This is a genomic window from Acinetobacter sp. YH12120 (genome assembly GCF_013418795.1).
GTDB classification, from domain to species: domain Bacteria; phylum Pseudomonadota; class Gammaproteobacteria; order Pseudomonadales; family Moraxellaceae; genus Acinetobacter; species Acinetobacter towneri.
Genome location: NZ_VPBI01000010.1, coordinates 1 through 57,671 on the forward strand (window position 1 = coordinate 1; position 57,671 = coordinate 57,671).

At 42.3% G+C, this 57,671-nt stretch carries 48 protein-coding genes (1 of these 48 running past the window's edge); 28 read left to right on the top strand and 20 right to left on the bottom strand.

Features of this window, described 5'->3' with window-relative positions:
• Positions 1-262 precede the first annotated feature (262 nt).
• The 5 genes from FTU58_RS08040 to rsfS all read left to right on the top strand — a co-directional run bounded on the left by FTU58_RS08040 (position 263) and on the right by rsfS (position 6,335).
• Positions 263-3,079 (top strand): ATP-binding protein, encoded by a 2,817-nt coding sequence (locus FTU58_RS08040; RefSeq protein WP_180062312.1) that lies wholly within the window; start codon positions 263-265, stop codon positions 3,077-3,079.
• Between the two features lie 196 nt (positions 3,080-3,275).
• Positions 3,276-4,061 carry a crotonase/enoyl-CoA hydratase family protein gene (locus tag FTU58_RS08045; protein WP_004974929.1) on the top strand — a complete coding sequence of 262 codons (786 nt, stop codon included), beginning with the start codon at positions 3,276-3,278 and terminating at the stop codon, positions 4,059-4,061.
• A 90-nt stretch (positions 4,062-4,151) separates the two neighbouring features.
• Entirely contained in the window at positions 4,152-5,018 is an 867-nt protein-coding gene (locus FTU58_RS08050) for an NAD(P)-dependent oxidoreductase (protein WP_180062313.1), read from the top strand.
• A gap of 45 nt (positions 5,019-5,063) precedes the next feature.
• A complete protein-coding gene (locus FTU58_RS08055; RefSeq protein ID WP_096901402.1) occupies positions 5,064-5,858 on the top strand; it encodes a hydroxypyruvate isomerase family protein in 795 nt (264 codons plus the stop codon).
• Between the two features lie 75 nt (positions 5,859-5,933).
• The gene (rsfS, locus tag FTU58_RS08060) at positions 5,934-6,335 is read left to right on the top strand and encodes a ribosome silencing factor (RefSeq protein ID WP_004974926.1); all 402 of its coding nucleotides are present in this window, start codon (positions 5,934-5,936) and stop codon (positions 6,333-6,335) included.
• Positions 6,336-6,616: 281 nt separating this feature from the next.
• Here the strand turns inward: rsfS and FTU58_RS08065 are convergent, their stop codons facing one another.
• From FTU58_RS08065 to FTU58_RS08075, 3 genes are read right to left on the bottom strand one after another with little or no spacing between them, the layout of a single operon-like run.
• On the bottom strand, positions 6,617-8,062 hold the full coding sequence (locus FTU58_RS08065; protein ID WP_004974925.1) for an NAD(P)(+) transhydrogenase (Re/Si-specific) subunit beta: 1,446 nt from the start codon (positions 8,060-8,062) through the stop codon (positions 6,617-6,619).
• A 3-nt stretch (positions 8,063-8,065) separates the two neighbouring features.
• On the bottom strand, positions 8,066-8,389 hold the full coding sequence (locus tag FTU58_RS08070; protein ID WP_004974924.1) for a proton-translocating transhydrogenase family protein: 324 nt from the start codon (positions 8,387-8,389) through the stop codon (positions 8,066-8,068).
• 11 nt (positions 8,390-8,400) lie between these two features.
• The gene (locus tag FTU58_RS08075) at positions 8,401-9,528 is read right to left on the bottom strand and encodes a Re/Si-specific NAD(P)(+) transhydrogenase subunit alpha (protein WP_004974923.1); all 1,128 of its coding nucleotides are present in this window, start codon (positions 9,526-9,528) and stop codon (positions 8,401-8,403) included.
• Between the two features lie 880 nt (positions 9,529-10,408).
• Here FTU58_RS08075 and FTU58_RS08080 point away from each other — a divergent pair.
• Positions 10,409-11,332 carry a DMT family transporter gene (locus FTU58_RS08080; RefSeq protein WP_096901401.1) on the top strand — a complete coding sequence of 308 codons (924 nt, stop codon included), beginning with the start codon at positions 10,409-10,411 and terminating at the stop codon, positions 11,330-11,332.
• Between the two features lie 94 nt (positions 11,333-11,426).
• Positions 11,427-12,617: an MFS transporter gene (locus FTU58_RS08085; protein ID WP_096901400.1), complete on the top strand. Its 1,191-nt coding sequence runs from the start codon at positions 11,427-11,429 to the stop codon at positions 12,615-12,617.
• Between the two features lie 28 nt (positions 12,618-12,645).
• Here FTU58_RS08085 and FTU58_RS08090 read toward each other — a convergent pair whose 3' ends face one another.
• Together FTU58_RS08090 and FTU58_RS14090 are read right to left on the bottom strand one after the other, a co-directional pair.
• Positions 12,646-13,290 (bottom strand): hypothetical protein, encoded by a 645-nt coding sequence (locus FTU58_RS08090; protein ID WP_004974903.1) that lies wholly within the window; start codon positions 13,288-13,290, stop codon positions 12,646-12,648.
• A 37-nt stretch (positions 13,291-13,327) separates the two neighbouring features.
• Positions 13,328-13,453, bottom strand: a complete 126-nt coding sequence (locus tag FTU58_RS14090; RefSeq protein WP_257222350.1) for a hypothetical protein — start codon at positions 13,451-13,453, stop codon at positions 13,328-13,330.
• 68 nt (positions 13,454-13,521) lie between these two features.
• Between FTU58_RS14090 and dusA the strand changes: the two genes are divergently transcribed.
• Positions 13,522-14,544 carry a tRNA dihydrouridine(20/20a) synthase DusA gene (dusA, locus tag FTU58_RS08095; RefSeq protein WP_180062314.1) on the top strand — a complete coding sequence of 341 codons (1,023 nt, stop codon included), beginning with the start codon at positions 13,522-13,524 and terminating at the stop codon, positions 14,542-14,544.
• A 63-nt stretch (positions 14,545-14,607) separates the two neighbouring features.
• Here dusA and FTU58_RS08100 read toward each other — a convergent pair whose 3' ends face one another.
• The 8 genes from FTU58_RS08100 to FTU58_RS08135 form a co-directional block, all read right to left on the bottom strand.
• Positions 14,608-15,381, bottom strand: a complete 774-nt coding sequence (locus FTU58_RS08100) for a ThiF family adenylyltransferase (protein ID WP_004974901.1) — start codon at positions 15,379-15,381, stop codon at positions 14,608-14,610.
• A gap of 68 nt (positions 15,382-15,449) precedes the next feature.
• Positions 15,450-16,274: a TatD family hydrolase gene (locus tag FTU58_RS08105; protein ID WP_180062315.1), complete on the bottom strand. Its 825-nt coding sequence runs from the start codon at positions 16,272-16,274 to the stop codon at positions 15,450-15,452.
• Between the two features lies 1 nt (position 16,275).
• Positions 16,276-17,292, bottom strand: coding sequence for an RsiV family protein (locus tag FTU58_RS08110; RefSeq protein ID WP_096901396.1), 1,017 nt, complete (start codon positions 17,290-17,292; stop codon positions 16,276-16,278).
• A gap of 49 nt (positions 17,293-17,341) precedes the next feature.
• Positions 17,342-18,157, bottom strand: coding sequence for a hypothetical protein (locus tag FTU58_RS08115; protein WP_004974888.1), 816 nt, complete (start codon positions 18,155-18,157; stop codon positions 17,342-17,344).
• Positions 18,158-18,324: 167 nt separating this feature from the next.
• The gene (locus FTU58_RS08120) at positions 18,325-19,917 is read right to left on the bottom strand and encodes a peptide chain release factor 3 (protein WP_004974887.1); all 1,593 of its coding nucleotides are present in this window, start codon (positions 19,915-19,917) and stop codon (positions 18,325-18,327) included.
• Between the two features lie 136 nt (positions 19,918-20,053).
• Positions 20,054-21,058: a Fic family protein gene (locus FTU58_RS08125; RefSeq protein WP_180062316.1), complete on the bottom strand. Its 1,005-nt coding sequence runs from the start codon at positions 21,056-21,058 to the stop codon at positions 20,054-20,056.
• A 208-nt stretch (positions 21,059-21,266) separates the two neighbouring features.
• Positions 21,267-23,333 (bottom strand): bifunctional diguanylate cyclase/phosphodiesterase, encoded by a 2,067-nt coding sequence (locus FTU58_RS08130; protein ID WP_180062317.1) that lies wholly within the window; start codon positions 23,331-23,333, stop codon positions 21,267-21,269.
• A gap of 323 nt (positions 23,334-23,656) precedes the next feature.
• On the bottom strand, positions 23,657-25,861 hold the full coding sequence (locus tag FTU58_RS08135) for a carboxy terminal-processing peptidase (protein ID WP_096901393.1): 2,205 nt from the start codon (positions 25,859-25,861) through the stop codon (positions 23,657-23,659).
• 194 nt (positions 25,862-26,055) lie between these two features.
• On the opposite strand from FTU58_RS08135, the gene nagZ reads away from it, so the two are divergent.
• Positions 26,056-27,159, top strand: coding sequence for a beta-N-acetylhexosaminidase (gene nagZ / locus FTU58_RS08140; RefSeq protein ID WP_180062318.1), 1,104 nt, complete (start codon positions 26,056-26,058; stop codon positions 27,157-27,159).
• Between the two features lie 543 nt (positions 27,160-27,702).
• Entirely contained in the window at positions 27,703-28,593 is an 891-nt protein-coding gene (locus FTU58_RS08145; RefSeq protein WP_180062332.1) for a class I SAM-dependent methyltransferase, read from the top strand.
• A 59-nt stretch (positions 28,594-28,652) separates the two neighbouring features.
• Here FTU58_RS08145 and FTU58_RS08150 read toward each other — a convergent pair whose 3' ends face one another.
• Positions 28,653-29,987, bottom strand: a complete 1,335-nt coding sequence (locus FTU58_RS08150) for an alpha/beta fold hydrolase (protein WP_004974874.1) — start codon at positions 29,985-29,987, stop codon at positions 28,653-28,655.
• 341 nt (positions 29,988-30,328) lie between these two features.
• Between FTU58_RS08150 and FTU58_RS08155 the strand changes: the two genes are divergently transcribed.
• The 4 genes from FTU58_RS08155 to pta all read left to right on the top strand — a co-directional run bounded on the left by FTU58_RS08155 (position 30,329) and on the right by pta (position 35,932).
• Positions 30,329-31,594, top strand: a complete 1,266-nt coding sequence (locus FTU58_RS08155) for a glutamate-5-semialdehyde dehydrogenase (protein WP_180062333.1) — start codon at positions 30,329-30,331, stop codon at positions 31,592-31,594.
• A gap of 172 nt (positions 31,595-31,766) precedes the next feature.
• A complete protein-coding gene (locus FTU58_RS08160; RefSeq protein ID WP_168417901.1) occupies positions 31,767-32,177 on the top strand; it encodes a hypothetical protein in 411 nt (136 codons plus the stop codon).
• Between the two features lie 340 nt (positions 32,178-32,517).
• Positions 32,518-33,735, top strand: coding sequence for an acetate kinase (locus FTU58_RS08165; protein WP_180062319.1), 1,218 nt, complete (start codon positions 32,518-32,520; stop codon positions 33,733-33,735).
• Between the two features lie 55 nt (positions 33,736-33,790).
• Positions 33,791-35,932, top strand: coding sequence for a phosphate acetyltransferase (gene pta, locus FTU58_RS08170; RefSeq protein WP_004974865.1), 2,142 nt, complete (start codon positions 33,791-33,793; stop codon positions 35,930-35,932).
• A 114-nt stretch (positions 35,933-36,046) separates the two neighbouring features.
• Here the strand turns inward: pta and FTU58_RS08175 are convergent, their stop codons facing one another.
• Positions 36,047-36,658 (bottom strand): class I SAM-dependent methyltransferase, encoded by a 612-nt coding sequence (locus tag FTU58_RS08175; RefSeq protein WP_026438429.1) that lies wholly within the window; start codon positions 36,656-36,658, stop codon positions 36,047-36,049.
• A 236-nt stretch (positions 36,659-36,894) separates the two neighbouring features.
• Here FTU58_RS08175 and FTU58_RS08180 point away from each other — a divergent pair, with 236 nt between their 5' ends.
• The gene (locus tag FTU58_RS08180; RefSeq protein ID WP_004974861.1) at positions 36,895-38,421 is read left to right on the top strand and encodes a fumarate hydratase; all 1,527 of its coding nucleotides are present in this window, start codon (positions 36,895-36,897) and stop codon (positions 38,419-38,421) included.
• A gap of 102 nt (positions 38,422-38,523) precedes the next feature.
• On the opposite strand, the gene FTU58_RS08185 is transcribed toward FTU58_RS08180, so the two are convergent.
• The 4 genes from FTU58_RS08185 to tig all read right to left on the bottom strand — a co-directional run bounded on the left by FTU58_RS08185 (position 38,524) and on the right by tig (position 42,900).
• Entirely contained in the window at positions 38,524-39,240 is a 717-nt protein-coding gene (locus tag FTU58_RS08185; protein WP_070153234.1) for a DUF2846 domain-containing protein, read from the bottom strand.
• Between the two features lie 192 nt (positions 39,241-39,432).
• Complete coding sequence (gene clpX / locus FTU58_RS08190; protein WP_004974856.1) at positions 39,433-40,743, bottom strand: ATP-dependent protease ATP-binding subunit ClpX; 1,311 nt, start codon at positions 40,741-40,743, stop codon at positions 39,433-39,435.
• A gap of 29 nt (positions 40,744-40,772) precedes the next feature.
• The gene (clpP, locus tag FTU58_RS08195; RefSeq protein WP_004974855.1) at positions 40,773-41,378 is read right to left on the bottom strand and encodes an ATP-dependent Clp endopeptidase proteolytic subunit ClpP; all 606 of its coding nucleotides are present in this window, start codon (positions 41,376-41,378) and stop codon (positions 40,773-40,775) included.
• A gap of 190 nt (positions 41,379-41,568) precedes the next feature.
• Positions 41,569-42,900 carry a trigger factor gene (tig, locus tag FTU58_RS08200; protein ID WP_004974853.1) on the bottom strand — a complete coding sequence of 444 codons (1,332 nt, stop codon included), beginning with the start codon at positions 42,898-42,900 and terminating at the stop codon, positions 41,569-41,571.
• A gap of 265 nt (positions 42,901-43,165) precedes the next feature.
• Between tig and FTU58_RS08205 the strand changes: the two genes are divergently transcribed.
• The 8 genes from FTU58_RS08205 (at position 43,166) to FTU58_RS08240 (ending at position 54,140) form a co-directional block, all read left to right on the top strand.
• Positions 43,166-45,304, top strand: coding sequence for a TonB-dependent receptor domain-containing protein (locus FTU58_RS08205; RefSeq protein ID WP_179995941.1), 2,139 nt, complete (start codon positions 43,166-43,168; stop codon positions 45,302-45,304).
• Positions 45,305-45,597: 293 nt separating this feature from the next.
• Positions 45,598-47,835: a catecholate siderophore receptor Fiu gene (locus FTU58_RS08210; RefSeq protein WP_180062320.1), complete on the top strand. Its 2,238-nt coding sequence runs from the start codon at positions 45,598-45,600 to the stop codon at positions 47,833-47,835.
• A gap of 159 nt (positions 47,836-47,994) precedes the next feature.
• Positions 47,995-48,678, top strand: a complete 684-nt coding sequence (locus FTU58_RS08215; RefSeq protein WP_180060400.1) for a Fe2+-dependent dioxygenase — start codon at positions 47,995-47,997, stop codon at positions 48,676-48,678.
• Entirely contained in the window at positions 48,675-49,784 is a 1,110-nt protein-coding gene (locus FTU58_RS08220; RefSeq protein WP_180044008.1) for an alpha-hydroxy acid oxidase, read from the top strand. Before FTU58_RS08215 ends, FTU58_RS08220 begins: the two co-directional genes overlap by 4 nt.
• 224 nt (positions 49,785-50,008) lie before the next feature.
• Complete coding sequence (gene leuA / locus FTU58_RS08225) at positions 50,009-51,706, top strand: 2-isopropylmalate synthase (RefSeq protein WP_180005718.1); 1,698 nt, start codon at positions 50,009-50,011, stop codon at positions 51,704-51,706.
• Positions 51,707-51,799: 93 nt separating this feature from the next.
• Positions 51,800-52,960 carry a homoserine O-acetyltransferase gene (locus FTU58_RS08230; protein ID WP_180062321.1) on the top strand — a complete coding sequence of 387 codons (1,161 nt, stop codon included), beginning with the start codon at positions 51,800-51,802 and terminating at the stop codon, positions 52,958-52,960.
• Positions 52,960-53,553, top strand: coding sequence for a methionine biosynthesis protein MetW (metW, locus tag FTU58_RS08235; RefSeq protein WP_004974832.1), 594 nt, complete (start codon positions 52,960-52,962; stop codon positions 53,551-53,553). Before FTU58_RS08230 ends, metW begins: the two co-directional genes overlap by 1 nt.
• A complete protein-coding gene (locus FTU58_RS08240; protein WP_218948229.1) occupies positions 53,550-54,140 on the top strand; it encodes a tetratricopeptide repeat protein in 591 nt (196 codons plus the stop codon). The genes metW and FTU58_RS08240 overlap by 4 nt, the downstream gene beginning before the upstream one ends.
• 50 nt (positions 54,141-54,190) lie before the next feature.
• Here FTU58_RS08240 and FTU58_RS08245 read toward each other — a convergent pair whose 3' ends face one another.
• The gene (locus FTU58_RS08245) at positions 54,191-54,436 is read right to left on the bottom strand and encodes a cytoplasmic protein (RefSeq protein ID WP_225530414.1); all 246 of its coding nucleotides are present in this window, start codon (positions 54,434-54,436) and stop codon (positions 54,191-54,193) included.
• Positions 54,437-54,566: 130 nt separating this feature from the next.
• On the opposite strand from FTU58_RS08245, the gene rdgB reads away from it, so the two are divergent.
• From rdgB to FTU58_RS08270, 5 genes are all read left to right on the top strand, one after another.
• Entirely contained in the window at positions 54,567-55,193 is a 627-nt protein-coding gene (gene rdgB, locus FTU58_RS08250; RefSeq protein WP_004974822.1) for an RdgB/HAM1 family non-canonical purine NTP pyrophosphatase, read from the top strand.
• Positions 55,194-55,362: 169 nt separating this feature from the next.
• Complete coding sequence (tatA, locus tag FTU58_RS08255) at positions 55,363-55,587, top strand: Sec-independent protein translocase subunit TatA (protein WP_004974820.1); 225 nt, start codon at positions 55,363-55,365, stop codon at positions 55,585-55,587.
• Between the two features lie 18 nt (positions 55,588-55,605).
• Positions 55,606-56,076 carry a Sec-independent protein translocase protein TatB gene (tatB, locus tag FTU58_RS08260; protein WP_019836836.1) on the top strand — a complete coding sequence of 157 codons (471 nt, stop codon included), beginning with the start codon at positions 55,606-55,608 and terminating at the stop codon, positions 56,074-56,076.
• Entirely contained in the window at positions 56,073-56,858 is a 786-nt protein-coding gene (gene tatC, locus FTU58_RS08265; protein ID WP_154320315.1) for a twin-arginine translocase subunit TatC, read from the top strand. Before tatB ends, tatC begins: the two co-directional genes overlap by 4 nt.
• A gap of 172 nt (positions 56,859-57,030) precedes the next feature.
• Positions 57,031-57,671, top strand: partial view of a PhoX family phosphatase gene (locus FTU58_RS08270; protein WP_180062322.1) — the 5' end (the start) only. It continues 1,675 nt past the right edge of the window; the window shows 641 of its 2,316 coding nt (coding positions 1-641); it begins with the start codon at positions 57,031-57,033; the stop codon falls past the right edge of the window.

The window sequence follows — 57,671 nt, forward strand, 5'->3', positions numbered from 1 at the left end:
TAAATCATTGACATAATTCCAGACGAAGTTCACTTCTGATGCTAGTTGGTCTAACACCTTGCAATGTTTGTCTTTTATACGTAATTTAAGGGTTTTCATGTACTTATATTAACAATCAAAACTCAAGAAAAATAGTCCTTAGTTAAATAAAACGACACTTCATGTCGTGTCGCTTATATCTCTGACCTGAAGGACAGAGTTTTACGCTCCATTTGATAAAGCATGCTAAACTGCCAAACATAGGGATTAAACTGCGTTAACCATGTCAAATATCAATAAAAAGTTATTTAAGCGCTTACATTTAAATCATGCTTATGGACAGCTGATTGCACTTATTTTTGTGCCAATTATGGTTTTGGCATGCGTCGGCACGATGCTAGTTTTATCTGAAACCTCGAATGCCGCAAAAGCACAGCAGCGACAAATGGCAATTGCGATTTTGACCCGTTTTGAGTTGCCATCTGAAGCAGCTTTGCATCAACTGGCTAGCTTTCCGTGGAAGTACGAAGAAGCACGTACTTTTATGCAAAACATGATGAACGAAAAGCACTTGATTCGTACTGCACTGATTGATGCTTCTGGTACACGCCGTTTAAGCATGGGCTTTCAAGACCAAGCCGAATGGCCCAAATTCCCTAAAAATGCCGATTTTTTTGGCCCAATTCTGTATAAAAATAATCATGTGTATGGCATGCAAATTCAGCAAGACATCAACCGTCCTGCATGGTTGCTGATTGAACTGGACAATCAGCCATTACAAATTGCCCGTTATCGGGTCATGATTGTATTAATTGCCACAGGCTTGCTGACCCTGTTGTTGTTATTGCTGTGTCTGAATTTCTATTCACGACGCTGGATTGCACCCATGTATGAAATCCGCATGCAGCTACAACGCCTGAATGCCGATACGCTCGATCAACACATGGTCATTAACAGCACTGGCGAATTACGCTTATTGCAGCGGGATATTGCCAATGTGGTAAAACGCCTGCATTTCAGCTTTTTAGAACTCAAAGAACATACCGAACAAACTGAAGATGACTTGCGCCGCACCCTCGATACTTTGGAAGTGCAAAACATCACTTATCGTCAGGCACGTGACCAAGCGATTTCTGCCAACCAGTCTAAATCGGTATTTTTAGCCAACATCAGTCACGAACTCAGAACACCGTTAAACAGTATTGATGGCTTTATTCACCTGTTATTGCGTCAAGAAAATCTAAGCAATGAGCAGAATTTGTATTTACAGACTATTCGTAAATCATCGGCGCATCTTTTAGCACTCATTAATGACGTATTGGATTTTTCTAAAATTGATGCAGGCAAACTGGAGCTGGATACCGCACCCTTTGATTTAGAAGAAGCCATTTTTGATGTAATGGATATGCTCTCGCCTTTGGCTGCGCAAAAGCACATCAACATGGCCTTTTATTTTGCCGATAACGTGCCGCAATATGTGCTGGGCGATGCTTTACGTTTCAAGCAAATTTTGACCAATTTAATTTCCAATGCGATTAAATTCACCCCCGATGGTGAAATTATTGTACGGGCACGGGTAGAACATGACGATATTGGACAATGCCTGATTCACTTTAGCGTCCAAGACAGCGGCATTGGTTTAAGCGGCACAGACCGTAAAAAATTGTTTGAGTCTTTCTCTCAAGGTGATACTTCGGTCACGCGTCAATTTGGTGGTACAGGTTTAGGTTTGGCCATTTCCAAACAGTTGGTGCATTTGATGCAAGGTCAAATTGGCTTTGAAGACAATCAGGAACGTGCCCCAACCGAAAAAGGCTCGACCTTCTGGTTTACTGCCATGTTTGCAGTAGATGAAGCGCATTCACAGCAGCATCCAAACTTTAAAGAAATTCAGGTGGTGTCGTATTTGGCGCACCCTGCCACAGCGAATGTCTTGCGTCATTATCTTGAAAACTATGCGGTGCGACATATTGAAGCCGCTTCAATTTTAGATTTATTTAGCCGCTTAAAAGATGTATCTGACCTGCAAGACAACACTTGGTTAATTGTCGATCATAGCGGCGACACCGAAGCTTTATTAAAAGAAATCCGTACCCGTTATCAAGGTAACTTGGCGGTGTATGGCTATCAAATGGCGCTAGACCCAAGTCTGTTAAATGAATATCGTGCGCGGGCTTTGTATCAACCACTCAGTCGTTCCGCCTTAATTGACTTACTCAACAATGAAAACAGTTTTGATGAACAGGATTCTGCATCATTTGATGGTAAAGGCCTGCACGTTTTAGCGGTGGATGACCATCTACCCAACCTGATTGTACTCGAAGCCTTGTTGGGCGAACTGAATGTGACCACTACCAAAGCGCAAAGTGGTCAGGAAGCGTTGGGGATTTTGCAGCAACGTATTGAACAGGAGCAGCAACCCTTTGACCTGATCTTTATGGATATTCAAATGCCTGTGATGTCGGGGGTAGATACCACCCGTGCGATTCGTTCTTTAGAATCGACTTTGGAAAATCACAAACGCTTACCTATTATTGCCCTCACCGCGCATGCACTTGCCGATGAAAAGCAAAAATTACTCAAAGTCGGTATGGATGACTATGTCACCAAACCGATTCAGATTGAACAAATCATCCAAATTTTAACCCATTGGACCACGCAAAGTTTTAATAAGCCACCTGCAGTCGATAAAGCCATTGTGATTGAAGCGCTAGATCCACAGGTGTTGGATTGGCAACAAAGCCTAATGCTGGCAGCCAACAAAGAAGACCTTGCAGTGGATTTACTGAAAATGCTAGTGGATAGCTTTGCCACAGAATTACATGAAATTGAACAGCTGATTGAACTGGAAGATTTCCCACAACTCGAGCATGTGTTGCATCGTCTGTATGGTGCGACCCGCTATGTTGGCACACCGAACCTGCAAGAAGTAACAGGCTCATTTGAACAGTTTGTTTCGACCTTACGTAAAGAACGTCGTAAAGCCGATGATCTGTTTGTGCAAGAGGTCTTAAACCGTTATCAGGAATTACAAACCTGTATACAGCAAGTTGAACATGCGGCAGAACACATTTTTACCAAACACAATGCGGTGAGTTAGCCAACATCAAAGTGACATTCACCGCGAACGCCTCAACGAGAAGATACAGTTTGTAAGCACGACTCACCCAGCACTATTCACAAAAAAAAGTCACGTAATCAAAGGCAAGGTCGCAAGGCTTTGCCGTGACTCTGCTGTCATTTATCGCACTGCTGCCCATGTTATGCTTTGCCCAGTAAAAACAAGAGCTCACATCATGACCTTACTTCGTATCGAAAAAAATAATGGCATCGCCACAGTTTCCCTGAACCGCCCAGACAAACGCAATGCCATGAGTTTTGCCCTACTTAAAGAATTGGTGCGGACTGCCGAAAAACTTAAAAAAGACCGCAGCTTACGTTGTGTGATTTTAACAGGCGAAGCAAAGGTATTTAGTGCAGGCATTGACTTGGCCGACCTCAACAATCCACAAAACCGTGCATTTGCGGCTTGGGAGTTAATTAAGCCGGGGCAAAGCCTGTTTCAAAAAGCATTTCTCGTTTGGCAACAATTGCCTGTACCTGTAATTGCTGCAATTGAAGGCTATTGTTTTGGTGCAGGGATGCAATTGGCCTTGGCCGCAGATATTCGTATCGCGCATCCTGACACACAAATGTCGATTATGGAAAGCCGTTGGGGCTTAGTGCCTGATATGGGGCTAAGCCGTTCTTTAAAAGGTTTAATCGGTCTAGACCTTGCCAAAGAGCTGACTTTAACTGCGCGTATTTTTGATGCCAACTATGCCAAAGAAATTGGTTTGGTCACGCATTTAGATGCAACCCCCTTACAAAAAGCACAAGCCCTTGCTGAAGAAATTGCACAACGCTCCCCAGATGCATTGGCTGCAGCCAAACAAGTGCTGGATGCTATGGAACATGCGCCAAATAAATCTTTACGTTTAGAAAAAATTTGGCAATTAAAATTATTGCTGGGTAAAAATAGCCAACTGGCACGTAAAAAGGACAAGAACCCTGAAGTGACCTTTGCACCGCGTCAGTTTTGATTCAGTTCAAACACAACAGACTTTGACCAAAGGCTAAATTGACATTTCAAGCCAGACTTGTACTGTAGGCAAAAATGGAGAATCAGCGCTATGCATTTTGATCGTGACACAAAAATCGCTTTTTTAGGTATGGGACTTATGGGGACGCGCATGGCAACCCGCTTAGTTCAGGCAGGTTTTGAGGTCGCGGTGTGGAATCGTAGCCCTGCGGCTTGCGAATCTGTGCTCAGTCTGGGGGCAAAACCGCTGCAATTGAGCGAGATCGGACAATATCCAGTGATCTTGAGTTGCCTTGCCGATGATCATGCCGTCCAAGCTGTATTAGATCAAATTGAGCCTTTTTTGACTGTTCAACAAGTCATTGTCGATTTTTCCAGTTTGTCTGTAGATCAAACCCAAAAGCTAGCGCAGCAAGCCAACCTCAAACAGGTCACATGGATTGACTCACCTGTATCGGGAGGCACTGCGGGAGCCGAACAAGGTAGTTTGGTGATTTTTGCAGGGGGTGATGCAAACACCATCGAAAAATTAAGCCCGATTTATGATGTGCTGTCACAACGTGTGACCCGTATGGGCGAAACAGGCACAGGACAAGCCACTAAAATCTGCAACCAACTGATTGTTGCTGCCAACAGCACCCTAATTGCCGAAGCTGTTGCCTTAGCAGGACAGGCAGGCGTAGACACCCGTTTACTTGCACCTGCTTTGGCGGGTGGTTTTGCCGACTCGAAACCGTTTCAGATTTTAACTCCACGTATGGCAACTCACAGTTTTGAGCCTGTGCAATGGAAAGTCCAAACCCTGTCTAAAGATTTAAACAATGCCTTACAACTGGCAGCGCAATTTCAGTTACAGATTCCTGTGGCAGAAAAAGCCCTTTCACAACTGCAAGCCCATCAAGCCAAGGGTTTTGCAGAAGCAGATTTGGCCACCATTATTCATCAGGTCGAAGCTTAATCGGCTTGATTCCTGATCCACCCTTTGCCTGCAAGGAGCACCTGCATGTCTAAACTGGCGGTTAATCTGTCGATGATTTTTACCGAAGTGCCTTTAATTGAACGCTTTGCCCTTGCACGCGAACATGGTTTTCAGCATGTTGAAATTCAATTTCCCTATGAGCTGAGTATTGAGCAGATTCAAACCCAACTCACACTCCACCAACTCAGCCTGTGTTTAATCAATGTCCCTGCGGGTGACCTCATGCAAGGCGGCAATGGTTTGGCGGGCGTACCTGGAAAAGAGATTGAATTTCATCATGCCTTAGAGTTAGCCATCCGCTATGCCACGGCATTAAATGTCCCTAGCGTCAATATTTTGGCAGGCAAACAACCTGTCGATGCCGATTTACTGCCTTGCTTAAACACACTGGCAGAAAACCTAAAACTGGCCTGCTCGATGCTCACTCAACATCATATTCAGCCTGTCTTTGAAATGATTAATGGCACCGACATGCCACGCTTTTTAGTACAAAATATTGCGCAAGCTCAAGAGATGCTAGAAGCAGTCAAACATCCTGCTCTTAAAATGCAATACGACTGTTATCACATGGCGATGATGGGTGAAGATGTGCTGAGCGCATTGCAAGAAAACATTCAGGATATTGGTCATATCCAGTTTGCCGACAATCCAGGACGCCATGAACCCGATTCAGGCGAGCTAGACTATACTACTATTTTCAAATGGTTACAGCACAGTGCTTATTCAGGCTATATCGCTGCAGAATACCGCCCAAGTCTGGCGTCAAATCAATCATTTGCATGGAAAGACAAATACTTTCCCTCAAATCAAAGTGGTTAAAATTAAACCGATTTGAAATTTCAGGCTAAAACAGCTATATTAGACGATGAATAATTTTAGGAAATTATACACCCCATGAATTTAGAACCATCGCCCGGCGCTTCTAATTCTCACGATCTTGCAATGAATACCCAAAAGCATGACGTACAAACTTGTCTTAAAGTTGTACATGAAGCTCTCCTTGATGTAAAAGCCAAAGAAATTGTTGAACTTGATGTCAGCAGCATCAGCAATGTTTCAGATGCCATTGTGATTGCTAGCGGTACATCAACTCGCCACGTAAAATCTCTTGCCGACAATGTTGCCGAAGAAGCGCGCAAAGCAGGCTTCCGCCCAATTGGTATTGAAGGTGAACGTGATGCAGAATGGATCTTGGTCGATCTTGGTATGGTAGTGGTTCACATCATGCTACCAACAGCGCGTAAATTCTACGACCTAGAAAGCTTATGGCGCACTACGCCTGAGTCTGTTGCTTAATACAACAGCTCACTTGAGCAGCCTTAAAGATACACAATAAGCGACTTTCAAATAAGTCGCTTTTTTAATGCAGATCTTTTGAAGCTCATATCCCTAATCATTTTTATATCGCATTAATCTACCCACCAAATATTGGTTTATATCATCCCCTACCCAATACATTGCTTCAAACCAATCCTATAAAACTCGCCCGAACTCAATCTGCCTGATCTCAATTAACCACTTTACATCAGCCATAAAAAAAACCGCCCGAAGGCGGTTTCATATCTGGAAACAGTGTCTTAGTGACCTGTACCGTTGATTGATTTAGTCATATCTTCCACAACTTTCTTGGCATCACCAAAGATCATCATGGTCTTGTCGTTATAGAACAAGTCGTTGTCTAGACCCGCATAACCTGTTGCCATTGAGCGCTTGATGACCATAATGGTACGTGCTTTATGCGCTTCAAGAATTGGCATGCCGTAAATTGGCGAGTTTGGATCGTCTTTTGCCGCAGGGTTAACTACGTCATTTGCACCAATCACCAACACCACATCTGTTGCAGGGAAATCTGAGTTGATTTCGTCCATTTCTAAGATGTCTTCATACGGTACGTCTGCTTCTGCAAGTAATACGTTCATGTGACCCGGCATACGACCTGCCACTGGGTGAATCGCAAAACGAACAGTTACACCTTGCTCTTTTAACAAGTTGGCCAATTCTTTGACCGCATTCTGTGCACGACCTTGCGCCATACCATAGCCCGGTACAATTACTACGCTGTCTGCATTTGACATCAAGAAGCCAGCATCATCAGCAGAACCTGAACGGTAGTTACGTTGCACTTGCGCACCCGCTGCTGCCGTTGGTGCTGCTGCACCGCCCATCGCACCACCAAACAATACGTTGATGATTGAACGGTTCATGGCTTTACACATGATGTAAGACAGAATCGCACCTGAAGAACCGACCAATGAGCCTGCAACAATCAGCATGTTGTTTTCAAGTGTGAAACCAATACCTGCTGCCGCCCAACCTGAGAACGAGTTCAACAATGACACCACAACTGGCATGTCACCGCCACCCACTGGTGCAATCCATACCCAACCGAATGCCAAGGCTAAACCTGTCATTGCCCAGAATGAAGTCATGTTACCGCTCAGGAAGAAGTGAATCCCGAAACCGAGCATAGCAAGGAAAATTAACGCTTGAACAGGTTTTACCCATGCACCCGAAATGGTTTTTGCCCATTTCTTTGCCGCCAATTTACCGTATGCAAAAACAGATGCGGTAAAGGTAATCGCCCCCACGAAACAGCCTACAAACAATTCAAATAAATGAACTTTGCTCATTTCATGGAAAGTAATACCATTTGCAGCCAACAAGTCTGGACCAAGTTCGATCAACTTGTTGTTATGAATAATCGCAGCAATCGCAATTAAAACCGCAGCCAAACCGACTAAAGAGTGCATTAACGCTACAGTTTCAGGCATTTGAGTCATTGGCACCGTACGTGCGCGGGCAATACCCACCACAGCACCCGCTGCCATAGCTGCCAGAATCATCCACACAACTGGATTGTCTGCCACAAAGAATGTAGTCAAGACTGCAATCGCCATTGCGATCATGCCGTAACGGTTGCCCGCAATCGCAGTTTTAGGCCCAGACAAACCACGTAAAGTTAAGATAAAGAGCACAGCCCCGATTAAATAGAACCAGTCTGCATATTCACGAATAAATTCCATGCATTAGCCCTCTTTTTTCTTTGCTTTTGGTTTGAACATTTCCAGCATACGTGCAGTCACTGCAAAACCACCGAAAATATTGATGCTTGCCAAGAACACAGCAATCGCACCCAGTACACTCACCACATTAATGGTTTGGAAATCGACACTGCCTTCTACACCCATGATTGGTAGACCAACAGTTTGAATCATCGCACCGACAATAATGATTGAAGAAAGTGCATTGGTTACTGCCATTAATGGCGTATGTAACGCAGGTGTTACCCCCCACACCACGTAGTAACCTACGAAGATGGCAAGGACAAAAATCGTAATTGTTTCAACCATGAGAATTCTCCTTAACCACGCTTTAACAGCACTTGACCGTTATGAGTGACCAGCAACGCTTTCTGAATTTCTTCTTCAGGATTCAATGCGAAGTTCTTGTCGTTATCAAATAATGTTTCAACAAAATTCAACACATTACGCGCATATAGTGCAGATGCTTCTGTCGATACAGTCGATGGAATGTTTGGAATACCCAAAATTTTCACACCATTGGCAGTCACTACAGTTTCACCGCATTGTGAACCTTCGACGTTACCGCCCGTTTCGACTGCCATATCTAAAATCACAGAACCCGGCTTCATTTTTGCCACAGTTTCCGCTTTGATTAAACGCGGTGCATCACGACCCGGCAATAACGCAGTGGTAATCACAATATCCGCATTAGAAACGGCTTTATCGACAATCACTGCTTGGTCTTTAATGTATTGTTCACCAGGCATCCAGCCATAACCATTTTTGGCAGCATCGGCAGCTTTTTGTTGTTCTTCTTCAGACATTGGTACGTCTAACCACTTACCACCCAAAGATTCCACCTGATCTTTTGCCGTTGGACGCAAGTCAGTTGCTTCGACTACAGCACCTAAACGCTTCGCTGTTGCAATGGCTTGCAAACCAGCAACACCCACACCCATGATCACAACACGCGCAGGTTTTACAGTACCCGCTGCCGTCATTAACATTGGGAACATGCGTTGATATTCTGCTGCAGCCAACAACACAGATTTATAACCTGCCAAGTTGGCTTGTGATGACAACACGTCCATATTTTGCGCACGCGACAAGGTACGTGGCAAAAGCTCTAAAGCAAATGCAGACACCTGAGCCGCAGCAAATTGGTCTAATTCAGTATTGCGGTAAGGATCAAACATCGCCACCACAGTGCTGTTCGGTGCAAGTTTTTGAATTTCTTCACCCTTTGGGGCACGAACTTTCAAAATCATTTGGCTACCGCGATAAGCATCATCTGTCATGGTCGCGCCTACTTGTTCATAAGCGCTGTCGATATAAGCGGCTTTTACGCCTGCACCACGTTCAATGACTACGCTATGACCCGCGCTAATCAACTTCTTTACTGTTTCTGGCGTCGCAGCGACACGATTTTCACCGACAACAGTTTCGGTTGGAATTCCGATCTGCATGAGCGTTCCTCAAGCTAGTTTTTCTTAAGTCAACATCGTGGATAACGATGCTTTCCCCTCAGGATAAGTTTTGTTGAATTTTTGGATTCTAATGCAACATTTTTAAATTACCACCCAATATTTATTTAATAAATACCCATATTTTGAACTGATGATTCATAAAAATATTGTTGCGAGATATAATTGATAAGTTTTGCTTCTTGAATATAAGTCTAATTATTCAGCAAAACTTCGATTTGAAGTGTCTAAAAGAAAAAAAGCGATGCTTTGAGCTTGCAGTTGACCACATTTAAATGAATTAAGCATTGATCATTCTGACACGCATTTCACTTAATTGGGAAAATCCGACTTAGCGCTAAAAGATTGCATATCTATACATTTAAGCGCTAAAAGCAAAAACTTAAACACCAAATTGACTTTTTTGACAATTTTTACACCGCACAACAAGGTTCAATTTAGAAGTGTTTTGCGCATCTGAAAACCTTAGAAAAACCTACCTTTGCCTTATGAGTAAAATCGAATATTTGAAACAGTAAAACTTTTAAAAGAAGCTTGAATTTATTCAACTCAGGTCTAAGTTAAGTGCTGCTATTTTTTTCATTTTTTTTGTGCGTCATTTAGTCTGATGATGGATTTTCTCTGTTTTGCAATATTTTTAGCTAATTTGCACCATTATCGTGCAAAGCTCATTTACTCTACTTTTCACAAAATTTATGCCATCTCAAGCAGACCATCTGCATAAAATCGGCTATGCTTACTCAAATACAGCACACAGCTTTATTCATGCAGTCGCATCTGTCTTTATCCATCATACAACTTGTATTTGTGTGCGCGGCATGTGTCACTTTTCTTGCATCCACCTTGCTCGACAGCATTTTTCATGATCAGACTTAACGCCACACAATGGGGCTCCATCTTTGCCTTATTTGCAGCCTTTTTGTTTAGTACCAAAGCCATTTTTATTAAACAGGCTTATGCACTTTCACCGTTGGTCGATGCAACCGTACTCATGGCTTTGCGCATGGCAAGTGCCCTGCCTTTCTTCTTGCTGATTTGTTGGCTCAATCGCCATCACAGTCGCAACATCTCTACACGCAATTGGCTGCTAATAATATTTGCAGGTCTGATGGGCTATTATTTTTCTAGCTGGCTGGATTTTTTAGGGCTGATGTTCATTAGCGCTTCATTAGAACGCATTATTCTGTTTTTATATCCAACGCTCACCGTTCTGGCTTCGAGCGTAATGTATCGGCAGAAACTGAGCTGGCTGAGTCTGTTTGCAATTGCTCTGAGTTATGGCGGAACAGTGATTGTGATGTTACAGGAACAGAGCAATACCCCACATGACACGTATTTTTGGTTAGGCAGTAGTTTGGTGTTCGCCAGTGCAGTGTGTTTTGCAGGCTATTTATTGCTGACCAAAAGCCTGATTCAGCATTTTGGTTCATGGAATTTTACAGGTCTGGCTTTAAGTACTGCCTGCATCGGTACGCTTACGCATTACAGTTTGGTCACACCGAATCCACTGGGACTGGTGCAACAACTGCCTGTAGAAGTGCTGGGCTATGGCATAGCTTTAGGGATATTTGTCACAGTCTTGCCCACCTTACTCATGGCGCACAGTATCGCCCGTTTAGGTGCGGCACAATCGGCCATGATTGCTTCAATTGGCCCCATCTTGACGATTCTATTGGCCACAGCATTTTTAGGTGAACATCTAAATGGCATACAATGGTTCGGCTGCATGCTCAATATTGTAGGCGTGATGATGATCACCTTGTCCAAAAACAAGTTCTCTCATTAAGTTAAAGGCGACATCCTGCCACTAATGAAGTTGAATATTGGATTCAATCTTTGAGCTACTGCAACCCCGTTTTACCATTGACCTTAGGATAATTATGAACACTGCACCCGACATCAGCCAAGATAAAACCCTGCTCTGGTTGATGGCGATCGCCTGTGGTCTATGCGCGGGGGCGAATTATTATTGCCAACCGCTGATTTACTCGATTCATCAATCTTTCCAAATTCCGCAATCCCAAGTGGCATTGACAGTGACTTTTGCACAAGTGTCTTATGCTCTGGGTTTATTATTCATTGTGCCCATGGGCGATATTGTCAATAAAACCAAATTCATTCCCTTATTGATGTTTTTGGCCTCGATTGGCTTATTTTTATGTGCCTTTTCCAGCAATTTAAGCATGCTATGGATTGGCACGATTATCACAGGGCTGTTTTCAGTTGCAGCACAAGTCTTAATTCCCTTTGCCACCATGACCGTAAAACCTGAAAAAATGGGTGAAGTGGTCGGTTTATTGATGAGTGGTTTATTGGTCGGTATTTTACTTTCGACCAGTTTGGCAGGTTTGCTGTCCAACTTATTCCATTGGAAAGTGATTTACCTGATTAGCGGTGTGCTGATGCTTTGCATTGCCGCGGTACTCAAAGCACGCTTACCCTTTATCTCAACCAGCAAACTCAGCTATTTGGCCGTGTTTCAGTCTATGGGCAAACTCATTTTAGAAGAACGTCGTTTGGTCTATCGTGCCTTGCTCGGTGCGTTTGCTTTTGCAGCGATGAGCGTGTTGTTTTCCACCATTGCAGTATTACTCAAATCCAGTTTTGGCTTAGCTGACTTTATGGTGGGCATTGTGGCAATGGTGGGTGTATTCGGTGCTCTTTCGACCAAACACGTGGGGAAAATTGCAGATCGTGGCTATGTTACAGCGCTGACGTGGGGTGGTTTGGCGCTATTGGCAATCAGTTGGGTCTTTCTATACAACGGACAATTTAGCTTATGGAGCTATATTCTTGGTTTTGGCTTAATTAACCTTGGGCTTGCCACCGTACACAGCAGCAACCAAAATGTAATTTTTCGCTTACGCCCCGATGCCAAATCGCGGATTAACTCAATTTATATGACCAGTTATTTTACTGGCGGTGCTTGTGGTTCTGCCTTGGGAATCTATGCATGGCAACACGGTGGATGGTTATGGAGTTGCCTAGTTGGTTTGTGTTTTGTTACCGCCGCAATGAGCTTTGCCCTACTCGACTGGCAGCATCAACGTCAACACACCGCCATGCCTTAAACGCTGCGATTACAATCAAGCAAGTCGCTTAAGACATTTGCATCACAGGGTAAAATGGCTGACTCAATTCCACATTTTCTAAATTTTCCAATAAGATTTGGATAAAACACGGCATCAACGCACACAGTAAAGTATTGGCATGGCTGAGTTGTTTGCGGTTGATTGCACTGTTATAAGTTGCACCACCTTGTAAAAGTTGCTGCTGTAACGTCAATAAGCGCTTAAACAAACATGCCAAAATTGTAGCTGAATCATGGATGTGCAATGCCTGCATAATCTGCTGTTTCTCTGCTTCATAATCTGCACGCCATTCAGCTTCAGTCATTTTTTGATTACGCCAATCCCAAAAACTTTGATACAAATAAGGGTTGGTCAGCAACACCTCTAAACTTTGTGGATATTTTTCCCAAATAATTCTCGCCATGCGCTGATCGACATCTTTTTGATACATACGCTGCACAAATTGCTGCAAGGTCTGTTGTGTATGCTCTGCCGTTTGACCTTGCGCATACAAGGCACTCAACGCCACCCATGCTGTCATAAATTGCATATCGACATCATCATGAAACTCAATGGCTTTTTTCCACCAACTTAAACTGCGCTGCATGCGTAAATTAAATGCCGTTGAAAATTCATTTTTCTTAGTTCGATAAATTTCTTCTAATACCAACATTTTATTCTCCCTCTTATGCTGCGTTATCGTTATCTTTTCAACATACTAAAAAACGGCTACGCATACAAATACTGAGCAGTTCCGCTTTGGCGTCTACGGTTGCGCTGCTTTGTTCATAGCGAACAAAGCAAGGTTGATGCCAATGGATGTGGAGTGGGGACATTGTCGATTTTCACTTAAACCCCGTATAATGCGCGGTCTTGTGCTTTTATTTTTCAATTCAGGTGGGTTATGACACGTGCCATCCAAACTTTACAACCTCGCATTTCGGTTGCCCCGATGATGGATTGGACTACCCGCGATTACCGTTTTTTTGCACGTTTATTTAACCCCAATATCATTCTGTATACTGAAATGGTGACCACAGGCGCGATTTTATTTGGTGATGCCAAGCGCCATTTAGATTACAGTAAGGAAGAACATCCTATTGTCTTGCAGTTGGGTGGTTCAAATCCGAAAGACCTTGCGACCTGCAGTAAAATGGCACAAGACTGGGGTTATGATGAAATCAACCTGAATGTTGGCTGCCCAAGTGATCGAGTACAAAACAATAAAATTGGTGCGTGTTTAATGGCAAAACCAGACTTGGTTGCAGAGTGTATTGCCGCCATGCGTCAATCGGTTGATATTCCTGTGACCGTAAAACATCGCATCGGGATTGATGACATGCACTCTTATGCAGAGATGCTGCATTTTGTGGATACTGTGGCTCAAACAGGTTGCAATAACTTTATCGTGCATGCCCGAATTGCCTTATTACAAGGTTTATCGCCTAAAGAAAACCGCGAAGTTCCGCCTCTGCGTTATGAGGATGTGTATCGCCTAAAACAAGACCGCCCCGAATTGTTAATTGAAATTAATGGTGGAATTAAAACGTTTGCCGAAACCCAACAACACCTCAAGCATGTCGATGGGGTGATGATTGGTCGTGAAGCCTATCACAACCCTTATTTACTGGCAGAGCTTGGGCAATTATGGGGGCTAGAATTACCTGACCGTTTTGAAATTATGCAGCGCATGTTGCCGTATATTGAACAACGTCTACAACAAGGTGCACCACTTTCTGTCATTACCCGCCATATTTTAGGTTTATTCCAAAACCTGCCAGGTGCACGTAAATGGCGTCAGGCACTAAGTGGCGGCAATGCCAAAACATTTGCAGATGTAGAGCAAGCATTGGTCAATATTCAAGCAGCAATGCAGCGTACGGAAGACTATTTAAAAGAGCAGCAGCTACAACGACCTACTGAATAAAGTCATTGGCGATGTGCAAAATCAAAGAACTTTTTTATAAGCCATGCCTCGCATGGCTTTGATTTATGTATTTTTAGCCTGTAAGGCATCTAACTTTTTCAACACTTCTGCCACAGCTACCATCGCAAAACTGGACGTGACCACCACCGCCGAACCATAGCCGCCACAGCGCAAGCCTGCGCTTGGGCATACATCGGCACTAGAAAATGGATTGTCGATGGAATACACACAGGTAATCCCAAACTTTTCTTTTGGCTTTTTACAAATACCTTTGCTGCGTAATTGGGCGCGCAATTTGGCCAACATTGGGTCTTGTTCGGTTTTAGATAAATCTGCCACTCGAATTTTCAACGGATCAAGTTTGCCACCTGCACCACCCGAAACAATCAGTGGAATCTTGTTAAAACGACAATGCAGCATCAACGCTAGTTTAGCTTTTACGTCATCAATGCAATCTAAAATCAAATCAGGTGCAGTCGCCAATAACGCTTTGACGTTATCTGGACTGAGGTAATCATCGACCAAATTAATTTTGATACGTGGATTAATGGCGCGACAACGCTCTGCCATGACATTAATTTTTTCATGCCCCAAGGTTGAGCTCATGGCAGGCAATTGACGGTTAATGTTAGATGCTGCGACCACATCCATATCCACCAATGTCAGCTCGCCGATACCTGTACGTGCCAACGCCTCAACTGCCCAAGAGCCGACACCGCCAATTCCAATCACCATGACATGACTTTGGGCATAATGCTGAAAAGCACTGTCGCCATAAATCTTGGCCACACCCGCAAAACGGCGTTCATATTCATCATCTTGAAGAAGGTCTGTCATGCTGCAATCAAATCTAATTTCAAAGTGTGGGCATTTTACTGCGTTTCGCAGACTTCGTGTTGTTTCATCTAAAGTTTAGGCAAGTCTAATATTTGAATGCTATTCTGCCAAATCTGTGCGGCTAAAGTTTGCGGTGCAATATCTAAACAATCCGCTAAACCTTCAAGCACATAAATCAGGTTCGCAGGGGTATTTCGGGTTCGTGATTGAGTATCTGTCTGACAACATAAAGGCGTCATATCGGGGCAGTCGGTTTCCAAAACCAAATGTTCAGCACCAATTTCCTGCACAACACGGCGCAGTTTTTTTGCATTGGGATTGGTAATCTGCCCTGTCACACCAATTTTAAAGCCCAATTTGATCAGTGCTTTGGCTTCTTCTACCCCACTGCTAAAAGCATGTGCAATGCCACCAAACTGAAATTGTTGTTGTTTGAGTATTTTTAAGGTTTCGGCATGGGCCTTACGAATATGTAGCAGTACAGGTTTTTGTCGATGGCGTGCGATTTCCAATTGCGCGGCAAAAAAATCTTGCTGCTTTTGAAACGCTTCAGGCTGTTTATGTTCAACCAAAAAAGTGTCTAAGCCAATTTCACCCACCGCGACACAATGCTGTTGTTGCAAAAAATGTTCTAAATCTTGTAAATGTTGGTCTTGATGTTGTTCGATATAAAAAGGATGCAAGCCTGGTGCAAGATGACTTTGTGGCACATGCTCAAGTTGGTTTAAAAACTGTTGTGTAGAGATTAAATCTTGAAAACGTGATTGTACAAAGCCAATCAGTACCAAATGTTCTACGCCCGCCACCTTTGCCGCATACGCCAATTGTTCCCGATCTGAGTCAAAATCAGGTACATCAAAATGGGTATGCGTATCAAACAGCGCAATGCTCATATTAAGATTTCGCTTTGGTTGTGTTTACTGCACTGGCTTCGGCAGATTTTGCGGTTGCTTCAGAGGCTGCTTCTGTTACAGGCAAATACGCAGCTTTTAAAATCCCCTGCAGTTCTGCATACGGAATGGTTAAACGCGGTAAACCAACGACATAAGGGCCTATTTCATATTCTGCGTATTGCAGAATTAAACCCTGTTGACCTAAATAGTAATTTTCCGACAGCTTAAATTTCCACGCTTGTTCATATTCTTGCACATTGGTGGAAAGTTCAGATGCGATGACCCATTGTTTAAACGCTTCGTAGGCTTTGCGCTCCAATTGTGGACGCTGCTTCTCTAACAGAATGTCATTTAACAATACTAATTTTTTCTGTTCTAAATCAAAATTATAGTATTGCTGTGCCGATGCACCATGCGCTCCTCCCAAATAACTACTGCTATTCAGTACCACGGTTGCCAAAGGCTGATCTGCATTCAAAATTTTAGGCTTAATCATCAAACTGATTTTATGATTTGAGCTTAAAGCTTTCAGTTCCTGATCAAGTACCAAAAAGCTTTGCACATAAGGCACAGTTTGTTTTTCTAATTTTTGCGCCAAAGTTTCCACTTGTGCAATGGCTGCTGCAGTGGGGTTGCTGGCAGGTGCATCTGCAGCACTGGCTGCTGTATTTTCACTGGCTGCATTCTCAACTGCTATAGCCTCAGAAGCCGCCTGCTGTGGTGCAATTTCTAAAATTTGTGCCAATTCTTGAATAATTTTCTGATCAATAAAATGGTCGATAAAGGCCTGATTACTATTCAAACGCTCAATTGAAATTTCAGGGCAGTTATTCCCTTCACATTTAGGCAACGACAAATTCAGTTTTTCAGTATCCCCGACCAGTTTTAAGCTTTGTTGTTCCGCCTGCGTCTGCTCTGGCTCGACTGTTTCTGGTTCGGTTTTCTTTGGCTGACATGCAGTAATCCCTAGCGTTGTAATTAAAATACTGATCGCCAAAATACTTTTATTTTTCAACATGGATCCAACCTTGATTTCATCTATTTTTGCTTGTCACCGTACTCACCTACTAAAACATAGATGGATAGATGTCTGCTTTTAAAACTTGTTGTGTTTGTGCTTTGCTTAGGTAAATATCTAACTGCGTGCCATCTTTGACAATTTCATGGGTGCGATAATGCAATCCTAAGCCCTGATCATCAAAAAACCAATCTGCCTGCCCCCAGTATAATTTGGCAGGTGCTGCTTTTTGCACGTCACTGCTTTGTGTTTTGAGCCAATCCTGATAGGCCTGCTGTACAAAAGTATTCATACGGGTTTGTTGTTTGGCATCAATCACATCTAAAACAGACAAGGCTTTTTGCTGCTTCCGATCTGCCACAAAGAAATAATAGCGTTCCTTGACTTGCGTGCCTTCCTGTTTGCTATCTACCCCGACTTGCAACAAAACATATTGATTGCGTTGATATGCCATACGGGTGTACATCGCCAATTCATAAGCTTTATTTTGATCTAATTGTGCCTGCCAAGCATCGGATTTTTTCACATAGGCATCTACGGCTTGCTGCAAATTCATGTTTTGTTTTAAGCCAATTTGGTCTTGAATCACCATGGCCTGATTTTTTGCAATCCAACTGTTGAGCCATGTATCTTGGGTATTTAAAGTTTGTACTTCTAATTCAATGCAGTTTTTATTTTCACAAAATGGCAAGGCAATTTCTGCCGCCTGTTGCTTGATATTCAAATACGGTAAAACATCCGCTTGATCTTTCTGAAAAATAGACGTTTGCTCATCTGAGTTTTGATCTTGTTTAGATGAGTCACAGGCGCTAAGCAAAACCATCCCGCTCAAAATTGCACCCAGATAAACCGATTTTTGCTGCATGATTTCCCCAATTCATTTATCAAAAATAATCTTTAATCTTTTACCGCCCCCATAATAAAACAGCTTCCTAAAGAAGCTGTTTTAATTTTGAAACTTTTAGGCATGCCGAACATTCATCTGCGCTACGCTGATTGCATCTGCCAGATTAAGCATCATCAACCTGAGGCTTAGTGCTCGCGTGTATTTCTAAACTCAATGTCAGGGTAACGCTCTTGCATTAACTGTAAATTCACACGACTTGGCGCGAGATAAGTTAAGTGACCACCACCATCGACAGACAACTGATCGTGGGCTTTTTTCTTAAATTCGTTAAACTTTTTCTCATCGGCACAAGACACCCAGCGTACCGTGTTGATGCTGACAGGCTCGTAAATACAATCGACTTTGTATTCTTCTTTCAGGCGATAGGCGACGACTTCAAACTGTAGCACACCAACAGCACCTACGATTAAATCATTGCTGTTTTGTGGCATAAAGACTTGCGTTGCACCTTCTTCTGAAAGCTCTTTAAGGCCTTTTTGCAGCTGTTTGGACTTCAATGGGTCTTTCAAGCGTACACGACGGAACATTTCAGGTGCGAAGTGCGGAATCCCTGTAAATTGCAACTTTTCACCCGAAGTGAAGGTATCGCCAATTTGAATCGTCCCGTGGTTATGTAGACCAATAATGTCGCCCGGCCAAGCTTCTTCGAGGTGCTGACGGTCACCTGCCAAGAAGGTCAAGGCATCGCTGATACGTACATCTTTATCAATACGCACATGCTTCATTTTTAAGCCTTTTTCATACTTGCCTGAACAGATTCGCATGAAAGCAATACGGTCACGGTGCTTCGGATCCATATTGGCCTGAATTTTAAAAACAAAACCACTAAAGCCTTCTTCATTGGCTTCTACAATACGGTCTTGCGTTGGATGTGCTTTTGGCGGCGGCGCATATTCACTGAATGCATTCAATACATGATCTACACCGAAGTTACCCAAAGCCGTACCAAACAGCACTGGTGTTTGACGACCCGCTAAAAACTCTTCACGGTCTAAAGGCTCATTCGCCATTTGTACCAATTCAAGTGATTCTTCAAATGCCGCCCATGCCAATTCACCTACTTTTTCACGTAGGTCTGCATGGTTATAGCCATCACGTACTTCAATTTCAGGAATGGTTGAACCAAAACCTGATTTGTACACATAAAACTTTTCTTCGATGAGGTTAAACACCCCTGCGAAATCACGCCCTGTACCCATTGGCCAAGTGATTGGCACACACTTAATTTTGAGGACATTTTCAATTTCATCCAACAACTCTAATGGTTCACGAATTTCGCGGTCCATTTTGTTGACGAATGAAATGATGGGTGTGTCACGCATACGACACACATCCATTAATTTAATGGTACGGTCTTCGACACCTTTCGCACCATCAATCACCATCAGTGCAGAGTCCACCGCAGTTAGAGTGCGGTAAGTATCTTCAGAGAAATCTTCGTGCCCTGGGGTATCGAGCAGGTTAATCATTTTGTCTTTATACGGGAATTGCATCACCGAAGTTGTAATGGAAATACCACGTTCTTTTTCCATTTCCATCCAGTCAGATGTTGCGCCACGATCTGACTTACGGCTTTTTACCATCCCTGCAACTTGAATGGCTTGTCCCCATAACAGCAGTTTTTCTGTCATGGTGGTTTTACCAGCATCGGGGTGGGAAATAATCGCGAAAGTACGTCGCTGTGCGACCTGCGCCGCTAACTCATCTTTAAAACTCATGCAAGACACCTACTGCAGAACCGCAGTGTATAAGATCAAAATGATCAATATGAAAAATTGGCGTAATTGTAGCAGATTTGAATCAAATTTTATTGATTGTTGATATGTTCTAATTTATCCACAACTGAGAATATAGTTATTTTTTCAATCTATACTTTTGCTTTTGGCTTTTCGGTTTTTCTGGAATCGTACGCTCAATCAAACCTACTTCTATGGCAGGATTCATATCGTTCTTTTGGAATGTTGCGCTATGAGTTAAACCTAACAACTGCATCAACTCAGCCAAACTATATTCATCTTGTTTCATCACTGAAATTAAACGCTGGACTTGGTCGCTCACTTGTACGCTATCTTGAGCGGTAGCATGATCACCATTTTGAGCGGTTTCATTTGAACTCAACATTGCATCCAAAATCATTTGCAAAATAAATTCTATAAATACTGCTGAATCAGTCCGATCAGTGCTTGCTTGTAAAGCTTCGTAATAAGCTTTTTGATTTTGGTAGATCAGACTTTCCACAGGAATATTGGCAAAGATTGGATTCCACTTGCTCAAAATCAATGTCTGCCACAGCCTTCCCATCCGCCCATTACCATCTGCGAATGGATGAATAAACTCAAACTCATAATGGAATACTGAACTTTGAATGAGTGGATGCACATCACTATCATTCAACCAACCAAGTAGATCAGCCATAAGACGATTGATCTGATTCGCAGGTGGCGCCATATGCACCACACGATCACCTGACATTACACCGACACCACCATGACGATATTGACCGACTTCATCAATCAAGCCTGTCATCAAAACTTGATGTGCTTGTAATAGGTCTGCTTCTTGGCTCGGTTGCCACTGCTGAAATGCTTCATAGGCTTTGATAGCGTTACGCACTTCCTGTACTTCTTTTGGAGGTGCAATTACTGTTTTACCATTAAGGATTGCCGTGATTTGCTCAGTGCTAAGCGTGTTACCTTCAATCGCAAGTGAACCTTGAATGGTACGAATACGATTAGCTTTTCTAAGTTTTAAATTTTCTTGGATTTCTTCTAAAACAGTCAAACGCCCTATATTCTCACTGATCTGAGCAATCAAATGAATGATTTTTGAGGTGATAGTATAAGGCGGTTGGTATTTCATATTCCCTCAGTGCGCACCAGAATTATTCATCAAAACACTAATATTTATAAACTTATTAAAAAATAAAAGAAATTACCGTATAAACTCATTTTTCAAAACAACCTTACCACCTATCAACTGCATATATTCATAAAAATCTTCAATCATCTGTTTTTGATAATAGCTGATTTCATGTTCATGCCAGTGATCATTTTTATATGCCACTAACTTAAGCCGAATGTTTAAACAACTCTTCTAAACGCTCAACATCCATTGGTAAGCCTAATAAGTAGCCCTGTAATTGCTGACAGCCTAAACGGGTTAAAATCTCAGCTTGCAATGGCGTTTCCACCCCTTCAGCGGTCACAGTTAAACCCAGTTTAATGGCTAACTGAATAATACTTTCTAAAATTAATTCTTCTTTGCTGTCCAAACACAAATCTAAAATAAAAGCACGGTCAATTTTCAACTCATCGACTGGCAATTTTTTCAAATACAAGAAACTCGAATGTCCTGTACCAAAATCATCAATCGCCAATTGAATCCCCATTTGACGCAAACGCTCAAAACTACGAATACTCGATTCAATATGATGCATTGCTGTACTTTCAGTCACTTCAATCATCAGGTGATGGGGTTGAATCTCATAGCGTTTAAACAAGTTTTCTAACGTCGAAAATAAGTGTTTATGTTCAAACTGCACTGCCGATAAATTCACAGCCACAGGAAATAACGGTGCACCCGATCTTTCCCAAATTTGAATTTGTTTAAAGGCTTCTTCTAGCGTCCAATAGCCAATTTGAATAATCAACCCCGTCTTTTCAGCCCCTTTAATAAACATATTTGGGGTAAGTAAACCATGTACGGGGTGATACCAACGAATTAAAGCTTCTACGCCACAAATTTTATGGTCAGCGGCTTTAAACTTTGGCTGATAGAACAACGCAAATTGTTGTTGTTCAACCGCTTTATATAAATCATTAATCAACTTACTTTGGCTTTTGGCCTCAAGTAACTCCAGATCATAATTAAATACCGAACTGGTGTTACGCCCCTGATATTTAGAGGTCAGCATCGCCGCATCAGCATTCATTAAAATATCTTGCAAATTGGTGCCATGCTCTGGATACATCGCAATGCCAATACTGCCTGAAATATTAATGACCTTGCCTGCAATTAAGAAACTTTGCTGAATCAGTTCTAATATTTTTTCAGAAATGAGCGTGGCTTCTGCGATATCGGTATGTTCAATCACCAAAAGAAATTCATCGCCACCAATTCTTAATAACTGGGTATTTTCGCCCAAGTGGGATTGCACACGTTTAGACAACTGAATCAGCAATTGATCGCCAACATGATGCCCAAATACGTCATTCACCGCTTTAAAGCGGTCTAAGTCGATATACAAAAATGCAATTTTAGTGTTTTTTTGCCGATGCTCAGAAAAAAGCAATTGTGCATATTCAGCTAAATATAAACGGTTGGGCAATTTGGTCAGGTTATCTTTGACTGCCTGATTGGCCAATTCACGGTTGGCTAAAGACAATTGTCTGCTTTTTTCTTCTAAGCGCAGCTCCAGCAGAGATACGCCCACCGCAGCAGCAAAAATCAGACTGGTCACTAAAATAACCACCAACAGAGCTGGCCCTTGCCCGATCTGGAAGTGCCCTGATTGAGGCAAATCTGCTGTAGAGTAAAGATGCAGTGCTTCCATGCCTATATAGTGCATGGCAACAATGCTCAGACTCATGAGCACCGCAATGAAAATTTTATATTGTGCCTGACGCCCCATTCTGCACTTGGAATGAAACATAAACCAAAAGGTAAGTATTGCACCGCCAATGGCCACTAATACAGACAGCAAAACAATGGTAGGATCATAATAACTACGGTAGCCTTCTACCTGAATTCCCATCATGCCCGTATAGTGCATGCCTGAAATACCCAACCCCATTAAAATGCCGCTCAGGATCAAACGCGCCACAGGCAGGGTCGATTGCGTGGTCAGCCAAACCGCAAACGTAGAAGCGATAAATGCAATAACAAAAGATAGGGTCGTAAAGCTAAGGTCAAATTGATACGGTGCAGGTAACTGGCATGCCAACATGCCCACAAAATGCATACTCCACACTGCCGCACCCAGCAGTAAACCACTCATGATTAATGCAATTTTTTTTAGTTGTTGTTGTACATTTTGAAAAAGCATTTGCTCAACAGACACTGCAAAATAGCAGGCCAATACTGAGATTGCTACCGAGCCAATTACCAAGCTCAGATCATAATGTACATGCATCATTAGATGTATCCATCTCTGTCATATTTTATTGTTTTTCGGCTACTCAATCTCACACTCTCTTATAAATAATAACTAAAAAGCAACCTGAACGACGGATTGATCTAGCAAAGACTGCATTGACTTAAGAGTCTAATACTATTCCGCTTTGGTCAATAGTCAAATATATAATATGTCATCATGAAATAATGGCAATTCAAAACTGCTAAAAATAGCTGTCTGACTCAAAGCTATATGCATCTTGTCACTTTACTTTTCGCTTTAGGATGAAAAAAACCAGCAACTTTTCGCTGCTGGTTCTATTTGATTAAGATTCTAACATTGTTTTAAGGTTGATTCGGCTCAGAAACACCTTTTTGTAACATGGCATAATCTTGCAACACCTGCGCTGCTTCAATCACAAAAGCTTCTTCCTCAGGTAAAGCAGGGCGTTGTGCCGCTTTCATTTTGGCACGCGCTTCTGCCAAAGCATCAATAGATGCCTGATAGCTTTCCCAATTAGCAAATGGTTTCAAACCTGTTTCCTGACGGCGTTTGTTTTCCGCAGTCAGCGTTTGTTGCTCCAAAGCTAACAACTCTGCTCTGCGTTGTTCAATATCTAACACAATGCTTTTGCGATCTTCAGTTTGTTTGGCAATTTGCTTACGTTGTTCCAAATATTGAAATTGCGGATCAAGCGTGACACGTTGCTGTGACAATTGACCCAACTTGGTGATGTACGGCTGTACTGAACCTTCACGCTTAAATGGTGCAGTTGGAATAGTATCCCACTTCAAAGCATTTTTCGCTTTGCGTTCACCAAACTCCTCATTGTAAATATCCACCAGTTTAATGTCAGGAATCACACCTTTGTTTTGGGTACTTCCACCTGTAATACGGTAGAACTTACGTTGAGTTAAGGTCGCCTGCCCATAGGCTAAGGTGTCGAGTTGTACCTGCGCTGTACCTTTACCTGTGGTGGTGCTACCAATCACAATCCCGCGCTGATAGTCCTGAATTGCAGCAGAGTAAATTTCACTGGCCGAAGCAGAAGCAAGGTTAATCATCACTGCCAATGGGCCTGCATAAGTCTGTGCACCGCCATCGTCATCTTCAAATACGCTCACGTTGCCATTGCCATCACGAATTTGCACTACAGGGCCTGATTTGATTACTTGCCCAAGCATACGTGCCACTTCTTCTAGTGAACCGCCAGGGTTGTTACGTAAATCGACAATAATCCCTGCGACATTTTTGGCCGCCAAACTTTTCAGGGCATTGTTGGTATCTTCCGACACCGAGCGATATTCATTACCTGCACGACGTGCACGGTAATTCAAATAAAACGATGGAATTTCAATCACACCATAGGTATAAGTTTGACCATCACGTTTGATGTCAATCGTTCGTGAGCGAACTCCCGCATCTTCTTCCTGAATCACATCACGCACAATGGTCACATTACGCGCCTGATTCATCGCCGCACCCGCACCCAACAAACGCACAGTGACTTTGGTGCCACGTTTACCGCGAATCAGCCCCACAATTTCATTGCTCGGCCAACCCACAACATCCACCATTTTTTCGCCATCTTGCGCCACACCAATAATGCGGTCACCCGATTTCACCTGCCCTGTTTTACTGGCAGGGCCACCTTCAACAATGGTTTCAATTTTAGTGTAGTCTTCATTGCCTCGTTCAGGACGAATCGACACCCCAATCCCTTCAAGCTGCAAAGTCGTTTGACGATTCAGCTCCATCGCATCAACAGGTGGGAAATAATTGCTGTGCGGATCATAAGTCAGCATCATCGCATTCAAAGTTTTATCCAGCACATCATCGCTCTTTAAACGATCCATGCGCTCTAACTGACGAGTATAACGCTTAGTTAAAGTCTGCACTGGAGTCAAATCTTCTGGACTTGCCAAATCCTGACCATTGGTCAATTCAGGGTTATCTTTAATGGCTTTTTGTTTTGCCAATTCTTCTTCTTTGCTAATGGTCAGGTTAATGAGCTGCGACACCAGCATTTTTTGCCAATGCTTACGCATTTCTGCTTCAGTATTAAAGAACGGTGCTTTTTCCCGATCTGTTTCAATCGTGACATTTGGCTGTTTTAAATTTTGTGGTTTTTTCAGCTCTGCCAACATGAAATGATAAAACTGTTTTAAGCGTTCACGATACTGTGCATGAATTTGATACGGTCCAGCCAAATTGCCTGCTTTTAATGAAGCGCCAAATGTTGCTGCATATTGTTTGCGGTATTGCTCAACTTCTTTAGCCAAAAACAAAGTGTGGTCAGGGTCTAAACTGTCGATATAAAAATCAAAAATGCGCTGCGACGTCGCAGCATCTAAACGCTGATTTAAATAATGCTGACGATCGACCAAGGTCGCCAATTGACGCGAAACCAAAGCTTGTTCCTGCGTCGGCACAATACTGTTAGCAACGACAGCGGTATTATTGGCTGCAATTGCCTCGTTAATGGCGTGAGAAAAGAAAAAACCGCCAGTTGCTATTGCAACCGCACAAGCGATGGTTTGAAGTTTCATAAAAATATTTACGTCCTTGGTTTTTGACCAATCTCTGCTTTTCACAATGAATTGAGCAGATTCAAAATCTTATACAACTTAATTTGGGTCTGTCGTGTAGTTTTATCATAATCTGTGCTGTCAAAATGTAGCAAATCATTGCAGAATTCAGGTATTGTTTTTTTATTGATAAAAATCGAATACGGACACCCAATATGATTGGCGCATTGATGCTCGACATCGCTGGCACAGAACTTACTCAAGAAGATATTGAACTATTAAGCGCTCCGCAAGTCGGTGGAGTCATTTTATTTGCCCGAAATATCCAATCTCCTGCGCAAGTACGCGCCTTGACCGACCACATGCGTCAGGTACGCCCTGATATTTTAATTGCAGTCGATCAGGAAGGCGGACGCGTACAACGCTTAAAACAAGGTTTTACCCTATTGCCTGCTATGGGTAGATTTGGCGAGTTATACCAAAACGAACCTGAACGTGCCTTAGATTTAGCCGAAGAATGTGGCTGGTTGATGGCCACCGAAGTATTAGCCGTAGGCATTGATTTTAGTTTTGCACCCGTTTTAGATTTAAATGACATCAGTGATGTCATTGGAGATCGTGCTTTTGCTGCGCGTCCTGTCGATATTATTGCTTTAGCAGATGCTTTTTTACGTGGAATGCATCGTGCAGGAATGGCAACCACAGGCAAACACTTTCCTGGACATGGATCGGTTAAAGCAGACTCTCACGTTGCTGCCGCGATAGATTCACGTTCTTTTGCCGAAATTCAACAACAGGATATGCAAACCTTTATCCAACTGCAAAATCAACTGGATGCGCTCATGCCTGCGCATGTCATTTATGATCAGGTCGATCCGAACCCTGCAGGTTTTTCTGAATTTTGGTTACAGCAAGTGCTTCGCAAAGACTTGGGCTATGATGGTGTACTCTTTTCGGATGATTTAAGCATGCAGGCGGCTTGTGTAGCAGGCGATGCCGATGCACGTATTCATGCCGCTTTGCTTGCAGGCTGTGACATGGGATTGGTCTGCAACAACCGTGCTGCACAACGATTGGCTTTAAATGCAATTGCCGATTTACCCCTACCTAATCAGGCACGTTTAGAACGCATGCGTGGTAAAATCCCTGAACTTAGTGCGGAGTTTAGCATTGCTGAAGTTTTAGACTTGGGTGATGAATGGCGAAGCGTCCGTGATCGTATCTTGGCATTTAAAGAACAAAGTGCCGCGCTACTGGCAGCACAAACTAGTCACGACCCGACCAATTACTCAAGTACCACTAAAAACGCTGCAACGTGAGATCACCACAAACTAACTAGGGTCTGTTGACAATTCGTCTATGTTTGCGACGACACATATTTTTTAGCTGATATAAGGCATGGGACAGGAAATTTAGTCATTCTAAATGACTGGCACATAACGCAATAGCAGCAAAAAATATGCTCGTCCCCTTGCGCAGCAAACAAAGCAACGCTTTGTTCTTGCTCATGTGGCTAAAACTTTCTCAGATTGCGTTATGGAACTTGAAAATAGGTCCACTATTCCCTGCATTTTATGCCTGATCTGCTCAGTTTTAGCCTACAGCGCAAGCCATTTATGAAATGTCAACAGACCCTATACGCCTTCACTTTTTCACAGCATTTATACGACAAAGGAACACGACAGCTTGTTCCTTTTTGATTATGATAAACTTATTCTATTTTGAGTATATGCCTGACACCGCAGCTTGAGTGTCAAAGCATGCCTAAAAAGACAACGACCACCATACAAACAATTAAGGTCTATACGAAAATGACAAAAACATTGCTGAACAGCAAAATCACGACAGAAAAAAGGACTGAAATGCACAACTCGGATGCCAAGCCAACTCGCTCAGACACGACTGCATTGTCCAAACATCGGCATATTTCTTTTACCGCACATTATACGGGATATATCTGGTATCAAAGGGGGATTTCACATCCTGTATTTGCGACCCGAAAAGGCAAGTTTTTAGCCAAATTGGTACATCCTTTAGAAAACTGGGCAGAACGTCATGTGGGCGGCAGTATGCGCAGCACCCTCAAACAACGTCACCAAATGATTGATGCACACTTAACCGCACTGATTCAGCAACATCCGCAATTACAAGTGCTCGAAATTGCATCTGGGCTGTCACCACGCAGCTGGAACTTTCGACAAAAATATCCTGAACTGAATTACCGTGAACTGGATTTGCCTGATATAGCGCAAATTAAAACTCAAGCGTTACGACAAATTGACCACGACGCACCTGAAGTTCTCACCGCCGATATTTTTAGTGAATCCTTTCAACAGGCCTTTGAATATTTTGATCACTCGCAGCCCTTAGTAATTATTAGTGAAGGTTTAATTAACTACTTCAGCAAAGACATGCTACAACAGCTGTTAAATGGCATGTGTAACTACACCCAAGACTTTCCAGAACTGCATTATTTAACCGATATTTACCCTGAACCCGTCAAAAACAAGCTCGCCAATTTTATTTGGAACTGCAGCCGATTATTGAAATTTATGTCACGCAGTGCTTTCACCTTTCACTTTCAATCTCCGCAGGAATTAACTCAGTTTTTTCAAAATGCAGGTTTTGAGCAAGTGCAGCTACAACAACCACAACTGTATTTTTCCAACAGCTCTTTAGAAAAAACAACCGCAGAACATTTAGGCGATTTAGTCTGGATGGTTCATGCCTACAAAAAAAATAGCGTGGTTTAACACGCTATTTTGATTCTATTTTCTTTGGATAATTTTAAACCAAGCACTGATTTTATCTACTAACGGGCATATTCCAAATTTTGTGCAGCCGCTTTTTGACGTTCCACATAACGCAACAAACGCTCTGCCACCTCAAAACTACCATGCTTAAATAATGCGCGTAGTTGCTGCCCTTGGCTTTCAAAAATTAAACATTCAATGCTAAAACTGCCTTCCTCATCCTGTAATTCTAAGGCCATATCTCGTTCAAACTGTGCTGCTTGTGCCGCCAACGCAGCATTTTCAAAATCAAGCAATACACCAAAGAAGTTTAAATCGACAATGTGCGTGGCAATTTTCAAATCAGAATGACGATACTGCAAATGACTTTGCGGATTTTGCACCCGAATACGCGCTTCTCCACGGCGTTCCATCGTCAATAGTTGCGCACGTGTCATTGGAATAATGCCATCTAAGTCCTGAATAGATTCATCGCTTAAAAAGGTCGCAAATAAATTCATGGTTTCTTTACGGCGCTGTAATTGCGGCACATGATCTGCATTGGCAATCATGGCAAATTCCATGTTCGGGCACTGTAAGGCAAAATTGGCATTTTCATGCGGCAAGGTAAAACTGTCATATTGCCCACACGCCACCAAAACCTTACATTGCGGAATAGGCACATTGGTTAACCGCAATAAACGGTTGCAGTTCACATCGTAGCGATCTTGCTCTGTAGCGGTAAAGTCGGCCATTTGTCGGTAAAACAAACGCTTTGCAGTCGGTGACATGCGAGTTTGTTCCATTTTGGCATGATTGACCAAGTATAAAATCACCGCCTGACCAAATTCATCCATGCGCTGCTCTTTCATTAAATGCAGTGATTCTTCAAGCAACATGCGCCAACTTTTACGGGTCTTTTGCATAACCCCCATTAAAATCATGCGATCAATCAATTCAGGACGCTGATCTGCTAGACACGATGCCACCACCGAACCCAATGACATGCCCATGACGGATACTTTATCTAAGCCGACAATATCCAGCCAATCACCCAACATCTGACCTAAATCATGCAGTTCTAGCGTTCCTGCCGACTCACCTGTTTCCACATTGGTCATTTGCTGATTGGCGCCCATAGATGGCATATCAATTAAAATGATTGGCCCTGCACGAAAAAGCTGCTCGACACAATATTTATATGAATTAAAGTTTTGGAATGCACCACCAATAATCACAATTGGAGTTAAATGTGCGGTTTCTGGCTGAGCAATTGCCATGTATTCCACTTTCCAGCCGTTGATCCAAGTGGTACGAGCGGGTTGTTTAAAGCTGTGTTTATCGTAAATATCAAAAAAACAGACATGCGAACTTGCGTCCTGTACATCCGTGTCCATCTGGATCATGGAATTCATATTCCTTACCTCCATGCGCATTTTATTTTTATTGTGCAAGTGTTCGTCATTGAACGATTACCCACTTATCTGAATTAAAGTGGCATCCTGCTTATTGTTGTGAATGACATCAATGTCGTTATCGCATCATTCTATACAGGTGCTGATTTTATACGCAACATTTTCTATGACCGCTCATCTACTTTTAAATCATAAAGCATTTCAAAATATTAATTTTTGTGATGAAAGCATTGAAAAATATGAAAAGATTGAACAATTTAGTCGATTTTCCGCTGAGACGCTTCATTGTGCAGGCACAGACTGTTAATATCGAGTTGAAATTTCTAAGTGATCAAACCGCTATGCAAGAGTCTATTGAACAATATATGCAAACGGTAGGACAACAAGCACGCCAAGCCTCTCGTGTCTTAGCAAGCGCTTCTACCCAATCTAAAAACAATGCGTTATCGGCTATTTATACGGCATTGGAAAATAGCGAGTCCGCTATTTTAGCTGCCAACCAAATTGATATGACCAAAGGTCGTAACAACAACTTGGATAGCGCACTGCTTGATCGCTTAGAACTTAACCCCGCACGCTTTAAAGGCATGTTACAAGGTCTGAAAGATGTGATTGGTCTCATGGATCCAATTGGTGAAATTACCGATATGGCTTACCGTCCATCTGGTATTCAATTGGGCAAAATGCGTGTACCGCTAGGTGTGGTGGGCATGATTTACGAATCACGTCCAAACGTAACCCTTGAAGCTGCGTCTTTGGCATTAAAATCAGGCAATGCGATTATTTTACGTGGTGGTTCTGAAGCACTGGAATCTAACCAAGCGATTGCTGCCGCGATTCAACACGGCTTAAAAGCATCAGGCTTGCCAGAAACATCGGTGCAAGTGATTAACACCTCAGACCGTGCTGCCGTTGGGCAATTAATTACCATGTCTGAATATGTAGATGTAATTGTGCCACGTGGCGGTAAAAGTCTGATTGAACGCATCAGCAATGAAGCGCGTATTCCAGTGATTAAACATTTAGATGGCAACTGCCATGTATTTGTAGAAGCACAGGCTGACTTGCAAAAAGCGCTGCCAATTGCACTGAATGCCAAAACGCACCGCTATGGCGTGTGTAATGCTATGGAAACCTTGTTAGTCGATGAGCGAGTTGCTGAGCAATTTCTACCTCGCATTGCAGAACTGTATGCAGAGAAACAAGTTGAATTACGCGGTTGCCCTGCAACCCAAAAGATTTTAGGCACGACTGTCAAAACTGCCACAGAAGAAGACTGGTACACCGAATATCTAGGTCCAATTTTGGCGGTTAAAGTGGTTTCAGGCATAGATGAAGCGATTGAACATATTAATAAATATGGTTCACATCATACCGATGCGATTATTACTGAAAACTTTAGCTTGGCGCGCCAGTTCCTTGCTGCGGTCGATTCAAGCTCAGTTATGATCAATGCATCTACTCGCTTTGCCGATGGTTTTGAATATGGCCTGGGTGCTGAAATTGGTATTTCAACCGACAAAATCCATACCCGAGGCCCTGTGGGTTTAGAAGGCCTAACCTCACAAAAATGGGTAGTTTTTGGTGATGGTCAAATTCGCCAATAAAATCCATCTGTAATTTTGCAACATCTAAATGTAATGTTCAGTTTCACATGAAGCTGAACATTACCCGACTACCCGCTTTGGACACAGTTCCACTACACACTTTCAAATTACACTCGCCTAAAATTTAAAAATTGATGATTAGAAAAAATCAGTAAAAAGAGTGACCTTGCTTATGTTTTATTACTTAATTATTAGTACTTTTGCCTTGGCACTTTTAGTGTCATTTGTGGTGATGCGTCTATTCTCTGGCTCCATTAATGCTATTTTGGCACGTATCATTCACGACCCTATCCATGAAGCATGGGCAAAATACACCAAGTTTGCAGGCATGGTGGTGGGTACATCTTCAGGCATTCGTATTTACGATATGGAGAAATACATCACGCCACTGACCTATGCCGAAAATGATAAAAAAATTGTAATAGAACTGACTCAGGAGCGCTGGGTACTAGAAATATACCGCACCATTATTGAAACCTTGCAAGGTTTGGCGTGGATGATGCTGGTGTTTTTTATGGTGGCATTGATTGCTTATGTGATTGTCCGCTGGTCGGAAATTAAATACGCTGCCAAATCAAAATAAACCGACAAAGATTGAGGAAATAATTTAAAACAGTTTGCCACTCGCCTGCAGAATGAAGTGTGCTATGTTAAGAGAATACAACAGGAATTAAGCAGAAATTTTAGACCATCATTTCATGAAAAAATGAAAGTTTCGGGCTGATAAATTTTAATTATTTCTGATTTCATGGTCGATAATGCTTAAGTCTAATCTCCTAAAGTCTATCTAGGAGCAATAAAAAACCCATGATAAAACATACGTAATGATCAAGATTGCAACACAATAGATTGCCGTTTGCCATATCTTGCAATGCAGCTTGATTGACTAGGGATAACTTCAATTAGAATTCGGGTACATAAAAGTGACTACATCAGTATTAGTGATTAACTGCGGATCTTCTTCTATCAAATATGCGCTTGTATCTGAAAGCGTTGGAGATCGTATCTTTGGTTTGGCAGAAAATCTAGGTTCTGCTGATGCGCGCATTAAAGGCATTACCGCAGGTGGTGAGCCGCTCGAACTTTCTATTCCACATGCTGACCATGAAAAAGCATTGGAAACTATTCTTGGTCGCTTATCTCAATATAAGCCACAAGCCATTGGTCACCGCGTTGTACACGGCGGTACTTTAACCAAAGCAGAATTATTAACTGAAGAAATCGTGCAACGTATTCGTGAAGCAACTCCGCTTGCACCTTTACACAACCCTGCACACTTGGTGGGTATTGAAGCAACAATGCGTTTGTTCCCAGAACTTCCGCAAGTGGCTGTATTTGATACTGCATTCCACCAAACGATGCCTTCTCACGCTTACCGTTATGCAGTGCCTAAATTCTTATATACCGACCACAACGTACGTCGTTATGGCTTCCACGGTACAAGTCACGCATACGTTTCAGAGCGCGGTTCAGAGTTGGCTGGCAGCTTCAAACAAGGTGGCTGGTTAACTGCTCACTTGGGTAACGGTAGCTCGACTTGTGCAATCTGGAATGGTCAAAGTGTAGACACATCGATGGGCCTAACCCCACTTGAAGGTTTGGTGATGGGTACTCGTAGTGGTGATGTAGACCCAAGCTTACACAGCTTCCTTGCAAGCAACTTAGGTTGGGATATCTACAAAATTGACAAAATGCTAAACAGCCAAAGTGGTTTACTTGGTTTGTCAGGCTTATCGAACGACATGCGTACCCTGATTGAAGCATCTGAACAAGGCAACGAAGATGCAACGCTTGCAATTGAAGTATTCTGCTACCGTTTAGCTAAATCTTTAGCTGCACTTAGCTGTGGTTTACCACGCTTAGATGGCTTATTCTTCACAGGTGGTATTGGCGAAAACTCTGCGTACATCCGTGAAAAAACTGTATCTTACTTGCCACACTTTGGCTTTAACTTCAGCAAAGAACGCAATGACAGCTTAAAACGCGGTACTGAAGGTCGTATTGATGCAGGTACAGGCGGTCCACAAATTTGGGTTGTACCAACTGACGAAGAAGGCCGTATTGCGAAAGAAACTGCGCAAGTTGCAGAGGAGCTAAAGTCAGCTGCAAAAAAGTCTGAATGTGACGCTGCGATTGCTTAAGCAATCGTAGTGCTCAGCCACTTTCAATCAGTCCCTTTACGATTTAGAAAAAATTATGAAAACAATACTTTTGGTTCCTACAGAAATTGGTGTTGGTTTAACATCAGCATGTTTAGGTTTAATTTACGCTTTGGAATGCCAAGGCGTAAAAGCAGGTTTCTTAAAGCCTTTTTCACAAGAATTACAACCTGAAGCAGACCGCACAACTGCGTTGTATCGTCACCTGTTCAAGCATGAAACAGTTGAGCCGATTTCTTATACTGCGCTGACTGAGCGTTTAAAAAATGATGAAAATGACGAATTGCTTGAAGATGCAGTTCGTTTACATCGTGAAATTTCTAAACATCACGATATCATTATTGTAGAAGGCGTGTTGCCAAACGGACGTGATCCATTTGCAACTGAATTGAATGCAAATTTGGCTAAAGCACTTGATGCAAAAGTCATTATTGTCAGCAATGCCGACATCAACAATGCTGTTAAAACAGCGTCAAAAGTAGACAATCAATTACGTTTCTTTGGTGGTGCAACTTGTGAGCGTACTGCGGGCGTATTGTTTATGCGTACCAAAGGTTTACCAGAAGATTCTGCACAAATTCCTGTTACGCTTGATCCAAACTTACGTTTAATTAGCGACACCAACCAGTTTGTCAGCAAAATTCAAACTACACATCCAATGATTGGTAAAGATTGCATGCCAGTGATTGGCTTGGTGCCATTCAGCAATACTTTAAGTGTGCCACGCATGTCGGACTTGGCTGCACACATTTCTGCAGAATGGATTAACCAAGGTGAAGCAGCGCAGCGCCGTGTATTACACAGCAGCTTAATTGCATCGAATATTGAACACGAAATGCATAAATTCGTTGCAGGCGAGCTGATTATCAGTGGTTCTGACCGTGTCGATGTATTGCTTGCCAGTAGCTTAGCCAGCAGCAATGGTATTCCACTTGCAGGTTTGGTGTTAACTGAACATCAAGCACCAAGCGCACAAGCTTTAGAGTTCTGCCAAGCAGCAATGAAAAATGGCTTGCCAATTTTACATACTAAATTGAGCACCTTTGAAACTGCACAACAGTTATTAAACCTGAGCAACGAAATTCCTGTAGATGATACTGAGCGTGCAGAACAAGTTACCCGCTTTGTGGCCAGTCACATCAATGCAGAATGGTTAACCCAATTAATCAGCGATACGCATAAACCACGTTTATCGCCTTCTGCGTTCCGCCATGAATTGGTGCAAAAATCTATTGCAGCGAAAAAACGTATCGTGCTTCCAGAGGGTGATGAGCCACGTACCGTTCAAGCTGCAGCGATTTGTCAATCACGTGGTATTGCCCACTGCGTATTATTGGCAAAACCAGAAGCGGTAGTCGATGTTGCCAAAGCACGCGGTATTGAGCTTCCACACGACTTAGAAATCATTGATCCTGACTTGATTCGTGAAAACTATGTCGAAAAAATGGTTGCGATGCGTAAAGGCAAACTTACTGACGATCAAGCACGTGAACAGCTGCAAGACACTGTCGTATTAGGTACGATGATGTTAGCACTTGATCAGGTTGATGGTTTGGTGTCTGGTGCTGTGCATACTACAGCCAATACAGTTCGTCCCGCATTCCAGCTCATTAAAACTGCACCTGATTATTCATTGGTATCTTCAGTATTCTTTATGCTGTTACCAGATGAAGTATATGTGTACGGTGACTGTGCGATTAACCCAGACCCAGATGCTGAACAATTGGCTGAAATTGCGATTCAATCTGCTGACTCTGCAAAAGCGTTTGGTATTGACCCACGTATTGCCATGATTTCTTACTCAACTGGTACTTCGGGTGCAGGTGCTGACGTAGAAAAAGTAGCGAAAGCGACTGAAATTGCGAAACAACGTCGTCCTGACTTACTGATTGATGGCCCATTACAGTACGATGCAGCATCGGTTGAAAGTGTTGGTCGCTCTAAAGCACCAAACTCTCAAGTTGCAGGTCGCGCCAATGTGTTCATTTTCCCTGACTTGAACACAGGTAACACGACGTATAAAGCAGTACAGCGTTCTGCTAACGTGGTGAGTGTTGGCCCAATGCTACAAGGCTTGAACAAGCCAGTGAATGACTTGTCACGTGGTGCATTGGTAGATGACATTGTGTTCACGATTGCATTGACTGCGATTCAGGCAGAGCAACAAGCAGCTCAATAATTCGTAAAGTTAAGTTTTACAAACCACCTGATTGAAAAATTGGGTGGTTTTTTTATTCCACACTGTAGATTCATAGATCACTACAAAAATTGATTAGCTCCATCCAATCTATTTTTAAAACCTCTGCACCAACCACACCGTATGCCCTGCACAGTCCTGATCTTCCGCGAGCATTTTCACAACTTTAAAGCCATAATCTTTTAACAATTGCCGATATTCATCCTGCGACAAACTGGCGTGATAAAGTGCTTCACCAAACATTTCCCCAATCGCCTCACCCGCAGCAGGTCCACTGCTAAACATTAAAACTGTATTGGCGGTAGACCATTGCGCAAATTTCTCGAACATGCAGCGCTGATCGTTTGGCGTTAAATGAAAAAAGCTATCCCACGCCAAAATACCATCAAAGCACCGATTCAAGTTCACTGAGCGCATATCGGCTTCAATCCAGCACTGTTCAGGAAAATGTTCACGTGCCATCTCCAGCATGCTGTCTGCGCTATCTACTCCTGTAAGTTGATGCCCATGCTGTAATAGATATGCAGCAATAGGACGCCCCGAACCACAGCCCAAATCTAATATTTTGGCCTGCGCAGGCAAATAAGCAAGAAAACGATCCAGCCAAGTTTTTTCATATAACAACTGACCGCGCAAGTCTGTCCACGCTTTTGCATGCCGTTGATAAATGGGGATAATCTGAGCAGCTAAATGCGTGTGATCATTCATATTTACCCCAAACATCATTCCAAAGAAGTCTTTGAACATAGCTGAATTTGCACCAACAAAACAGCAAAATCATGGCCCGTTTTGACGACATAATTTTATGGATATTTCACAAATTCTCTCAAGCTAACGACTGATATTAAACTTTCGCCCAAAGCTTGATCAAAGTGCCCACAATCGCTGCATTTTATCTTATAATTTAGCCCGCTAGCTATCCGCCCGCTCAAGAGATTTTTGATATGACAACTATTATCAAGCAAGATGACTTGATCACTTCGATCAAAGACGCGCTTCAGTTCATTTCCTACTATCATCCACAAGACTTCATCCAAGCGATGAGCCGTGCTTATGATCGTGAAGAAAACAAAGCTGCGAAAGATGCGATTGCACAGATCTTAATTAACTCACGTATGTGTGCAGAAGGTCATCGTCCAATCTGTCAAGATACTGGTATCGTAAACGTATTCCTTGAAGTGGGTTTAGACGTTAAATTTGATTTAACCATGAGCTTGGACGATGCGATCAACGAAGGTGTACGTCAAGGTTACCTAGAAAACTCAAACGTACTTCGTGCATCGGTATTGGCTGATCCTGCATTTGGTCGTAAAAACACCAAAGACAACACCCCTGCAGTAATTCACTACAAACTCGTTCCGGGTAACAAAGTAGATATTACAGTTGCTGCCAAAGGTGGCGGTTCAGAAAACAAATCTAAATTGGCGATGTTGAACCCATCTGACTCAATTGTAGATTGGGTACTTAAAACTGTTCCGACTATGGGCGCAGGCTGGTGTCCACCGGGTATGCTTGGTATTGGTATTGGTGGTACTGCCGAAAAAGCCATGATGCTTGCAAAAGAAGCACTCATGGAAGAAATCAACATGGACGAATTATTACGTCGTGGCCCACAAAACAAAATGGAAGAACTCCGTATCGAGATCTTCGAGAAAGTGAACGCACTTGGTATTGGTGCACAAGGTTTAGGTGGTTTAACCACAGTTCTTGATATTAAAATCAAAGACTACCCTTGCCACGCTGCAGGCAAACCAGTGGGTATGATTCCAAACTGTGCGGCAACTCGTCACGCACACTTCCAGTTAGATGGTTCAGGTGTAGCGCATATTCAAGCGCCTAAACTTGAGGACTACCCAGAAGTAACTTGGGATTCATCTAAATCTAAACGTGTAGATTTAGACAACATTACCCAAGAAGAAATGAACTCTTGGCAGCCGGGCGACACGTTGTTATTAAACGGTACGATTTACACAGGTCGTGATGCTGCACATAAGCGCATGGTCGACATGATCAACAATGGTGAAGAATTACCAGTCGACTTAAAAGGCAAATTCATTTACTACGTTGGCCCTGTCGATCCTGTTGGTGATGAGGTCGTTGGCCCTGCAGGTCCAACAACGGCAACCCGTATGGACAAATTCACCCGCCAAGTCTTAGAACACACTGGTTTGTTCGGTATGATTGGTAAGGCAGATCGTGGTCCTGCAGCAATTGAAGCCATCAAAGATCACAAAGCGACTTACCTCATGGCTGTAGGTGGTGCGGCTTACCTCGTATCTAAAGCAGTACGTGAAGCAGAAGTGGTTGCTTTTGAAGACTTAGGTATGGAAGCAATCTACAAATTCAAAGTTGAAGATATGCCTGTATCTGTTGCGGTAGATGTCAATGGTACATCTATCCACGCGATTGCACCAAAAATCTGGCAAGCTAAAATTGGCAAGATTCCCGTTGTAGATGCTGCAGCAGAATAATATTCCAATTTAGTAATAAGCGAAAAAGCACCCAACATTGGGTGCTTTTTTATGCTTACTGGAAATAAATAAAAGCAATGCATGAGATAAAGATGCAAAACCTTACCACGTTCTCGGATCCCACAATTTAAAGGGTTGGGTTAAGTGCACATCTTCCGCAGGGTCATATTTCTCATGCTTGATTTTTTGTGGCTTTTTACGCAACTTACCTGTGGTTTGATCTTCCGCGACAAAGTTATAGCTTTCGGTTTTCAATTGAGTAAACGCTATTTCCTGTTGTGCCGTACTTGAAGGCATAAGAATTAAAGGCCCTGAAACCTCTTTGCGGGTACTCAAGTTTTCTTCATCATATTTAATAAAATACGACTGCCCTGCCTGTACCTGAAAATCCAAATACTTTGGTTTTTGGAAATGTAATGCACCCAAAGGACGACTCACACTCAGACGATACGCGCCCGGTGCCAGTTCAACCCAGTAATAATGATTGTGCAATAAACTTGGAATCCGATGTTTGTTGATAAACATACTAGCCGCGACAATTTCCTGTCTGTTCCATTTAGAATCTGGACGATATAAATACACGATGGCAGCATCGGCATGTTGTGCCTGAACAGGTTTAAAATTTTGCCCTAGTTTTTGATTGACCCAACCACCAATGGTCATCATGCCCAAACGGTGTTGTTCTACAAAACCAGGTTTTTGTTCTAAATCTAAAACTTTTAAGGTACTAGGTGGTTGCGTTTGTTGCACCACGTTTTTTTTGCCATGACATCCCAGCAACATTAAACTGGTCACGACCAAAATTGCGACACCACGCATGTCTATCCCTCACTGCGTTTCTTATTTTTGTAAATCACGTTTTTGAAATCACGCTGCAAATTCATTTTGCAATTGTTGTTTTGAATAATGGGCATCCACGCCTAGGTCTAAGATTAACACTGCCTTGATTTTTTTGACAATAAAAAACGTGCCGAAACCTAGCGTTTCGGCACGTTTCAGACGAATAGCGTATTAAGCAGTTTTGCTGTCTAATACTTTTAAGTCAATTTTTTCTGCTGCAGGTTCTTCTGTTTGAGGCTGACGTTCGGTCTGAAATTCAGGTTTAGCACCTTCTTCAATCACCGCTTCAGTCACTACCACTGTGCCAACATCGGTACGGCTTGGTAGGTCATACATGGTTTCGAGCAAGGCATTTTCCAGAATTGAACGCAAACCACGCGCACCTGTATTACGTTCAAGGGCTTTTTTCGCCACTGCACGTAATGCTGCATCTTCAAAGACTAAATCGACATTTTCCATCTCGAATAAGTATTGATATTGACGGGTTAAGGCATTTTTCGGCTCGGTCAGAATTTGCATCAATGCATCTTCATCTAGCTCGTCTAGCGTTGCAATTACAGGCAAACGACCAATGAACTCTGGAATTAAGCCAAATTTCACCAAATCGGTTGCTTCTACCTGACGAAATAAATCAGACAATTTCTTGCCTTCATCTTTTTTCTTCACGTCTGCCGTAAAACCAATGCCGCCTTTTTCTTGGCGTTGCTGCACAATTTTCTCTAAACCAGAGAATGCGCCACCGCAAATAAACAAGATATTTGAAGTATCAATTTGAATGAATTCTTGCTGCGGATGCTTACGTCCACCTTGAGGCGGAATAGAAGCCACCGTGCCTTCAATCATTTTGAGCAAGGCTTGCTGAACACCTTCACCAGACACATCACGAGTAATTGATGGGTTTTCAGACTTACGCGTGATCTTGTCAATTTCATCAATGTAGATAATGCCTTTTTGTGCTTTTTCTACATCGTAATCGGCTTTTTGCAACAGCTTTTGCACGATGTTTTCGACATCTTCACCCACATAACCCGCTTCGGTTAAAGTCGTGGCATCTGCCATTGCAAAAGGCACATCTAATAAACGTGCTAAGGTCTGTGCAAGTAAGGTTTTACCCGAACCCGTTGGACCTACCAACATGATGTTACTTTTTGAGATTTCGACAGCATCGCCTGCTTTATGCGCCTGATTGCTCACTTTTAGGCGTTTGTAATGGTTATATACTGCAACCGATAAGGTTTTTTTCGCAGTATCTTGACCAATTACATACTGATCAAGCGCAGCACGAATTTCATGTGGTTTTGGCAATGGACGTGTTGCCCAATCACCCGACTCAACTTGTTGACTGGTCTGAACCAAGTCTAAGCATACGTCCACACATTCATTACAGATGTATGCGTCCTCGCCTGCAATCAGCTTCCCGACTTCAGACTGCGTTTTACCGCAAAATGAACAATGTTTTTGTCCCTGAGGATGTTCGGACATAGTCACTCCAATATCTCAATCTTTAAAACTTATGGACGTTTTGTTAAAACTTCATCCACAAGACCGTATTCCTTCGCTGCCTGCGCAGTCATGAAGTTGTCACGGTCGGTATCTCTTGCGACAGTTTCATAGTCCTGACCACTATGTTCTGCCATTAAACGGTTCAAACGCTCTTTAATGAATAGAATTTCACGCGCATGAATTTCAATATCTGATGCCTGACCACGGAAACCACCCAATGGTTGGTGAATCATAACGCGGGCATTCTCAAGACAGTAACGCTTACCTTTTGCGCCTGCATTTAACAGGAATGCACCCATAGATGCTGCTTGTCCCATACAGTAAGTCACGACGTCTGGTTTAATAAATTGCATGGTATCGTAAATTGCCATACCTGCAGTCACTGAACCACCTGGTGAGTTAATGTAAAGGTGAATATCTTTATCTGGGTTCTCAGCTTCTAAAAACAACATCTGCGCCACAATTAAGTTGGCCATATTATCTTCGACTTCACCCGTTAAGAAAATGACACGTTCACGTAAAAGACGTGAATAAATATCAAAAGAACGCTCACCACGAGATGATTGTTCGACCACCATGGGTACTAAAGCATTTTCAATTGTTGGAACATACATAATGGTTATTTATTCCTAAATTCTTGTGACACGACTCATGTTCACAATATGAGGGATAATTGTCTAAATTGCAAAATATTCACGGCTTAAATCGTAGATATTTTGAGTTAAATGCGATCAATCTCTGAAAAACTGAAAACCGCGATGCAATAAAAAAGGCGCACGAAGCGCCTTTTTGTATCAAAGCAAATTAGCCTTGTTGACGAGCTTGCTGCTCTTTCAATAAGTCTTCATAGCTTACAGTTGTATCTGTAACTTTTGCAGAAGCTAAGATGTGATCTACAACCTGGTCTTCTAAAACAACAGCTTCAATTTGTGAACGTTGTTGTTTGTCGTTTTTGAAGTATTCAATCACTTCGCTTGGATCTTCATAAGAAGAAGCCATGTCTTCGATGTAAGCATCTACACGCGCTTGATCTACTTCAAGTTTAGCATTTTCTAATACTTTGCTAACCAATACGCCAAGTTTTACAGATTTTTCAGCTTGTTCTTTGAACAATTCATCTGGAAGCATGCTTGAGTCAAATGCTTTTGCACCTTGCGCACCAAACTGCTGTGTGAATTGCTGAATCATTTGTTGACGTTGACGGTCAATTTCTTGAGCAACCATTGCAGACGGAATTTCAACTTCGTTTGCCGCAACGAGTGCATCAAAAGTTGCACCTTTTACTTGGTTACGTAAACCGTTTTTCACTTCACGTTCCATGTTTTTACGAACGTCAGCTTTTAACTTTTCTACGCCTTCTTCTTCAGAAATACCGAAGATTTGTAGGAATTCAGCATCAATTTCTGGAAGTTTTTGCTTTTCAACCAGCTTCAATGTGATTTTGAATTGTGCTGCTTTACCTGCAAGGTTCGCTGCTTGGTAGTCTTCAGGGAAAGTTACATCAATCACTTTCTCTTCGCCTTTTTTCATGCCCACGATACCATCTTCAAAACCAGGAATCATGCGACCAGAACCAAGTACCAGTTTAAAGTCTTCAGCTTCACCGCCTTCAAACTTCTCGCCATCTACAGTGCCTTCAAAGTCAAAAGTCACTTGCATGTCTTTTTTCGCCATGCCTTTGGTTTCAACCCAAGAAGCACGTTGCTTTTGAAGGTTTTCAAGCATTTGTTCAACATCGCTATCATTTACTTCAGAAGACTTGCGTTCAACTTCCAAACCGTCAAATTTCACTTCAACTTCTGGATAAACTTCAACAGTCGCTTCATATACTAAAGCGTCGTCTTTCATTTCAGTTTTTTCGATGTTTGGCATACCCACAGCATTGATTTTTTCTTGTTGGATTGCTTCAAACACGGTGTCACGAATAATGTCGTTGACCACTTCTTGATAAATACCCGCACCGTATTCACGACGAACAACGTTTAGAGGCACTTTACCTGGACGGAAGCCGTTGATCTTCACAGTTTTGGCAGTGCGTTTCAAGCGAGCTTCAAACTGCTCGTTAATACGGCTCGTCGGTACAGATACATTTAAACGACGGGCAACGCCCGAAACCGCTTCAGAAGTTACTTGCATGGCTTCCTCGATATAGTTAGTAATAACAGTTTATAAAAAAGTGCCACATTATATGACAACATTAAAGGATATACAAAATACGTTCTGATCTCGACTGAATTTTTTTAATCGGAGCGCTATTTTCTGTAAATTTTCAACTTTGTGTATATTTCTTGTTGTAAATAAGAATCCTTATCATTATTATTAGCCAACTCCTTCATGAATGATTCTAATTACCATATAGGTCTAAATTAGGATCATTGATTCATATTAGAGATATAATTTTATGGCTAAGTTCAACCTACACCCGCTGTGTCTTGCATTACTTGGGGCAACCTCTACTGCTGTTTTCGCAAATACCTCTACCGATGCGACTTCAACCCACCAACTTTCCACAATTGTGGTTTCAGCGGCAGGTTTTGAACAAGAGCTAAAAAATGCACCCGCATCTATAAGTATAGTCAGTAAAGAAGATATTGAGAAAAAAAATGCGACCAGCATTGCAGACTTACTGGCAGATGTTCCTGGTATCGATATACGTTCTGGTGTCGGTAAAACCTCTGGTCTAAATATAAAAATGCGTGGTCTTGGAAATGATTACAGCTTAATTTTAATTGATGGTCGTCGTCAAACTACCTCTTCAGATGTTACCCCAAATGGTTTTGGAGAAACATCAAACGGATTTTTACCCCCACTGGCTGCAATCGAAAGAATTGAAGTGATTCGTGGACCTATGGCTACTCGCTATGGCTCAGAAGCGATGGGTGGTGTGATCAATATCATTACCAAAAAAGTGTCTGATGAGTGGAATGGGAATGTCACTGTCAGCGGTAATGTCATGGAAAGTAATGCCGAAGCAGACTCATGGAAAACCAGTTTTGTCGTCAATGGACCACTGATCAATGACCGTTTAGGTTTGCAACTACGTGGCAGCTATTTAGACCGTCAACGTTCAGAGCGTATTCAGGGTTCAACAGGTCGTGACCCACGCCCAAGCAAAGCTGATAATTATGATATCGGTGCAAAATTAGACTTTAAACTTGATGATCAAAACTCTTTTTGGATCGATGGTTTTTCATCAACTCAAAAATATGACAATTCAGATCAACGTTTGGGTAACTTCATTTCTCGTGGCGGTATTGCAGGATATGAAGATGAACTTGAGTTTAATCGTATTCAAATTGCTGCAGGTCATGATGGACAATATGACTTCGGTTTGTGGAAAACTTATATCAGTCAGAATACAACTGAGACTAAAGGACGCACCATTCCAACGGATGCATTTCCAGCACTTGCAGGACAACCCCGCAAATTAGAAAATACTGATTTAGTCTTTGACTCACATTTAGTCACTCCAATTGCGAACCACAAACTCACTATTGGCACCGAATATAAAGACACTACTATTGCAGATGATATCGCAGGCATTGGTAAAGAATTTACTCAAGATACTTGGTCACTGTATGCTGAAGATGAATGGCAATTAAGAGATAACCTTTATTTTACCTTTGGTGGACGCTACGAAGATCACAGTGGTTTTGGTGGACAGTTTAGCCCGCGCGCATATTTAGTATGGAATACAACTGATGACTTAACGATTAAAGGAGGCGTCAGCACAGGCTATAAAACTCCATCAGCCAAAGATTTGTATAACGGTATCAATGGTTATAGTGGACAAGGTGCAACACCAAGTCTCGGAAATCCTGATCTAGATCCAGAAACTTCAGTCAACTATGAACTTGGTTTTAATTATCAACCGACTGATGCTTTAAATTTAACGGCAACAGCATTCTTCAACCAAGTTGAAGATAAAATTATTTCTAAAACATTTAGCTGTCAAACCAATAACTGTTCTAACTTCAGCAACAAAGTTACCTCTTTTAGTAAAAGCTTTAATGCTGATGAAGCAGAAATTTACGGATTAGAAACTTCATTGCAGTACCAAATTATCCCAGAATGGGATATCAAAGCCTCCTACACCTTTACAGAATCAGAAATCACCAAAGGTGATGATAAAGGGTATGCTTTAGAATCAACTGCTAAACATTTACTTAACTTGACTTCAACTTGGCATATTAATGATGCATTTGATATTTGGTTACAACATGAGTACCAATCTGGTCGCCCTCGCTTTACTGCCAAACCAACAGATGCCGGCTCACAAAGCATTGAAGTACAAACAAATAATGAGTTCTCTGGGTATAACCTCTTTAACTTAGGCACAAGCTATCAATTTAACGATCACATTCGTATTAATGCTGCGGTAAACAACTTACTAGATAAAGACTTTACCCAAAATATGGATTACATCGATATCAATGGTGATACACAACAGGCATATAAATATCTATCTATCGGACGCAGTTCTGAAGGTACATATTTAGCAGGTCGTAACTACTGGCTCTCTGTTTCTTATGACTTCTAAGTCTTAAAACTTCATCTCAAACCCTGCTTCGGCAGGGTTTTCTGTCTTTACTCCCAAGCCTTTCACGTTCACATCGTTTTATTAAATAAAAATATTGATAATGATTATTATTTTCAAATAAGAATTATAAAAAAGTGCCGTTCCGCACATTGTTGTTGATAATGATTCTCAATACAATTAGCAACAATTGTTATAGACGTCATAACAACAACTTCACACTTTATTCATTTTGAACTAAAAACGCTGAATAAAGCGTGGCCTCCTGTTGGTTTACATTTAGGGAACTACCATAAATGGCACAGATCAAAAGTCGCAAACACAACCGCTCTGCGCAACTGATGGCTTTAGCCGCCTCTCTTCCACTACTTGCTCATGCAGCAAACCCTGAAGATGACGTCACCCAGCTTCCCACTATTACCGTTAAATCTGAAGCTGAAAGCAAATACAAGGCAGATAACTTAAGTTCCGCAAAATACACTCAGCCGTTAATAGATACCCCACAAACAATTTCTGTGATTAAAAAAGAAATCTTGCAGGAGCAAGGTGCAACGTCATTGGTTGAAGCCTTACGCAATACGCCAGGCATTACTCTACAATTGGGAGAAAATGGCAATACTAGTGCTGGCGATGCCTTTCAAATGCGTGGTTTTTCCACCCAAACCTCGACCTATGTTGATGGTGTCCGAGATTTAGGTGCAATCAGCCGTGATGTGTTTAATATTGATCAAATTGAAGTTGTCAAAGGCCCATCGGGTTCAGAAGCGGGTCGTGGTGCAGCATCGGGTTATATCAATTTGGTCAGCAAATTACCGCAAAGTGAAAGCAGTCAGGAAATTTCTGCAACTTACAACACAGCACAACATACAAGACTTTCTGCAGATATTAACCAAATCATCAATCCTAATACCGCCTTTCGCCTGAATGTGATGGGTCAAGAAGGCGGCATAGAAGGACGCGACTATATTGAAAACAATAGTTATGCCATCGCCCCTTCTATTGCCTTTGGATTAAATACTGCCACACGCCTGTATTTATATTCTCAACACATCAGACAACGCAATATTCCAGATGGTGGCATTCCAACTGTGGGCATGCAAGGCTTTTACAATACCGATTCACTGTTAGCCACTGCGCCTAAAGTCAATCGGGAGAATTTTTATGGCCATGTCAATGACTATGAAGATGTCGATGCTGATATGTTCACCGCAAAAATTGAAAGTGATTTAACCGATCAACTCAAACTGACCAATATCACCCGTGTAGCGAAAACCCACATGAATCGGGTTTTAACAGGCATCAATACAGGTGCAAATGGTCTTCGAACCAATGGTTCATCAAACCCTGCCGAATGGGAAGTGAACCGCTCCCGCCAAGGCGTCGATCAAGAAAATAAAATTCTGGCCAATCAAAGCACTTTAAACTGGAGTGTCAAAACGGGGGCAGTACAGTATGATGTTGTTGCAGGCATGGAGTTTTTAAAAGAACAGCAATCTAGCAAACTCATGGCAACCCAGATGCCTGGCGAAGCCACTGCCGATACACCGGGGGCCAATCTTTATCACCCAGACCGCAATCAAGCCATGCCAGCGCTTATTTATAATGGCGGTTATACCGATGGTGAAACCCAAACGGCAGCCGCATATTTATTTGATACTCTAAAATTTGGGGAGCGTTTTCAACTGAATGGTGGCGTACGGGTCGATTATTATGAAACAGATTATCAAGGGCTTACTCTGCCACGTGGGGGAAATGCTTTGGTGGCCACAGATCTGAGCACCCACGATACGCTGTTCAGTTGGAAACTTGGCGCTGTGTATAAGCCTACGTTAAATAGCAGCATTTACGCTGCGTATGCAAAATCGCTGACTCCGCCCGGCAGCGCCAACTTTAGCCTGTCTGAATCGGGCAATAATGACGCAATCAATGCCAAGCCTCAAGAAACCCATCATTATGAAGTAGGCAGCAAATGGGAGTTACTACAAGGCAAGCTGGCTTTGGCTGCTGCAGCGTATCGTACAGAAAATGAAAATCAATCGACTATAGATCCAATTTCTCAGCTTGCTGTACAAGAGGGTAAAAAACGGGTCGATGGCATTGAGTTGAGTGCCGTTGGTCAAATGACCGAAAACTGGAATTTGTCTGCAGGCGTTGCGCACATGAAAGTGAAACAACTCAATCAACGTTCAACGAGTGCCACAACCTTATCGGAACGTTGGTCGCCTGAATGGACTGCAAGTTTATGGTCAACCTACGACTGGGCGGGCTTTAAATTAGGTTTGGGCGCGCGTTATGTCGATGAACAAAACCGTGTTGTGACTGACAGCAACGCACCAGCCAACATGCCAAATATTCCAGGCTATGTCGTGTTTGATGCATTGGCAGGCTACAACTTCAACAAAAATGCCTCGTTAAATTTAAACCTTTATAACCTTGCCGATAAAGAATACATCAGCACGCTAAACAATGGTGGTGGTCGCGTCGTGCTTGGGCAGCCACGCTCGGCAGCAATCAGCTTAAACTACAAGTTCTAAGTTATAGCAAATCTGTAGTAGCCCGCTTAAAACAGGCTACAGATTTAGATTCGAGCGATAGATTATTTTTCATACCATCTATTGCTCGAACTTTGCATGCCGAACAACGCTGTAGAATGTTCAGCAGTTTGAATTCAAACTTTTTCAGGAAGAATCGGTATGATGCTTCACATTCCAGAGGTCCTCAGCAAAATTCAAGTCCAACGAATTCGTGCTGAATTGGACACCGCAGATGCATGGCAAAATGGTCAACTCAGTGCAGGGGCTCAAGCACAGAAAATTAAACAGAATTTACAATTTGACCTGCAGCATCCGAGCTATGTAACTCTGTCACAAGACATCCTCAGTGCACTAAAACAACAGGCTTTATTGCAGTCCTTTGCCTTGCCGCTGCACATTCTGCAACCCATGTTCAATTGTTATCAAAACACAGGAACTTATGGCAATCATGTCGATAATGCCGTGCAATATTGTGCACAAGTACGACGCCCGATTCGCACCGATGTATCCATGACCCTATTTTTAAGTGAGCCTGAAGAATATCAGGGCGGTGAACTGATCATTGAAGATAGTTACGGTAGCCATGCGGTTAAACTCAATGCAGGCGATGCCATCGTATACCCTGCCACCAGTTTACATAGAGTCGAACCTGTCACCGCAGGTCAAAGAATTGCAGCATTTACATGGTGTCAAAGTATGGTCAAAGATGACTGGCAACGCAGTATGTTGTTCAATTTAGATATGACTATTTTGCAATTGCGTCAACAACTTGGAGATACAGCAGAAGTATTGGCACTAACCGCACATTATCACAATCTGATTCGTCAATGGAGTCAGTTATGAATACCACGCCATTGGCAGCTTTGAATCACATCCCGCCACATTTACACACCATTGCCGACTATCAAAAACAGGCGCAATTACATTTAGATGCAGCCACTTGGGCCAATTTAGAAGGCGCTGCAGGCGATGAATATAGTCTGAACAACAATTTACGTGCGTTTGCCGATATTCAATTATTGCCCCGTCATTTAAATACTTTTGCAGGGGCAAATACGCAAATTCAGCTCTTGGGCGAACAGTATCCACACCCAATTTTTTTAGCACCCGTGGCTTACCAACAACTGTTTCATCCACAGGGGGAAATTGCTACAGCGCAAGCGGCAGCCGCCCTACAAGCCCCCATGATTCTCAGTCATTTAAGTACCACTTCAATGAGCACACTGAATCAGGTTTCGGGCGCGGCAAAATGGTTTCAACTGTATTGGCAAGGCAGTCGTAAAGCTGCTTTGGATTTGATTTTTCAAGCGCAACACTATGCCTATCAAGCCATTGTACTCACGGTTGATGCACCGCACATGGGCATTCGAGATCGGGAACGTCGCGCTGCTTTTCAATTGCCTGCACATATTCGGGCGGTATATCAATCATCTGTAAATACCACTCCGCTTAAGGAAAATCAGCACCCTCTTTTTGATGGATTGATGCAGCAGGCTGCCACATGGGAAGATATTGCTTGGTTGCTACAACACAGTCCACTGCCTATTTTACTCAAAGGTATTTTACATCCTGACGATGCGCAGCAGGCATATCAGTACGGAGCACACGGTATTATTGTGTCTAATCATGGTGGCCGAATTTTAGATACCGCGGTCAGCCCAATTCAAATTTTAGGCACGATGCGAAAAATTTTATCGCACGATTTCCCAATTTTATTAGACAGTGGGATTCGTCGTGGCACAGATATTTTTAAAGCACTAGCCTTGGGAGCAAGTGCGGTTTTGGTCGGTCGTCCGTATATTTATGGCTTGGCAGTTGCAGGCGCGCTAGGGGCAGCGCATAGCATTAAGCTATTAAAAGAAGAATTTGAGGTCACAATGGCACTTATGGGAACAAGCTGCATCGAACAAATCAACAGCGGTTATATTTATCACCAAAACAGCCAATAGCAGAAAAATATTTCACAGCACATGCAGTATATGTAAAAAACAGGGAATTATTACGCTTGCAGATCGATTAACATACAGATATTGGTTTACAAGTGCCATGATTCTACTTTTAGCGATAGCCTCCTGAAAACAGCTTGTAAATTGATAGAATAGACACAATCTATATTTATAGTAAGTTGCCGTTATCCACGCGATGCAACCGCTACTATTCAAGGAGTTTTCACATGATGTTGGCAGATCCAAGCAAAAAATACCGTCGTATGTACCAGCGTGTCGATTTACCAGACCGCCAATGGCCAAATAACGAAATTACCAAAGCGCCAATTTGGATGAGTACCGACCTACGTGACGGTAACCAAGCGATCTTTGAGCCAATGAACATAGAACAAAAATTCAAAATGTTCCAAATGCTTGTGAAAATTGGTTTTAAACACATCGAAATTGGTTTCCCATCGGCATCTCAAGTTGACTTCGATTTCACCCGTAAATTGATTGAAGAAGGTCATATTCCAGATGACGTATATATTGAAGTATTGGTACAAGCACGTGACCATTTAATCGCACGTACTTTTGAATCTTTACAAGGTGCAAAACGTGCAATTGTGCATATTTATAATGCCAACTCGCCTACCTTCCGCCAAAAAGTCTTGAATGTAGATGTTGCGGGTGCCAAACAATTGGCCATCAACGCTGCAACCAAAGTAAAAGAATATGCAGCAAAACAGCCTGAAACTGAGTGGGTATTCCAGTACAGCCCAGAATGTTTCACTGCAACTGAGTTAGAAGTGGCTAAAGATGTTTGTGATGCGGTAACTGAAATTTGGGAAGCATCGCCAACCAATAAAGTCATTTTAAACTTGCCTGCAACGGTAGAAGTGTCTACACCAAACGTGTATGCAGACCAAGTTGAATGGATGCACCGCAATATTGAGCGTCGTGATGGTGTGATCATTTCAGTACACTGTCACAATGACCGTGGTTGTGGTATTGCCGCTTCTGAATTGGCCATCATGGCGGGTGCAGACCGTGTAGAAGGTTGTGTATTTGGTAACGGTGAGCGCACAGGTAACGTAGACGTTGCTGCGATTGCGTTGAACATGTACACCCAAGGTGTTGCACCAGAGTTGGATTTCTCAAACATCAACGAAATTATTGCAACAGTTGAAGAATGCACAGGCTTGCCAGTACACCCTCGTCATCCGTACGCAGGTGACTTAGTCTTTACTGCATTCTCTGGTTCACACCAAGACGCAATTAAGAAAGGTTTTGAGTTCCAGAAAAATGAAGAAATTTGGGATATGCCTTACTTGCCAATTGACCCGAAAGATTTAGGTCGTGACTATGACGCAGTGATTCGTGTCAACTCACAATCGGGTAAAGGCGGTATTGCTTACTTGTTAGAATCGAACTACAACGTGACTTTGCCGCGTCGTTTACAAATCGAATTCTCACAAATTGTGCAACAACGTACCGATGAGCAAGGCACTGAAATTAGCGCAAGCGAAATCTGGAACTTGTTTAAAGACACTTACGTTGCAGTAAAAGATGCGCACTATGCGACCAAAAACTACAAACTATCTGATGAAAATGGCAATCAAGTCATTGAGTTAGATGTGGTCGTGAACGGCGAAACGCAACGCTTACGCGGTGAAGGCAATGGCCCAATTTCAGCAATTTTGAATGCACTTCAATTACCAATTGATGTCTTGAATTATGAAGAACGCAGCATTAGCTCTGGCGCACATGCAAAAGCGTTGGCATTGATTGAGTTGCAAGTCAAAGGCACAGGTAAATCTGCCTTTGGTGCAGGGGTACATGACAACATCGTGACCTCATCTATTGATGCAATTATTGCCTGCACCAACCGCTTGATTGAACAAGGCGTATTAAGCACAGATCAAGTAGTTGCAGCAGCAGTATAATCTTGCGCTAACATGTAAAAGCATTTTGAAAAGGATACCCCAAGTGGTATCCTTTTATTTATTCATCCTCAGGATTTAAGGCGAATTATTCCCGTGTCTTTTCCAGCTGACTCAGTAGGTATTGTTGTTCCAGAAAAATTCCAATTTGAAGAACCTTTAGAACTCGAATGCGGTCGTGTTCTGCCCCGCTTTGAACTCATGGTCGAAACTTATGGCACGCTAAATGCCGATAAATCCAATGCGATTCTGATCTGTCATGCACTATCAGGGCATCACCATGCTGCGGGTTATCATCATGCCGATGATAAAAAAGCAGGTTGGTGGGATGCCTGTATTGGCCCAGGAAAAGCCATTGATACCAGTCGTTTCTTTGTGGTGGCGCTAAACAATATTGGCGGCTGTAACGGCTCTACAGGCCCAACATCGCCCAACCCTGAAAATGACAACCGTCCTTATGGCCCAGACTTCCCTTTAGTTACGGTGCGAGATTGGGTAAAAACCCAAGCCATGCTGTCTGACCGTTTAGGCATTGAGGTCTGGTATTCAATTATTGGCGGTTCTTTGGGTGGTATGCAGGCTTTGCAATGGTCGGTAGATTATCCTGACCGTCTGAAAAAATGCGTAATTATTGCCAGTGCGCCAAAACTGTCTGCACAAAATATTGCCTTTAACGAAGTCGCACGTCAGTCCATTTTATCTGACCCAGATTTTCATCATGGGCGTTATTTGGAACATGACAGCTATCCAAAACGTGGATTGATTTTGGCACGCATGGTCGGACATATCACCTATTTGTCTGAAGAGGCCATGAAACAGAAATTTGGTCGTGACTTAAAATCAGGCAAATTTATGTATGGTTTTGATGTCGAATTTCAGGTCGAAAGCTATTTGCGCTATCAGGGCGAACAATTTAGCCGTAATTTTGATGCCAATACCTATTTAATTATGACCAAGGCACTGGATTATTTTGATCCTGCACGTGAATACGAGCAATCCTTACAAAAAGCCATGGCGAATACAAAATGCAAGTTTTTAGTGGTGTCATTTACCACCGACTGGCGCTTTAGCCCTGAGCGTTCGCAGGAAATTGTGGATGCGCTAATTAGCAATCATAAACCTGTCAGCTATTTAGATATTAATGCTGAACAAGGACACGACTCGTTCTTGTTCCCAATTCCACTGTACGTGAAAGCCATGCGTGCTTTCTTAGGTGGAACAGAACATCTTCAAGCAACCCCACAGGAGGCCGTGTAATGCGTCTTGATCAGCAACTTGCCGAAAAGTGGATTAAACCCAATTCTAAAGTACTGGATTTGGGTTGTGGCGATGGTGAACTGTTGGCACACATGAGCAAACAGCATAATATTCGTGCATACGGATTAGAAATTGATCAAGAAAAGATTGCAATTGCGATCAGTCGCGGGTTAAATATCATCCAACAAGACTTGAATTTGGGGCTTAGCCGTTTTGCCGACCAGTCTTTTGACTATGTGGTCATGGCACAAGCCTTGCAAGCAGTAGATGCACCTGACGTATTATTAAGAGATATGGTACGTGTGGGTAAACAGGCGATTATTACCTTTCCAAACTTTGCGCATTGGAAGACTCGTTCTTTTCTTGCCTTAAAAGGAAAAATGCCTGTTTCAGATGCATTACCTTATATGTGGTACAACACCCCAAATATTCATTTATGTACGTTTCGTGATTTTGAGGCACTTTGTGCTGAAAATAATATTCGCATCATTAACCGACTTGCCGTGAATGGGAATCAACAAGATAGTTTACTCAGTAAGCATCTGCCTAATTTGTTTGGTGAAGTCGCAATTTATCGAGTGAGCGCTCTATGAAAAAACTATTATTAAGCACCACGCTATTGGTTGGACTGTTGAGCATTCAAGCCCATGCAGATTATGTTTCACCGTCATCTTCTGTAGCGAGCCAAGCGGCTCGATATTCAACCATGGATACTAATGGCTTGATTAAAGCAGCCAAATCAGGTCAGGCAGGCGCACAATTTTACTTAGCGACAAAATATCAACAAGGTAAAGACGTTCAACAAGACAGCCGTCAAGCGTTTGCTTGGTACAAAGCTGCGGCAGATCAAGGTTTATCGGCTGCGCAATTAAATGTAGGTCGTATGTTGGCAGATGGTATTGGCACGAAAAAAGACGAAGTCTTAGCACGTCAATATTTTGAAAAGGCGGCTAGCCGTGGTGATAACCGTGCCAGCTTTAACCTTGCCATGATGGAAGAACAAAAGAAAAACTATATGGGTGCGTATCAGTGGTATGAGTTATCTACCCGTGATGGCATGCTCGACAATAAAGTAATTTCTTTGTCTGAAGGTAAGAAAACCGCTTTGGCAGCTAACTTAACTCAAGAACAAATTCGTCAAGCACGTGACCGCGCAGACCAATGGATTCAAGCGCAATAAATTTAACTACGTTTGAAGTGATCTCAAAGCACCTTCGGGTGCTTTTTGTTTTATCCGAAATAAACTGCCTGCATGGCCTGTAGCAGTTCAGGACTGAATTCTTCTACTGCAGCAGAACCTAATACCGCATCTATACCACAATGCGGACAAATTGCGGTTTGCTCATCATCACACCAATCTTCAATTTCGCTATAAGCAAAAGTTTCCAGACAGTAAAAACAGCCAGAACGCTCACTTTGCTGCAATAATGTACGGTGCTGACTCGAATAACGGTAGATCTCTGAAATTTTGCTCATCATGATTCCCCTATTTTTTTATATCTCAGCATAATTGGTATGTATTAAAACAAATCTATCTAAGATTAAACTTTTAAGTCTGCAAAATCCGTTAAAATATCCAAGATTATTTTGAATTAAGATCTGAATTATGGCTGCAACTGATTGGCGTGCTCAAGGTACTTTGGTTTTAGCAAGCAATAACAAGGGAAAAATTGCAGAATTTGAAACCCTGTTTGCGCAATTAGACTTGCCTGTGCAAGTGATTCCGCAAGGTCAACTAAATATTGAAGATGCTGTTGAAGATGGTTTGAGCTTTGTTGAAAATGCCATTTTAAAAGCACGCCATGCCGCAAAAATTTCAGGAAAGCCTGCCATTGCAGATGACTCTGGTTTATGTGTGCCTATTTTAGGCGGCGCACCGGGGATTTATTCTGCACGTTTTGCAGGCGAACATGGCAATGATGCAGCCAACAATGAAAAGCTTTTGAATAAACTCAAACCACTACGTCAAGACGGCGCAGCAATTGAAGGTATGTTTGTTTGTGTTTTGGCTTTGGTTGAACATGCCGATGATCCATTACCACAAATTTTCCAAGGTATTTGGAAAGGCGAGATTTTAGCAGAAGCTCGTGGTGAAAATGGTTTTGGCTATGACCCGCTCTTTTGGTTGCCTGAATTGGGAGTGTCGAGCGCAGAAATGTCGAAAGCAGAAAAGAATAAAATCAGTCACCGTGGTCAGGCGATGCAACTGTTTAAAGCAAGTTTACAAGCTTAGATTTAACAGATGTGATTGATCTTACAGCCCGTTTTCAAACACGGGCTGTTTTATTTTCAAGCTTTACAAATCAGGTCAAACATCCCTTGTCGTCAAATCGCAACACATTCGTCACCGCATTGTCATACAGACCTGTTGAGATAGGCTCAACTATTGAGAGGTCTAAATCATGGCAGGATTATCTATTTGGCACGTGCTGATTTTTGCAATTGTGGTCATTTTATTATTTGGTACATCTAAGCTTAAAAACTTAGGTAAAGATGTAGGTGGCGCGGTCAAAGATTTTAAAAAATCAATAAAAGATGATGAGGCAGAAGCGGCGCAACTGAAAGAACCTCGTACGATTGAACATCAAGCCAATAGCAGTGATGTAAATTCGACTGTAAAGCATTAAGGCTGAGGGTTTGAGATTATGCTCAATATTGGAATGACGGAACTGCTGATTTTCGGCATCATTGCATTATTGGTGCTGGGTCCTGAAAAACTCCCTGAAGCAGCGCGTTTTGTCGGCAAGTGGTACGCTAAAATTAAACGTATGGTCAGTAATGTTCAAAATGACATTGACCGCGAATTGCGTTTATCTGAATTACGCGAGCAAATGCAGCAAGAAATGGCGCGTATTCAGGAACTTGAAGCAAAGATGCAAGCACAAATGCATGAAATGCAGCAAGAAAAAATATTTGAAGATACAACTGCAAAAAGCACACATTCCCCGCATGCCGTATCAAAAAATACCTTACAACAGCATCATTACACCTTGGTTTTAAATACTGAAAAAACCTCTGCGGTGTTACTCCCTAAAACTAAAATGACATCACATTCAAATTTATCTGCGCTACAACATACTACAGCGCCCTATACTGAAATGAAGGTTGCAGTATGAGCCAATCAAACGCTTCTGAGCTTTCACATTTGCCTGTGAAGGCAGAGCAAGCCGCATTAGAAGAAATGCCAATTACCAAGCACTTGATGGTGCTGCGTAATCATCTTTTTAAAATTGTAGGGCTTATTCTTGCCTTATTCTTCTGTTTATTGCCCTTTGCCAATAAAACTTATCAAGTATTGTCGGAACCATTACGTGCACAGTTGCCACATACATCAACCATGATTGCGACTGATGTTACCGCAACCTTTATGGCGCCGTTTAAACTAAACTTTTTTGTCGCGCTGTTCATTGCGATGCCATTTATTTTGTATCAGATTTGGGCATTCGCAAAACCAGCGTTATATGAAAAAGAAAAAAGTTTGGCGCTGCCTTTGCTGATCGGCAGTATTTGCTTGTTCTATATCGGAATTAGCTTTGCTTACTTTGTCGCCTTGCCATCCATTCTGCACTTTTTCATTAGCGTTTCCCCTGAAACAGTCGCCCCGATGACCGACATTAATAGCTATCTTACGTTTTGTTTGAAGCTGTTTTTGGTTTTTGGTTTTACCTTTGAGATTCCAATTGTCACACTTTTGCTGATTATGATTGGTGTCGTGTCTACGCAAACTTTGGTTGAAAAACGTCGCTTTATTATTGTTGGCTGTTTTTTTGTGGCCATGTTTGTCACACCGCCAGACGCTTTATCGATGATCATGCTTGCCATTCCGATGTGGATGCTGTTTGAAATTGGTTTGTTTTTTGGCAAATTAATTGAGAAGCGCCGAGTCAGTCACAGCTAATCTAAAATATTGAATTTTAAAAAGAAGCACATGGTTGCTTCTTTTTTTGTGCGTGTAGATCACAACTGAACGGATTTAATCAGTTTGACACATAAGCTTAACCCGCATGTCATGTTTAGCCACTAATTTACATATAACTTTCAAACGACTAAGCAATTTGCTAGGAAAAAAAATGACTGATTTTATGCCTTACAATGAAGATCAAGAGTTAGATAATAACACTTCAGACAATACGCACTTTCGTGACATTCTAGAACAACGCATGAACCGTCGCAGTTTAATTAAAAAAACTGCAAGCGGTGCAGCAGCTTTAGCTTTAGCTTCTTCTTTATCTGCATGTAGTGATGATGATGAAGATACAAATGTAACACCACCAACAAGTAAAGAAGAACCCAATACCAAGCCTGAAACATTAACATTTAAAGCTGTAGATAAAAATTTAAATGATATTGTTACTGTTCCTGAAGGTTACCAAGCAACTGTATTATATGCTTTAGGTGACTCAATCAATCCTTCTTATAGCAATTGGAATGCAGATGCAGATGTTCCATCTGGCCCAAGTTTCCAATTCCGCTCTGGTGACTGTCACGATGGCATGAGCTATTTTGGCTTAAGTACTAAAACTGGTCGTTATGATGAAAATGCATCAGATCATGGCTTATTGGTTTTGAACCACGAATATATCAACCAAACCTTCTTACATCCAAAAGGCGCAACTAAAAAGGATGGACGTCGCCCAGAAGATGAAGTGATTCGTGAAGTAAATGCACACGGTGTTTCAGTCGTTCATATTAAGAAAAATGCTGAAACTCA

What these genes read in the sequence shown, in the direction of transcription:
- FTU58_RS08070 (WP_004974924.1), bottom strand. Translation starts at nt 8,389, where the DNA reads ATGGTTGAAACAATTACGATTTTTGTCCTTGCCATCTTCGTAGGTTAC.
- FTU58_RS08080 (WP_096901401.1), top strand. Translation starts at nt 10,409, where the DNA reads ATGATCAGACTTAACGCCACACAATGGGGCTCCATCTTTGCCTTATTT.
- metW (WP_004974832.1), top strand. Translation starts at nt 52,960, where the DNA reads ATGCGTCTTGATCAGCAACTTGCCGAAAAGTGGATTAAACCCAATTCT.
- FTU58_RS08240 (WP_218948229.1), top strand. Translation starts at nt 53,550, where the DNA reads ATGAAAAAACTATTATTAAGCACCACGCTATTGGTTGGACTGTTGAGC.
- FTU58_RS08075 (WP_004974923.1), bottom strand. Translation starts at nt 9,528, where the DNA reads ATGCAGATCGGAATTCCAACCGAAACTGTTGTCGGTGAAAATCGTGTC.
- FTU58_RS08175 (WP_026438429.1), bottom strand. Translation starts at nt 36,658, where the DNA reads ATGAATGATCACACGCATTTAGCTGCTCAGATTATCCCCATTTATCAA.
- FTU58_RS08180 (WP_004974861.1), top strand. Translation starts at nt 36,895, where the DNA reads ATGACAACTATTATCAAGCAAGATGACTTGATCACTTCGATCAAAGAC.
- clpX (WP_004974856.1), bottom strand. Translation starts at nt 40,743, where the DNA reads ATGTCCGAACATCCTCAGGGACAAAAACATTGTTCATTTTGCGGTAAA.
- FTU58_RS08215 (WP_180060400.1), top strand. Translation starts at nt 47,995, where the DNA reads ATGATGCTTCACATTCCAGAGGTCCTCAGCAAAATTCAAGTCCAACGA.
- FTU58_RS08045 (WP_004974929.1), top strand. Translation starts at nt 3,276, where the DNA reads ATGACCTTACTTCGTATCGAAAAAAATAATGGCATCGCCACAGTTTCC.
- FTU58_RS08085 (WP_096901400.1), top strand. Translation starts at nt 11,427, where the DNA reads ATGAACACTGCACCCGACATCAGCCAAGATAAAACCCTGCTCTGGTTG.
- leuA (WP_180005718.1), top strand. Translation starts at nt 50,009, where the DNA reads ATGATGTTGGCAGATCCAAGCAAAAAATACCGTCGTATGTACCAGCGT.
- FTU58_RS08100 (WP_004974901.1), bottom strand. Translation starts at nt 15,381, where the DNA reads ATGACAGACCTTCTTCAAGATGATGAATATGAACGCCGTTTTGCGGGT.
- dusA (WP_180062314.1), top strand. Translation starts at nt 13,522, where the DNA reads ATGACACGTGCCATCCAAACTTTACAACCTCGCATTTCGGTTGCCCCG.
- rdgB (WP_004974822.1), top strand. Translation starts at nt 54,567, where the DNA reads ATGGCTGCAACTGATTGGCGTGCTCAAGGTACTTTGGTTTTAGCAAGC.
- FTU58_RS08205 (WP_179995941.1), top strand. Translation starts at nt 43,166, where the DNA reads ATGGCTAAGTTCAACCTACACCCGCTGTGTCTTGCATTACTTGGGGCA.
- FTU58_RS08055 (WP_096901402.1), top strand. Translation starts at nt 5,064, where the DNA reads ATGTCTAAACTGGCGGTTAATCTGTCGATGATTTTTACCGAAGTGCCT.
- clpP (WP_004974855.1), bottom strand. Translation starts at nt 41,378, where the DNA reads ATGTATGTTCCAACAATTGAAAATGCTTTAGTACCCATGGTGGTCGAA.
- rsfS (WP_004974926.1), top strand. Translation starts at nt 5,934, where the DNA reads ATGAATTTAGAACCATCGCCCGGCGCTTCTAATTCTCACGATCTTGCA.
- nagZ (WP_180062318.1), top strand. Translation starts at nt 26,056, where the DNA reads ATGATTGGCGCATTGATGCTCGACATCGCTGGCACAGAACTTACTCAA.
- tatB (WP_019836836.1), top strand. Translation starts at nt 55,606, where the DNA reads ATGCTCAATATTGGAATGACGGAACTGCTGATTTTCGGCATCATTGCA.
- FTU58_RS08040 (WP_180062312.1), top strand. Translation starts at nt 263, where the DNA reads ATGTCAAATATCAATAAAAAGTTATTTAAGCGCTTACATTTAAATCAT.
- FTU58_RS14090 (WP_257222350.1), bottom strand. Translation starts at nt 13,453, where the DNA reads ATGTCCCCACTCCACATCCATTGGCATCAACCTTGCTTTGTTCGCTAT.
- tatC (WP_154320315.1), top strand. Translation starts at nt 56,073, where the DNA reads ATGAGCCAATCAAACGCTTCTGAGCTTTCACATTTGCCTGTGAAGGCA.
- FTU58_RS08115 (WP_004974888.1), bottom strand. Translation starts at nt 18,157, where the DNA reads ATGCAGCAAAAATCGGTTTATCTGGGTGCAATTTTGAGCGGGATGGTT.
- FTU58_RS08145 (WP_180062332.1), top strand. Translation starts at nt 27,703, where the DNA reads ATGCACAACTCGGATGCCAAGCCAACTCGCTCAGACACGACTGCATTG.
- FTU58_RS08210 (WP_180062320.1), top strand. Translation starts at nt 45,598, where the DNA reads ATGGCACAGATCAAAAGTCGCAAACACAACCGCTCTGCGCAACTGATG.
- FTU58_RS08125 (WP_180062316.1), bottom strand. Translation starts at nt 21,058, where the DNA reads ATGAAATACCAACCGCCTTATACTATCACCTCAAAAATCATTCATTTG.
- FTU58_RS08110 (WP_096901396.1), bottom strand. Translation starts at nt 17,292, where the DNA reads ATGTTGAAAAATAAAAGTATTTTGGCGATCAGTATTTTAATTACAACG.
- FTU58_RS08150 (WP_004974874.1), bottom strand. Translation starts at nt 29,987, where the DNA reads ATGAATTCCATGATCCAGATGGACACGGATGTACAGGACGCAAGTTCG.
- pta (WP_004974865.1), top strand. Translation starts at nt 33,791, where the DNA reads ATGAAAACAATACTTTTGGTTCCTACAGAAATTGGTGTTGGTTTAACA.
- FTU58_RS08120 (WP_004974887.1), bottom strand. Translation starts at nt 19,917, where the DNA reads ATGAGTTTTAAAGATGAGTTAGCGGCGCAGGTCGCACAGCGACGTACT.
- FTU58_RS08245 (WP_225530414.1), bottom strand. Translation starts at nt 54,436, where the DNA reads ATGAGCAAAATTTCAGAGATCTACCGTTATTCGAGTCAGCACCGTACA.
- FTU58_RS08050 (WP_180062313.1), top strand. Translation starts at nt 4,152, where the DNA reads ATGCATTTTGATCGTGACACAAAAATCGCTTTTTTAGGTATGGGACTT.
- FTU58_RS08090 (WP_004974903.1), bottom strand. Translation starts at nt 13,290, where the DNA reads ATGTTGGTATTAGAAGAAATTTATCGAACTAAGAAAAATGAATTTTCA.
- FTU58_RS08155 (WP_180062333.1), top strand. Translation starts at nt 30,329, where the DNA reads ATGCAAGAGTCTATTGAACAATATATGCAAACGGTAGGACAACAAGCA.
- FTU58_RS08220 (WP_180044008.1), top strand. Translation starts at nt 48,675, where the DNA reads ATGAATACCACGCCATTGGCAGCTTTGAATCACATCCCGCCACATTTA.
- FTU58_RS08135 (WP_096901393.1), bottom strand. Translation starts at nt 25,861, where the DNA reads ATGAAACTTCAAACCATCGCTTGTGCGGTTGCAATAGCAACTGGCGGT.
- FTU58_RS08105 (WP_180062315.1), bottom strand. Translation starts at nt 16,274, where the DNA reads ATGAGCATTGCGCTGTTTGATACGCATACCCATTTTGATGTACCTGAT.
- FTU58_RS08065 (WP_004974925.1), bottom strand. Translation starts at nt 8,062, where the DNA reads ATGGAATTTATTCGTGAATATGCAGACTGGTTCTATTTAATCGGGGCT.
- FTU58_RS08185 (WP_070153234.1), bottom strand. Translation starts at nt 39,240, where the DNA reads ATGCGTGGTGTCGCAATTTTGGTCGTGACCAGTTTAATGTTGCTGGGA.
- tig (WP_004974853.1), bottom strand. Translation starts at nt 42,900, where the DNA reads ATGCAAGTAACTTCTGAAGCGGTTTCGGGCGTTGCCCGTCGTTTAAAT.
- tatA (WP_004974820.1), top strand. Translation starts at nt 55,363, where the DNA reads ATGGCAGGATTATCTATTTGGCACGTGCTGATTTTTGCAATTGTGGTC.
- FTU58_RS08130 (WP_180062317.1), bottom strand. Translation starts at nt 23,333, where the DNA reads ATGATGCATGTACATTATGATCTGAGCTTGGTAATTGGCTCGGTAGCA.
- FTU58_RS08160 (WP_168417901.1), top strand. Translation starts at nt 31,767, where the DNA reads ATGTTTTATTACTTAATTATTAGTACTTTTGCCTTGGCACTTTTAGTG.